General features: G+C 73.9%; 34 protein-coding genes and 2 pseudogenes (1 of these 36 cut by a window edge). 13 read left to right on the top strand and 23 right to left on the bottom strand.

The annotated features are described in order from the left end of the window. Positions 1-1,068 (top strand): hypothetical protein (locus tag KJS59_RS15745; RefSeq protein ID WP_213453633.1); only part of this gene is annotated, 1,068 nt, incomplete at its 5' end. A 153-nt stretch (positions 1,069-1,221) separates the two neighbouring features. Here KJS59_RS15745 and KJS59_RS15740 read toward each other — a convergent pair. Beyond that, complete coding sequence (locus KJS59_RS15740) at positions 1,222-1,719, bottom strand: DUF6912 family protein (protein ID WP_213453632.1); 498 nt, start codon at positions 1,717-1,719, stop codon at positions 1,222-1,224. A gap of 228 nt (positions 1,720-1,947) precedes the next feature. On the opposite strand from KJS59_RS15740, the gene KJS59_RS15735 reads away from it, so the two are divergent. Then, the gene (locus tag KJS59_RS15735) at positions 1,948-2,181 is read left to right on the top strand and encodes a helix-turn-helix domain-containing protein (RefSeq protein WP_213453631.1); all 234 of its coding nucleotides are present in this window, start codon (positions 1,948-1,950) and stop codon (positions 2,179-2,181) included. A 395-nt stretch (positions 2,182-2,576) separates the two neighbouring features. Beyond that, a complete protein-coding gene (locus KJS59_RS15730) occupies positions 2,577-3,647 on the top strand; it encodes an Rv3235 family protein (RefSeq protein ID WP_213453630.1) in 1,071 nt (356 codons plus the stop codon). Between the two features lie 176 nt (positions 3,648-3,823). Here KJS59_RS15730 and secA read toward each other — a convergent pair whose 3' ends face one another. After that, entirely contained in the window at positions 3,824-6,697 is a 2,874-nt protein-coding gene (gene secA, locus KJS59_RS15725; RefSeq protein WP_213453629.1) for a preprotein translocase subunit SecA, read from the bottom strand. A 156-nt stretch (positions 6,698-6,853) separates the two neighbouring features. Here secA and KJS59_RS15720 point away from each other — a divergent pair, with 156 nt between their 5' ends. Beyond that, positions 6,854-8,002, top strand: coding sequence for a GNAT family N-acetyltransferase (locus tag KJS59_RS15720; RefSeq protein ID WP_213453628.1), 1,149 nt, complete (start codon positions 6,854-6,856; stop codon positions 8,000-8,002). Between the two features lie 33 nt (positions 8,003-8,035). Beyond that, positions 8,036-9,232, top strand: coding sequence for a GNAT family N-acetyltransferase (locus KJS59_RS15715; protein ID WP_376771188.1), 1,197 nt, complete (start codon positions 8,036-8,038; stop codon positions 9,230-9,232). On the opposite strand, the pseudogene KJS59_RS32255 reads toward KJS59_RS15715, so the two are convergent. The 6 genes and pseudogenes from KJS59_RS32255 to mtrA all read right to left on the bottom strand — a co-directional run. Continuing rightward, a pseudogene (locus KJS59_RS32255) lies at positions 9,229-9,456 on the bottom strand (sigma 54 modulation/S30EA ribosomal C-terminal domain-containing protein); the annotation flags it as partial. The gene KJS59_RS15715 and the pseudogene KJS59_RS32255 overlap by 4 nt on opposite strands. Positions 9,457-9,536: 80 nt before the next feature. Next, positions 9,537-9,900 (bottom strand): annotated as a pseudogene (gene hpf / locus KJS59_RS32250) (ribosome hibernation-promoting factor, HPF/YfiA family); the annotation flags it as partial. Between the two features lie 273 nt (positions 9,901-10,173). Next, positions 10,174-10,938, bottom strand: a complete 765-nt coding sequence (locus tag KJS59_RS15705) for a ComF family protein (protein ID WP_376771186.1) — start codon at positions 10,936-10,938, stop codon at positions 10,174-10,176. Between the two features lie 29 nt (positions 10,939-10,967). Continuing rightward, positions 10,968-12,782, bottom strand: coding sequence for an LpqB family beta-propeller domain-containing protein (locus KJS59_RS15700; protein ID WP_213453624.1), 1,815 nt, complete (start codon positions 12,780-12,782; stop codon positions 10,968-10,970). Then, on the bottom strand, positions 12,779-14,476 hold the full coding sequence (gene mtrB / locus KJS59_RS15695; RefSeq protein WP_407073978.1) for an MtrAB system histidine kinase MtrB: 1,698 nt from the start codon (positions 14,474-14,476) through the stop codon (positions 12,779-12,781). The genes KJS59_RS15700 and mtrB overlap by 4 nt, the downstream gene beginning before the upstream one ends. Before the next feature lie 49 nt (positions 14,477-14,525). Beyond that, positions 14,526-15,215, bottom strand: a complete 690-nt coding sequence (mtrA, locus tag KJS59_RS15690; RefSeq protein WP_213453623.1) for an MtrAB system response regulator MtrA — start codon at positions 15,213-15,215, stop codon at positions 14,526-14,528. Positions 15,216-15,421: 206 nt separating this feature from the next. On the opposite strand from mtrA, the gene KJS59_RS15685 reads away from it, so the two are divergent. Genes KJS59_RS15685 through KJS59_RS15665 form a run of 5 tightly spaced genes read left to right on the top strand, consistent with a single transcriptional unit; the run spans position 15,422 to position 20,622 of the window. Further along, positions 15,422-16,303, top strand: a complete 882-nt coding sequence (locus tag KJS59_RS15685; RefSeq protein ID WP_213453622.1) for a hypothetical protein — start codon at positions 15,422-15,424, stop codon at positions 16,301-16,303. After that, complete coding sequence (locus KJS59_RS15680; protein WP_249714257.1) at positions 16,300-16,947, top strand: DUF4129 domain-containing protein; 648 nt, start codon at positions 16,300-16,302, stop codon at positions 16,945-16,947. The genes KJS59_RS15685 and KJS59_RS15680 overlap by 4 nt, the downstream gene beginning before the upstream one ends. Further along, complete coding sequence (locus KJS59_RS15675; RefSeq protein ID WP_213453621.1) at positions 16,944-18,308, top strand: DUF4350 domain-containing protein; 1,365 nt, start codon at positions 16,944-16,946, stop codon at positions 18,306-18,308. The genes KJS59_RS15680 and KJS59_RS15675 overlap by 4 nt, the downstream gene beginning before the upstream one ends. A 56-nt stretch (positions 18,309-18,364) precedes the next feature. Continuing rightward, positions 18,365-19,312, top strand: a complete 948-nt coding sequence (locus KJS59_RS15670; RefSeq protein ID WP_213453653.1) for an AAA family ATPase — start codon at positions 18,365-18,367, stop codon at positions 19,310-19,312. Beyond that, positions 19,309-20,622: a DUF58 domain-containing protein gene (locus KJS59_RS15665; RefSeq protein ID WP_213453620.1), complete on the top strand. Its 1,314-nt coding sequence runs from the start codon at positions 19,309-19,311 to the stop codon at positions 20,620-20,622. The genes KJS59_RS15670 and KJS59_RS15665 overlap by 4 nt, the downstream gene beginning before the upstream one ends. Before the next feature lie 107 nt (positions 20,623-20,729). Here the strand turns inward: KJS59_RS15665 and KJS59_RS15660 are convergent, their stop codons facing one another. Continuing rightward, the gene (locus KJS59_RS15660) at positions 20,730-21,695 is read right to left on the bottom strand and encodes a stage II sporulation protein M (RefSeq protein WP_213453619.1); all 966 of its coding nucleotides are present in this window, start codon (positions 21,693-21,695) and stop codon (positions 20,730-20,732) included. A 62-nt stretch (positions 21,696-21,757) separates the two neighbouring features. On the opposite strand from KJS59_RS15660, the gene KJS59_RS15655 reads away from it, so the two are divergent. Then, entirely contained in the window at positions 21,758-22,786 is a 1,029-nt protein-coding gene (locus KJS59_RS15655) for an RDD family protein (protein ID WP_249714255.1), read from the top strand. Here KJS59_RS15655 and efeB read toward each other — a convergent pair. The 5 genes from efeB to KJS59_RS15630 form a co-directional block, all read right to left on the bottom strand. Continuing rightward, positions 22,759-24,036: an iron uptake transporter deferrochelatase/peroxidase subunit gene (gene efeB, locus KJS59_RS15650; RefSeq protein ID WP_213453618.1), complete on the bottom strand. Its 1,278-nt coding sequence runs from the start codon at positions 24,034-24,036 to the stop codon at positions 22,759-22,761. The genes KJS59_RS15655 and efeB overlap by 28 nt on opposite strands. A 72-nt stretch (positions 24,037-24,108) precedes the next feature. Then, positions 24,109-25,239 carry an iron uptake system protein EfeO gene (gene efeO / locus KJS59_RS15645; protein ID WP_213453617.1) on the bottom strand — a complete coding sequence of 377 codons (1,131 nt, stop codon included), beginning with the start codon at positions 25,237-25,239 and terminating at the stop codon, positions 24,109-24,111. Between the two features lie 35 nt (positions 25,240-25,274). Next, positions 25,275-26,141, bottom strand: a complete 867-nt coding sequence (efeU, locus tag KJS59_RS15640; RefSeq protein ID WP_213453616.1) for an iron uptake transporter permease EfeU — start codon at positions 26,139-26,141, stop codon at positions 25,275-25,277. Positions 26,142-26,396: 255 nt separating this feature from the next. Continuing rightward, positions 26,397-26,603, bottom strand: coding sequence for a DUF397 domain-containing protein (locus KJS59_RS15635; protein WP_213453615.1), 207 nt, complete (start codon positions 26,601-26,603; stop codon positions 26,397-26,399). A 27-nt stretch (positions 26,604-26,630) separates the two neighbouring features. Further along, complete coding sequence (locus KJS59_RS15630; protein ID WP_249714253.1) at positions 26,631-27,494, bottom strand: helix-turn-helix domain-containing protein; 864 nt, start codon at positions 27,492-27,494, stop codon at positions 26,631-26,633. A gap of 232 nt (positions 27,495-27,726) precedes the next feature. Between KJS59_RS15630 and KJS59_RS15625 the strand changes: the two genes are divergently transcribed. Continuing rightward, positions 27,727-28,020 carry a hypothetical protein gene (locus KJS59_RS15625; protein ID WP_213453614.1) on the top strand — a complete coding sequence of 98 codons (294 nt, stop codon included), beginning with the start codon at positions 27,727-27,729 and terminating at the stop codon, positions 28,018-28,020. A gap of 108 nt (positions 28,021-28,128) precedes the next feature. On the opposite strand, the gene ahcY is transcribed toward KJS59_RS15625, so the two are convergent. The 8 genes from ahcY to KJS59_RS15585 all read right to left on the bottom strand — a co-directional run bounded on the left by ahcY (position 28,129) and on the right by KJS59_RS15585 (position 37,906). Beyond that, positions 28,129-29,619 carry an adenosylhomocysteinase gene (gene ahcY / locus KJS59_RS15620; RefSeq protein ID WP_213453613.1) on the bottom strand — a complete coding sequence of 497 codons (1,491 nt, stop codon included), beginning with the start codon at positions 29,617-29,619 and terminating at the stop codon, positions 28,129-28,131. 358 nt (positions 29,620-29,977) lie between these two features. Further along, positions 29,978-31,183, bottom strand: a complete 1,206-nt coding sequence (gene manA, locus KJS59_RS15615) for a mannose-6-phosphate isomerase, class I (RefSeq protein ID WP_213453612.1) — start codon at positions 31,181-31,183, stop codon at positions 29,978-29,980. A gap of 2 nt (positions 31,184-31,185) precedes the next feature. Next, positions 31,186-32,175 carry a cation diffusion facilitator family transporter gene (locus KJS59_RS15610; protein WP_213453611.1) on the bottom strand — a complete coding sequence of 330 codons (990 nt, stop codon included), beginning with the start codon at positions 32,173-32,175 and terminating at the stop codon, positions 31,186-31,188. Further along, positions 32,172-33,377: an SIS domain-containing protein gene (locus KJS59_RS15605; RefSeq protein WP_213453610.1), complete on the bottom strand. Its 1,206-nt coding sequence runs from the start codon at positions 33,375-33,377 to the stop codon at positions 32,172-32,174. Before KJS59_RS15605 ends, KJS59_RS15610 begins: the two co-directional genes overlap by 4 nt. Beyond that, on the bottom strand, positions 33,377-33,559 hold the full coding sequence (locus KJS59_RS15600; RefSeq protein ID WP_213453609.1) for a Trm112 family protein: 183 nt from the start codon (positions 33,557-33,559) through the stop codon (positions 33,377-33,379). Before KJS59_RS15600 ends, KJS59_RS15605 begins: the two co-directional genes overlap by 1 nt. A 116-nt stretch (positions 33,560-33,675) precedes the next feature. After that, entirely contained in the window at positions 33,676-35,067 is a 1,392-nt protein-coding gene (locus KJS59_RS15595; protein ID WP_213453608.1) for a phosphomannomutase/phosphoglucomutase, read from the bottom strand. A 129-nt stretch (positions 35,068-35,196) separates the two neighbouring features. Next, positions 35,197-36,348, bottom strand: coding sequence for a hypothetical protein (locus KJS59_RS15590; RefSeq protein ID WP_213453607.1), 1,152 nt, complete (start codon positions 36,346-36,348; stop codon positions 35,197-35,199). Positions 36,349-36,484: 136 nt separating this feature from the next. Then, positions 36,485-37,906, bottom strand: a complete 1,422-nt coding sequence (locus KJS59_RS15585; protein WP_213453606.1) for an aldehyde dehydrogenase family protein — start codon at positions 37,904-37,906, stop codon at positions 36,485-36,487. Between the two features lie 98 nt (positions 37,907-38,004). On the opposite strand from KJS59_RS15585, the gene KJS59_RS15580 reads away from it, so the two are divergent. Next, positions 38,005-39,441 carry a gamma-aminobutyraldehyde dehydrogenase gene (locus KJS59_RS15580; RefSeq protein ID WP_213453605.1) on the top strand — a complete coding sequence of 479 codons (1,437 nt, stop codon included), beginning with the start codon at positions 38,005-38,007 and terminating at the stop codon, positions 39,439-39,441. A gap of 60 nt (positions 39,442-39,501) precedes the next feature. On the opposite strand, the gene speB is transcribed toward KJS59_RS15580, so the two are convergent. After that, positions 39,502-40,372 carry the 3' portion of an agmatinase gene (gene speB, locus KJS59_RS15575; RefSeq protein ID WP_213453604.1) on the bottom strand. 128 nt of this gene lie beyond the right edge of the window, so only the last 871 of its 999 coding nucleotides appear in the window; the start codon falls outside the window, past its right edge — the gene reads right to left on this strand; it ends in the stop codon at positions 39,502-39,504.

Below are 40,372 nucleotides of genomic sequence, written 5' to 3'. Positions count from 1 at the left end.
CCGCCCCCCGCCGCTGGCGCACCGACCTCCGCCTCCACCACGGACACGGCCGGCTCCGCCTCCAGCGCCGGCGCGTCGGATGAGGCCGTGGAAGCCGGCAGCGACGCCGGCACGCCGCGCCGGGCGGCCCGGGCCGGCGCGACCCCGCCCGCAACCAACCGCGCGGCCCGGGCCGGCGCGGCCTCCGGCGCGACTCCGCCCGGGGCCGGGCTGCTGGCCGGCCTGTCGCTGGTCTGGCTGGCCGCCATGCTCTGGTCCACTCACGCCGCGATCCGCGCCGCCGCCACCGGCGCGGTGGCCACCACCGCCGCTGCCTACGCCCTCCCCGCCGTGATCAGCGCCAGCCTGCTCGGCGGCGTGACCACCGGCCTGCTCGCGGTGGGGCTACTCGCCCGCCGCACCGCCGACCGGGAACCCCGCCCCGGGCCCCGCTTCGCCGTCGCCGTCGGCGCCGGCCTGATCGTCGGCCTGGTCGCCGCGGTGATCACCGCCCTGACCAACGACGGCGACTCGGCCCCGCTGGTCATCGCGGGCGGGATCGCCGCCGCCGCCACCCTCGGCGGCGCGCTCGCCGGCATCCGCGCCACCGCCGTGCTCGCCGCCGCCACCGCCGGCTCGCTCGCCGTCTCCGCCACCGGTCTCGTGCTCAACCTGCTGCGCCAGCCGCTGCTCGCCGCGTACGGCTGGGGCGACCGCGAATCGCAGCAGCTCAGCGCGCTCGGCTGGTACGCCTTCACGGTCTCCATCACCAGCGGCCTGGCGGCCGGGCTGATCGGCTTCTGGTACCTGCGTCGCGCCAGCCGCCGCGCCGGCACCACGCCGAGCTGGCCCACGTACCTGTGTGCGGGGGCCGGTGCCGGCCTGGTGCTGCTGCTCGCCGAGCTCATCACCCGCACCGGCGGCGCCCGCCTGCTCGCCGAGGCCGGCGCCCTCAGCCCCGCCGACCGGGCGGTGCAGAGCCTGCTCTCCGGCTCCCGGATCAACCACGCGCTCGTGGTGCTGTTCGTGGGCGCCATCAGCGCCATGATCGCCTTCGGCCGCACCCTCAAGCCCGCCGCACGCGCCTGACCACGGCCGGGAGCCGCGCCCGCGCTGTCCGCACCCGCCGCTTCGCCTACCCGGTCTTCCAGCACCGTATTGCTCGACGTGGCTCTGTTCGCCCGGCCGGTCGCCGGTGGCGCGCGGCGCCCACGGCCGCCGGTAGCGTGCGGCGTGGGCCGCTCAGGTGAGGGTCTCGATCTCCGAGACGTCGTACCACTCCAGCTCGTGGTCCTCGGCACCGTCGACCGTGAACTGGGCGTCCGGGTCCCCCGCGATGGCCTGCTCGACGACCTCGGCGGCGACCGCCACGTCCTCGACCGCCGCCGGCCCGTCCACGTGCACCGCGGCGACCTGCCGCAGCGTCACCGGCGCCAGCGGCCGGACGGAACTGGAGCCCAACTCGCCATCCGTGCGCCCGACCGCCTCCGACGGCAGGTCCGCGGAGATCACCACGCGGCGGCGCGGGGCGGTCGGGTCCCGGCGCAGCAGCCGCAGCGCGTCCTGGGCGGCGCGGGTGAACGCGACGTACTCCAGTTCCTCCTCGTCGCCCTCGACGTACCACTCCCGCAGCGCCGGCGTCACCGCGTGCGCGACCGGCGCGACCAGTTCACCCTGCTCGCGCAGCACCGCCAGCGACGGCACCGTGGCGGGCAGGTACACCCTGATGTGGTCGGCCACTCGCTTCCCCCAGTCCGCGCACGCCGGTCGCCATGACCAGGTGCGACACCCGTCCTACACCGCGGCGCCCCCGCCGGGAAGCGTATCGGCCGGAGCGTGTCCGATCAGCAACCCGCCCGGGGTAGCGGCGCAGGCTGTATCCCGGGTACGGCGCAGGCAGTATTAGGTCATCGGAGGCTACCGGTGGCAAACTCGGGTGGCGCCCCTTCCACCGCGCCGGGAGTGCCCGTGGCCGCCGAGTCCAGGTTCCTGCTGCTGTCCGACGTCGCCGCCGAGCTGAACGTGTCGGACTCGCAGGTCTACCACATGGTGCGCAGCGGCGAGCTGCCCGCGATCAAGATCGGTGGACGGGGCCAGTGGCGGGTGGAGCGGGCCCGCCTCGAGGAGTACATCGAGCGCAAGTACGCCGAGACCGCGGAGTGGGTGCGCGACAACCCCTTGATCGAGCGCGAGCTCGACTGACCCGCTCCGATCTGCGGAGGCTTCCTACACGAGGCAGAGCAAAGGGTCCTCGCGCCCTCGACCACGCGGCAAGCGCATCGATTCGAGATCTCGGTATGGATATGGCCGGAAAGAGGCAGATCCGTACCAAGATCCGCGGATTTAGCGGACGCGGCCGCCGCAACGCGCCGCCCCGGACCCGCCCCGACCAGGTTGAAGAAGCCGTCCGAGCTGGCAGCCACGCCGAGATCTGCCGAGGGTGGGGGCGGGGCGCGGACCGGCCGCCGTGGCGACGCTGGGTGACACGGCGACTCGCGGGGAGTTATCCACAGGGGCTGTGCAGGGTTGCCGCGCGGGTCCAAGATGGGTTTGTCGGAGGCAAACGAAGGCAAACGCAAGATCGATCGGAGCGTCCATTGCCCGCGCTGCTCACCTCCCCCGCCCCGCCGGCCCGTGTCCGCGTCCGCCGCCCGCCCGCGCTCAACCCACCCTTCGACGACGAACTGTGCACCGAACGGGAGGCCGCGGAGTACTGGTCGCTCGGCGGGGCGATGCGCGACAAGTCACCCGAGGCGTCACCCGCCGTGCCCGTGGAGTCGCCCGCCGGCGCGCAACACGGGGCCAATGCGCAGACCGCCGACGCGGAACACACGGCCGATGCGCAGACCGCCGGCACGAAACACGGGAGCAATGCGCAGACCGCCGACGCGGAACACACGGCCGATGCGCAGACCGCCGGCACGGAACACAGGACCGATGCGCAGACCGCCAGCACGGAACACAGGACCGATGCGCAGGCCGGCGGCGCGGAGCACAGGGCAGATGCCAGCGCGAGCGGAGCCGCCAGCCAGGGAAGACCCGAAACCACTGCACAAACCGCCGGCACGAAGCACAAGCCAGATGCCAGCGCGAGCGCAGACGCCAGCCAAGGAAGACCCGACACCACCGGAGACGCCGCCCGAGCCACGGACCACACCTCCGCCGACGCCGGGAGCGGGGGCGGGGGCGGGGGCGGGGGCGGAGGCGGAGGCGCACGCCTCCGCCTGCGCGGCGGCGGCCCCGAGGCCGTCGCGGGCGCATCGCGCCAGCGCGACGCGCGGGCGTCGGCCACTCAGTTGCCGGGTACCGCACACCGCTTCGCGGACCTGTGCCTGGAGATCTTCAACGGCTACCGGCCGGTGGCGCACATCCGGGCGGTCAGCGCGCCGGTCAACGCCCCCGAGATCGTGCACGAGATGATCTCCGCCGTCCGGCGCGTCGGGCGCCGGCACGCGGCGGTGGACCTGGTGGGCGGCGCCCGCCCGATCCGGGGTCGGCGGGCGCACCGGAAGGTCTGGCGGGTGCGCCTGCGGATCAGCGAGCCAAGCCCCGGGGCCGCCGAGGTGGTCGCGATCCTCGCCGACGCCCGGGGATCGTGGGCGCTCGCCTTCCGCCTCGAACACCGGACCGGCGCCTGGCTCTGCACCGCCCTCACCGCCCTCTGCTGACCGCGTCCCGTCCACGAAGGCGTCCGCGCGGGCCACAGAGGATCAAGGTCGGGCCACTTCCGCCGGGCAGGGGCGCAAAAACGGCGGCGGCTCTGGCGCGACGCCTCCCGCGAGGAGACGCGTCGCGCCAGAGCCGCCGCCCCGGCTAAAGCCGCCGGGCGAAACCGTGACCGCCGTTACGCGCCCGGGGCGCCGTGGCAGCGCTTGTACTTCTTACCCGAACCGCACGGGCACGGGGCGTTGCGGGACGGGCCGCCCCCCGACACCGCCTGGCCGGGCGCCGCCTGACGCCGGGGCGCCGGGCGGGCGCCACTGGCCGTACGGCTGCCGTTGGACTGGGCCTCGGTGCCCCCCAGACCCAGCGCCGGGGCCTGCTGCTCCTGCACCACACCGCCCGGGCCGGCCGCGCCGTCGATAGCCGGGGCGGAGTACTGGAGCGCCTGCGGGCGCCGGCCGCCACCCAGGCCCTTGGCGTGGATCTCGACGTGCGCGTCCGACTCGGGCAGCGGGACGCTCGCCCCGACCGAGGCCGGCTCCGGCGCCTCGACCTGGACCTCCAGGTTGAACAGGAACCCGACGGCCTCCTCCTTGATGCCCTCCATCATCTGGTGGAACATGTCGAAGCCCTCGCGCTGGTACTCGACCAGCGGGTCCCGCTGCGCGTAGGCGCGCAGGCCGACACCCTCCTGGAGGTAGTCCATCTCGTAGAGATGCTCGCGCCACTTGCGGTCGATGACCGCGAGCAGAACCTGACGCTCCAACTCGCGCATCGCCTCGGGGCCGAGTTCCTCCTCGCGGCGCTCGTACCCGCCGAACGCGTCCTCCTTAAGGCGGCCGACCAGGAAGTCGACGTCAAGCGTGTTGCGCTCGCCGCCGGACTCCTCCTCCAGATCCTCGATGGTGACGCCGACCGGGTAGAGCTGCTTGAGACTGGACCAGAGCTGCTCCAGGTCCCAATCCTCGGCGTAGCCCTCGGCCGTGGCGCCGCGCACGTACGCCTCGACCACGTCGTTGATCATGTTGAGAACCTGGTCGTGCAGGTCCTCGCCGTCGAGCACCCGCTTGCGCTCGGCGTAGATCACCTGGCGCTGTTTGTTGAGCACCTCGTCGTACTTGAGGACGTTCTTGCGGATCTCCGCGTTCTGCGCCTCGATCTGGGTCTGCGCGCTCCTGATCTGGCGCGTGACCATCTTCGACTCGATCGGCACATCCTCGGGGATGTTGAACCGCTCCATGACGGCCTCGACCGCGCCCGCGCGGAACCGGCGCATCAGCTCGTCCTGCAGCGACAGGTAGAACCGGGACTCGCCGGGGTCGCCCTGCCGGCCGGAGCGGCCGCGGAGCTGGTTGTCGATGCGGCGGGACTCGTGCCGCTCGGTGCCGAGCACGTACAGCCCGCCGGCCGCGACGACCTCCTCGGCCTCCAGATCGCAGGCCTCCTTCCAACGCGGAAGGATCTCCTCGAGGGCCTTGTCGAACTCGTCCGGGTCGACGTCGCGGTCCAGGCCGCGCTGGCGCAGTTCGGCGGTGGCGAGGTACTCGGCGTTGCCGCCGAGCAGGATGTCGGTGCCGCGGCCGGCCATGTTGGTGGCCACGGTGACCGCCCCCTTGCGGCCGGCCTGCGCGATGATCTCCGCCTCCCTGGCGTGGAACTTCGCGTTCAGCACGGAGTGCGGGATGCCACGGCGGCGCAGCAGCTGCGAGAGGATCTCCGAGTTCTCCACGGAGACGGTGCCGACCAGGATCGGCTGGCCCGCGGCGTGCCGCTCGGCGATGTCCTCGATGACGGCGTTGAACTTGGCCTTCTGGGTCTTGTAGATCACGTCCGGCCGGTCCGCCCGGACCATCGGGCGGTGGGTCGGAATGGTCACCACGCCGACCTTGTAGACCTTGTTGAACTCGGCCGCCTCGGTCTGGGCGGTACCGGTCATGCCGGCGAGCTTGTCGTACAGCCGGAAGTAGTTCTGGAGGGTGATCGTCGCGAGGGTCTGGTTCTCCTGCTTGATCTCCACCCCCTCCTTGGCCTCGATCGCCTGGTGCATGCCCTCGTTGTACCGGCGGCCGTGCAGGATGCGACCGGTGAACTCGTCGACGATCAGGACCTCGCCCTCGTTGACGATGTAGTCCTTGTCCCGCTTGTAGAGCTCCTTGGCCTTGATGGCGTTGTTCAGGTAGCCGACCAGCGGGGTGTTCACCGACTCGTACAGGTTGTCGATGCCGAGCTGGTCCTCGACCTTGCCGACGCCCCGCTCGGTGATCGCAACGGTGCGCTTGGCCTCGTCGACCTCGTAGTCGCCCTCGCCGTCCTTGCCGCGCTGGAGCCGGCCGACCACCCGGGCGAACTCGGTGTACCAGCGGGCGGAGTGCTCGGCGGGGCCGGAGATGATCAGCGGGGTACGGGCCTCGTCGATGAGGATCGAGTCCACCTCGTCGACGATCGTGAAGTTGTGGCCCCGCTGCACCAGTTCGCCGGCCGACCAGGCCATGTTGTCGCGCAGGTAGTCGAAGCCGAACTCGTTGTTCGTGCCGTACGTGATGTCGCACTCGTACGCCTCGCGGTGCTCCGCGGCGGGCCGGTTCGGCAGGATGACCCCGACGCTGAGGCCGAGGAACCGGTGCACCCGGCCCATCCATTCGGCGTCGCGCTGGGCCAGGTAGTCGTTGACCGTGACGATGTGCACGCCTTGGCCGGACAGCGCGTTCAGGTACGCCGGGAAGACGCCGGTGAGGGTCTTGCCCTCGCCGGTCTTCATCTCGGCGATGTTGCCGAAGTGCAGCGCGGCGCCGCCCATGATCTGCACGTCGTACGCCCGCTGGCCGAGCACCCGGCTGGCCGCCTCCCGGGCGGTGGCGAACGCCTCGGGTAGCAGGTCGTCGAGGGTCTCGCCGTCCGCCAGCCGCTCCCGGTACTGGTCGGTCAGCTCACGCAGTTCGGCGTCCGTGAGGTCGACGTAGTTCTCCTCGATCGAGTTCACGGCCGCCGCGATGGCGTTGAGCCGGCGGAGCATCCGTCCCTCACCGGCACGGAGGATCTTTTCCAGAATCGACACGGGTCAGCGCTCCCCTAGACAGTCTGCCGAACCATCGTAGGCGCCCGGATGGCCTATCTGTCAGCCGCGCTCGCCCTCTGGGCGTGATTATAGGAACAAATCGGTTAAAGGCCATTGGGGTTGGGTGGCTCGCGCCCGGTCCGGCAGGATGGCCGGGTGGAGCCCGTCGAGATCACCGAGGACGACCTGCTGCTGCGGCCGTGGCACCCGGCGGACGCCGAGGCGGTGTACCGCGCCTGCCAGGACCCGGACATCCAGCGCTGGACCACCGTCCCCGCGCCGTACCTGCTGACCCACGCCACCGCATTTGTCGGCGAACTGGCGCCGGCGGGCTGGGCGGAGGACACCGCCGCCCAGTTCGCGGTGGTGGACCGGCTGACCGGCGACCTGCTCGGCTCCTGCGGCCTGGTCACGGTCGACCGGCGGCTGCGCTCGGCCGAGATCGGGTTCTGGGTGGTGCCGGAGGCCCGGGGCCGCCGGGTCGCGGCCCGGTCCACCCGGGCGATCGCGCACTGGGCGTTCGACCGGCTCGGGCTGCGCCGGATCGTCTGGCAGGCCACGGTCGGCAACCACCCGTCCCGGCTGGCCGCGCTGCGGGCCGGCTTCCGGATGGAGGGCCGGCTGCGGCTGGCGGGCGCGGAGCCGGGCACCGAGGGCTGGATCGGCTCGCTGCTCCCCGGCGACCTGCTGCACCCGCCGGCCGAACCGCCGGCGCTGGAGATCCGGCGGGCCCGGGCGTTCACCAGGGCGCAGCCGGTGCTGCACGCGCAGGCCAAGGGGGGTGACCTGACGCTGCGCGCGCTGGCCGAACGGGACATCCCGGAGGTCGTGCTCGCCTGCCGGGACCCGGAGTCGATCCGCTGGACGACGATCCCGCAGCCCTACGGGCCTCCCGAGGCGGAGCTCTTCGTCCGCCGGCACGCCCCGGCGCGCTGGGCGGCGGGCAACGGCGCCGTGTTCGCCCTGGCCGACGAGGCGAACCGGTTCGTCGGCAGCATGGAGTTGGTGATCCGCGCGGACGACGCGGCCGCGGCGGCGGTCGGCTTCATGACCGCGCCGGGCGCCCGGGGCCGCGGGTACGCTCCCGCCGCGCTGCGCGCGCTCTGCCACTGGGGTTTCGACGCGCTGGGTCTGGAGCGGATCGAGTGGCGGGCGTACCCGGGGAACGAGCCGTCTCGCCGCGTCGCCGAGAAGGCCGGTTTCACCATGGAGGGGACGATCCGGTCGGCCGGCGTCCAGCGGGGCGCGCGGCGGGACATGTGGATCGCCTCGCTGCTGGCGACCGACCCGCGCGAACTGCCCTGAGCCATGGTGAGCGATCCGCGCACCGCCGCGCGCCTGCCGGTCGAAGTGATCGAGACCGAGCGGGTGCGGCTCCGCCCCTACCGCGAGTCGGACGCGGCGGACCTGGTCACCGGGATGGCCGACCCGGACCTGCACCGCTTCCTGCCCGACCTGCCCGACCCGTACACCGCCCGGGACGCGGTGGAGTGGATCACCCGGGGTGCCCCCGCGGCGTGGCGCCGGGGCTGGGCGGCGTACGCGATGGTGGATCCCGCCACCGACCGGGTCATCGGCGGCTGCGCCCTGAGCAACCCGCTGCCCCACCTCGGCCAGATCGAGATCGGGTACTGGGTGACGGCGTCCGCCCGGGGTCTGGGCGCGGCGACGTCGGCGGCCCGGGCGCTGACCGGCTACGCGTTCGCGCACGGCTACGGCCGGGTGGAGTTGCTGACCAGGCTGGAGAATCCGGCCAGCCAGCGGGTGGCGATCGCGGCCGGATTCCACCGGGAGGGGCTGCGCCGCGGGGCCCGTCCGGAGCGCGGCCCCGGTGTGCTGGGAGGCCCGCCCGAGCGGGGCGACCGGGTGGTGTGGGCGCGCCTGGTCGACGATCCCTCGGAGCCCTCCCCGCGGCTGCTGCCCGACCTGCCCGGCGGTGCGCTCACCGACGGCGTGGTCACGCTGCGCCCGCCGCGCCCGGGGGACGAGCCGTTCCTGCACCGCCTGCACGGCCTGCCCGACGTGGTGGCCAGCAGCGTGCCGCCGGTCGCGCCGGACGGTGCGGAGGTCGCCCTGCGGGTGGCCCGCTCGGCGTTCCGCTGGCTGGCCGGCGAGCGCGCCGACCTGGTGGTCACCGACGCGGCCTCCGGCGCGCCGGCCGGCGACATCGGCCTGTACTACTCGGAGCCGTCCACCGGGCAGGGCATGGTCGGGTACTCGCTGCTGCCCGAGTGGCGCGGCCGGGGCTTCGCCACCCGGGCCGTCGTGCTGCTGGCCCGGTGGGCGTTCGACGCCGGCGTGCTGCGGCTGATCGCCGGCACCCGGCCGGAGAACGCCGCGTCGCAGCGGGTGTTGGCCCGCGCGGGCTTCCGGCGCGAGGGGTACCAGCGGGAGCGGCTACCCGGGCCGGCCGGCACCCGCGTCGACGACGTGCTGTACGCCCTGCTGCCGGCGGACCTTCCGCCGGCCGCGCCCGGGGCGGTCGCGCCGGCCGGACCGGTGGGGTGGCACCGGCCGGCCGGCGCGTTCCGCTAGCGGGCCGGTGCCGCGTCGGACAGGCCGACCGACGGGCCGCCCAGGGAGATGACGCCGTAGTCGTAGGCGCGGCGGCGGTACACCACGCTCGGCCGGCTCGACTCCTTGTCCAGGAACAGGTAGAAGTCGTGCCCGACCAGTTCCATCTGGAACAGCGCGTCCTCGACGGTCATCGGCTCGGCGAGGTGTTCCTTCTCCCGCACGATGCGCCAGGGCTGGTCCGGGTCGTGCTTCCCGGCACCGCCGGCGGCGCCGGCACCGGCCAACTCGGGCTCGGCGGGGGTCTCCTCCGGCGCCGCGGTCGTCATGGCGACCGGCAGCCCGGCCGTCGCTTCGGCGACGGAGAGCGGCGCGTGCCGGCCCCGGTGTACCCGCCGCCGGTCGGCCGCCCGGCTCAGCCGGGTGTCCAGCTTGGCGATGGCGCAGTCGAGGGCGGCGTAGAAATCCTTGGCGCTGGCCTCGGCGCGGATCACCGGGCCGCGCGTGAAGACCGTGATCTCCACCCGTTGGCAGCGGTCGGACTGGCGCGGATTGCGCTCGTGCAATAGCTCGACGTCAGCCCGGATCAGCTTGCCGTCGTACCGCTCGATCTTCGACAGCTTCTCGGATACCAGCGCCCGGTAGTGCTCGGGCACCTCAACGTTGCGGCCCTTGACGACGATGTCCACGCGGTGACCTCCCCCACGGTAGTTCGGTGGCTGCCGCCGACGGGCGCCGGCGGCGCGGTCGAGACTGGGCATCCGGCGCGTTCCCACGCGCCGCCGTGTCTGCCGGTACCACCTCCTCCACCGTGACGCGGGCGGTTCGCGCCGCCCTGTCGGGAGGCTGCGGCGCTGCTCACCGGGGTTTCCCCCCGGGGCCGCGTCACAGCGGGTAAACCCAAACGCTAGCCGCTCGACGCTCGCCCGTCATCCCTGGTTGAAAAGCCGGCCCAAGAAGATTCACCCACTCGGGGTGCCCGGGTGATCGAGAGCCGAAACCGGCGCGGTCCGGCCGGAGCCGGCCGGCTCCCGGGGGCTCTTGTGGAGGGTCTCGGCGAGCACCGCGGCACCCGCCACGGGGATATCGACGGCGGCGAGCACGGCATGCGCGGCGCCCAGCGTGGCACCGGTCGTGAGGACGTCGTCCACGATGATCACTGCCGGGCGGGCGGCGGCGAGCCGGGACGCGGCCGGACGGCGGAGCCGGAACGCGGTGGCCGCGGCGGCGGACCGGGCGGCGGCGTCGAGGCCGGCGGAGTCGGGGCGGGGCCGGGCGGCCAGCGGTCGGGCCACCGCCGCGGGCACCCCGACCCGGCGCAAACGCTCGGCGGCGTGCCGCGCCAACCGCAGCACATGGTCGCCGTGCCGCTCCCGGGCGGCCCGCGCGGTGCTGGGCACCGGCACGAGCGCGATCCGCGGCGCGCCGGCTCCGCACGGGACCGAGCGCGACCCGGCCACGGTGGACTCGGCCACGGCGAGAGCCGCGGCGGCGAGCAGGGCGCCCAGCGGCGGTGCCAGGCCGTGCCGCCCGTGCTCCTTGTAGGCGAGCAGCGACTCACGCAGCACGCCGCCGTACGGGCCCAGGGCCACGCAGTGCGGTACCCCCGGGCGGGGCGCCACCGCCGCCGGGACGAGCCCTTCAAGCAACCGGGCGCACGCCGCGCAGACCCCGGAGCGCAGGGGCACCCCGCCCGCGCGGCAGCCGGCGCACCGCGTGGGCAACACCAGGTCGACCAGGGCTGACCACACGGCGGTCACTCGTCCAGGAAGAACGGCGCCGTGGGGGTCTGCTCGGCCGTCGGTGGCGCGGACGACAGCTTGCCGCCGGGTTGCACGTCGGACACGCTGATCGGCTCGAACACGGTGCCGGTGACCTGGAACGCGCTGCGGTCCGACTCGTACATGAGCGCGCCGTACTTCCAGGACGCATCCGTGTCCGAGTTGTCGGGGAACGCGACGAGCTGGGTGATCTTGGTGTTGCCCAGTTCGCGGCCCCGCTGCTCCTCCTCGGCCCCGTCCACGGTGATCTCGGTGAAGCCGGTCTGCCCGCTGGGCAGTTGCCCGGCCGCGACCAGCAGGTTCTGCTGGCTCCAGCCGGCGCCGGCCAGGTGGGTCAGCTTGGTGGGCAGCGCCAACGGCTGCCCGATCCCGCGCAACTCGTTCTGGTCCCCGGTGGTCGGGGCGACCATCAGCCGGTCGCCGATGACCAGGGCGATCCGGTGGCCGTCCGGGGCGACCGCCATCGCGGTGACCCGGCCCGGCGTCTCGATCTCGACCAGGTCGCCGGTGGCGCGGTCGAACCGGTAGAGCGCACCGTCGGCGATCACCACGCCGGCCTCACCCGCCCGGCCCGGCAGCCACTGCGGGCGTCCGATCGACTGGTACGAGTTCGCCAGCGCCCGGAACTCGACGGTGCCGTCGAGCTTGCGCCAGCCGATCCAGAGCCGCTGGCGGTTACCGCTGCGGCGGACCAGCGCGATCGCGTAGTCCTCGCCCATCCGCGCCACGGCGGCGCGCAGCACCTTGGTGTTGGCCTCCGCGTCCAGCACCGGCGAGGACGGCGGCGGCTCCGCGCCCGGCGGGACCAGCGGGCGCACCACCCCGTTCAGGATCGCGAACCGGTCGGGCGTCGTGGGCAGTTCGGTGACGAGCGGCTGGTACGCCGTGCCGACCTTCTTCTCCTGCCCGTCGATCTTCAGAACCACGGCCGTGTACTGGCCGAGCGACCAGCGCAGTTGGGCGGCGAGCCGGTCCACCTGGGTGGCGTCCTTGCCGATGTCCGGCGCGGACAGGTTGACCTCCAGCCGGCTGCCGTCCGGGCTGGTGACATTGCCCTGCAGGACGACGTTGTCCGGCATCTCGTCCACGCCCGGCCGCAGCCACGACGACGGCCCCTCCAGCAGCCACTTCACCAGGCGCGTGGGCTGCTCCTTGACGTCCACCGAGGTGGGCAGGTAGCGCAGGTCCGGCACCAGGCTCGCGCCGCCGCCGGCCCAGAAGTACAGGTTCCGCTTCAGGTAGTACCGGGACAGCGCGATCGTGGACAGCAGCAGGTGCTGCTGGGTCTTCCAGTCGGCCAGGAACAGGGAGCTGTCCGAGCCGTACAGGATCCGGAAGTGGTACACGGTGGTGGTTTCGGTCGCCGGCTCGATCACGCCGGTGTCCGGGTCCAGCACGCCGACCTGCCGGACGTTCAGGTCCACGCTGTAGCCGAGCTTCTCCGGGGTGACGATGAGATCGTCGTCGGGCTCGTACCGGACGACATTGACCTTGTTGCCCGGCTTCCAGTTCTCCTGCTGCCCGACCGTGAAGTAGTCGCGGGTGCGCTGCTCCGCACCGCCCGGGTCGCCGACCACCGCGCTCAGGAAGAACTCCACCAGTTGGGTGGGCGTGCGCGCGTCCTTGCGCTGCGCCGGCACGCCCGGCGGGTCGGCGCCGGCCGGCGGGGCGGGCGACAGACCCGGGCCGGCGACCTTGACATCCGTCTCTCTCGGCACGCCGCAGCCGGCCAGCAGCACGAGCAGCGCGGCCGCGACGGCCACGGTGGCGCGCACGGTTCGCCGGGTCACGGTGCCGCCTCCGTCCGCTCGGCGCCCGGGTCCGGAGCCGTCTCGGCCGGCCGGGGCGGCGGCGCGGGCGGGAGCTCCCGCGGCAGGCGGGACAGGTCCTCGCCGGCGTCCCGCGGCACCAGCCGCAGCGGCGAGGAGACCAGCCGGTCACCCGCGCGCAGCGGCAGCGTGAGCCGGAACTGGGCGCCCTCGCCGGGCGCGCCCCACGCCTCCAGCCAGCCGCCGTGCAGCCGGGCGTCCTCCACGCTGATCGATAGGCCCAGGCCGGTGCCGCCGGTCTGCCGGGCCCGGGACGGGTCGGCCCGCCAGAACCGGTTGAACACCAGCTTCTCCTCGCCGGGCTGCAGCCCCACACCGTGGTCCCGGACCGTGACCGCCGCGCTGGACTCGTCCGCCGCCAGCGTCACCACCACCGGCTTGCGCTCGCCGTGCTCGACCGCGTTGCCGACCAGGTTGCGCAGCACCCGCTCGACCCGACGCGGGTCGATCTCGGCGATCACCGGGGCGGCCGGCACGTGGACGGTCAGCCGCACCCCGGCCCGCTCCGCCAGCGGCACCAGCCGCTCGGTCACCCGCCGCACCACCGGGACGAGGTCGGTCGGCTCCGCGTCCAGCACGGCGAAGCCGGCGTCGAAGCGGCTGATCTCCAGCAGGTCGGTGAGCAGGTTCTCGAACCGGTCCAGCTCCGCCTGGAGCAGTTCGGCGCTGCGCGCCACCACCGGGTCGTACTGGTCGCGCTCGGTGTGGATCAGGTCCGCGGCCATCCGGATGGTGGTGAGCGGGGTGCGCAACTCGTGCGAGACGTCCGAGGTGAACCGGCGCTGCAGCCGGGACATCTCCTCCAGCCGGACGATCTGCCGCTGCAGGTTCGCCGCCATCTGGTTGAACGACGCGGCCAGCAGCGCCAGGTCGTCCTCGCCGCTGACCACCATGCGCTGGTCCAGTAGGCCGGCCGAGAGGCGCTGCGCGGTGCGGGCGGCCACCCGGACCGGGGTAACCACCATGCGAGTCACCAGCGCGGCCAGCAGGCCCAGCAGGACCACCAGGGCGGCACCGGTGATCAGCACGATCGTGCGGATCTGGGCCGCGGTGGTCGCCTCGCGGGTCAGCGGCACCAGGTAGTACAGCTCGACCTGGCCGCCCCAGCCGGCGGGCACCCCGGAGCCGTAGACGAGGTAGGTCACCGGTCCGTTGCCGTCCAGGTCCCGGGTGACCACCTGCCAGGCGACCTTGCGCTGGTCGGCGACCTGGTGGGACAGCTCCGGGGTGATCGCCGGCGCCACGTCCAGGTCGGGCGAGGCGACCAGGCCGTCGGTCACGTCCGAGTTGATCGCCACGATCGCGCCGCCGGGCTGCGGCGATCCGGCCAGGTACCGCAGCGTGTCGTTGATCGTCAGCTTCACCGAGGGCGACTCGCGGGTGTGCACGTTGAGCTGCTGGGCGGCGTAGGCCGCACCGTCCGACAGGTCGTTGCTCACCTGGCCGCGGGCGCCGTCCAGCAGGGAGTCCGCGCTGCCCTTGGCGACCAGGAAGCCGAACACGCCGACCAGCAGGCTGGACACCACGAGCGTGATGGTCACCATGCGCAGGTGCAGCGAGCGCCGGTAGGCCAGCCGCACCGACCGGGTCAGGAACCGGACCCGGCGCCGCCCGGCACGCCAGAGCCGCCGCGCGTACCGGGCCGGGCCCGGCAGGCGACGGTCGAGGAGGGCGACGAGGCGGCGGTTCACAGCGCTGGCCAGGCTATCCCGTGCCCGCCTTGTAGCCCACGCCACGGACGGTGAGGATGATCTCTGGCCGCTCCGGGTCCGGCTCGATCTTCGCGCGCAGCCGCTGGACGTGCACGTTCACCAGCCGGGTGTCGGCCGCGTGCCGGTACCCCCAGACCTGCTCCAGCAGGACCTCTCGGGTGAACACCTGGCGCGGCTTGCGGGCCAGCGCCACCAGCAGGTCGAACTCCAGCGGGGTCAGCTTGACCTCGTCGCCGTCCCGGCTGACCGTGTGCGCCGGCACGTCGATGCTGATCTGGTTGCCGGGCGGCCCGATCGTGAGCAGTTCGGGCGCCGCGTCCTCGCCCCGGCGTAGCCGGGCCCGCATCCGGGCGACCAGTTCCTTGGGCTTGAACGGCTTGATGACGTAGTCGTCGGCGCCGGACTCCAGCCCCAGCACCACGTCCACGGTGTCGCTCTTGGCGGTCAGCATGACGATCGGCACGCCGGACTCGGCGCGGATCGCCCGGCAGACATCGATGCCGCTCATCCCCGGCAGCATCAGGTCCAGCAGGACGATATCCGGCCGGCTCTCCCGGAAGGCCGCCAGCGCGCGCTCGCCGTCGGCGACGAAGGAGGGCAGGAACCCCTCGCTACGCAGCACGATCCCGAGCATCTCGGCCAGCGCGGGGTCGTCGTCGACCACCAGAATCCGGGCTCTCATGCGCTCAAATATTGCACCTCGTCGGGACTGGCGAGGGTACGGGTACGGCCGGCGGCCCCCGGTATGGCCGTTCGGCCGGCGCGGCACGGCTGACCGGCCGTGTCCGACACGCCGGCAGGGACCCGGGCGGGATCGCGGGCAACGCGCGCCCGTGCCACGATGGCCGGGCCCGGCACCGGCCGGGAAGCGAGTGCCGGGAGTGACGCGTGAACCAGGCCGAGCGGGGTGCCCCGGGTCCGCCCGCCGTGCTGCCGCTGCGCCCGCTCACGCTCGGCGAGTTGCTGGACGCCGCCGTCGCGCTGCTGCGCACGGCCGCGCCCGCGCTGCTGCCGCTGGCCCTGGCGCTGGCCGCCGCCGAGCAGGCGGTGCTCTGGCCGCTGCGCCGCTTCGCCCGGGCCGAGCCGCCGTTGTACCTGCCCGCGCTGCACTTCTTCGAACCCTTCCTGCCCCCGCTCCTGCGGTACTGGCCGCTGCTGGTGGCCGGGTTCGCGCTGGAGGCGGGGATCATCGCGCTGCTCGGCGGGGTGGCCGGGCGCGCGGCGGGCGAGGCGGTGCTGGGCCGCACCGGCGGCAACCCGTTCCGGCTGCTGCGCCTGGGCGGCGCCGGCCCGGCGCTGCTGCCCGTCGCGGTGGTCTGCGCGGTGGTCACCGGCCTCGCGGCGCTCGGCGGCCCGCTGTGGGCACTCGGGTACGCGCTGTTCGGCCTCGCCGCGCCCGCGCTGGTCCTGGACCGGGTCGGCCCGCTGCGGGCGCTCGGCCGCGGTGCCGTGCTCGCCGTCCGCGACGGCGCCCGGGCCGGCTGGATCCGGATCGCCGGCTACCTCGGCTGGCTGGGCGTGCGGGCGGCGCTCGGGCTGGCCGGCGTCACCGTCCTGGAGGTGTTCAACGTCGGCGCCGCGGACTGGCGGTACCCGGTGGCGTTCATCGCGTGGACGCTGGTGAACACCCTCGCGTACCCGACCCTGGCCTGCCTGGACGCGGTCCTGCACCTGGAGACCCGGATGCGCACCGAGGGCCTGGACATCCGGCTGGCCCGGGCCGCCGCCCGCGGCGCCGTCACCCCCGCGCACCTGGCGGTGTGGCGGTGAGCTTCTCCCGCTGGTGGACCGAGGCGCTCGCCGCGCTCGGCGACCTGATGCCGCTGACGCTGGCCGCGGGCGGCCTGCTCCTGCTCGCCGCGCTGGTCGGCGCCGCCTGGTACTGGTACCCGGCCTGGGTGCCGCGCCGGCTGCCCCGCTGGCGGATGCCCCGACTGCGCCGCTGGCGGATGCCGCGGCTGCGCCGGCCCCGGTGGCGCTGGCCGCGCCTGCGGTTGCGCCTCCGCTGGCCGTTCCGGCGCCGCCGCCGACCGGTGCCCGAGCAACCGGTGCCGACCGCGCCCGCCGAGGACGAACTGCCCGACATGCCCGCCGTCGCGCTGCGCTCGCTCGCGGACGACCTGGCCGCGCAGGGCCGGTACGCGGAGGCGGTCCGGGAGCGGCTGCGCGGCATGGTCCGCGAACTGGTCGAGCGCCGGGTGATCGAGCACCGGCCCGGGTGGACGGTGACCGAACTGGCCCGCGCCGCCACGGACGCCCGCCCGGGGACGGACGCGGCCCTGGGCGAGGCCGGCGGCATCTTCTCCGACATCTGGTACGGGCAGCGCGCCGCGCTCGACCGGCACGACCAGCGGATGCGCGAGTTGGCCGAGGCGCTGCACGCCATCCTGGAACCCGAGCGGGTGGGCCGATGACACTCACCGCCCCCGCACCGCCCCGCGCCGCGGCGCCACGCCCGGCCGCGCCGGCGCCGCCCCGCCGCCGGCGGCGGTGGCACCGCTGGGCGATCCCGTTCGGCGTGGTGCTGGCGCTGTTCGCCACGACCGCGATCGCGTACTCGATCGAGCAGCCCGACCCGGCCGAGGCCGCGTTCCTGTCTCCGGTGAGCGCCGATGCGGTGGGCGGGCGGGCGCTCGCGGACCGGCTCGCCGCCCGGGGCATCGCGGTGCGCCGGGAAACCCGCACGTCGGACGCGCTGGTCGCCGCGCACGCCGGCGACACCACCCTGTTCATCCCGGCACCGGCCCTGGTCCACCCGTATTACCTGCGGATGCTCCGGACGATGCCGCAGAGCACCCGGATCGTCCTGGTGGAGCCCGCCGGCCGGACGCTGACGAGCGCCGGCATCTGGATCGACGTGACCGGCCAGCGCCCGGCCGCGGCCGCCGCCGAACCGGGGGCCGGCTGCGGGCTGCCGGCCGCGGCGCGCGCCGGCCGGGCCGCGGTCGTCCGCCGGCACTACGCCGTCCGGGAGTCGCCGTCGCTCCAGCCCGTGTTCGCCTGCTACGGCGACTCGCTGGTGGGGGTGCGGCTGTCCGCGGCGCCGCTGGTCGTGGTCGGCGCGGCCGACCCGTTCCGCAACGACCGGATCGACGAGCACAGCAATGCGGCGCTGGCGACCGGCCTGCTCGCCGACCACCCCACCGTGGTCTGGCTGGACCTGCACCGGCACGAGCCCGCCCCCGGCGTGCTCGACGACCCGGACGCGGTCGACGGCCCCCCGTCGCTGGCCCCCGCGCCCACCGTGGCCCGCCGCGGGGAGCAGCCGTCCCCGCCCCCCAGGCAGGAGCAGGAGAAGGCGGCCGGCACCCCGAACCCGATGTGGCGGGCCTTCCCGGCCTGGTTCTGGGCGCTGCTGGCGCAGTTGGCCCTCGCCGCGCTCGCGCTCGCGCTGTGGCGCGCCCGCCGGCTCGGTCCACCGGTCGGCGAGCCGCTGCCGGTCACGGTGCGGGCCGCCGAGACCGTGTTCGGTCGCGGCCGCCTCTACCGGCGTGCCCGCGACCCCGGCGCCACCCTCGCCATGCTGCGGCGGGCCGCGCTGCGCAAACTCGCCGCCCGCCTGGAGCCGCCGCCCGGCACCGGTCCGGACGACCTGGCCGCGCTCATCGCCGGGCACAGCGGCTGGCCCGCCGACGAGGTCCGCGACCTGCTCTACGGCCCGGACCCGGACCGGGACGAGGACCTGGTCCGGGCGGCCGAGCGGCTCGCCGCCCTGGTACACGACGCGTCGGCCGCCGCAACCGCGGCCGGTCCCGAGACGGGAGGAACCCGGTGACCGAACCCCTGACCGATTTCCCGGCGGAACCTCCGGCGCCGCACCCGGTCGCCGGTGTGGACCCCCGGGCCGCCCTGCACCGCCTGCGCACCGAGGTGGCCAAGGCCGTCGTCGGCCAGGAGTCCGTGGTCACCGGGCTGGTGATCGCGCTGCTGTGCCGGGGGCACGTGCTGCTGGAGGGCGTGCCCGGCGTGGCCAAGACGCTGCTGGTGCGCGCCTTCGCCGCCGCGCTGGACCTGGAGGCCAAGCGCCTCCAGTTCACCCCCGACCTGATGCCCGGCGACGTCACCGGCTCGCTGGTGTTCGACCCGCGCACCGCCGCGTTCACCTTCCGCGAGGGCCCGGTCTTCACCAACCTGCTACTCGCCGACGAGATCAACCGCACGCCGCCGAAGACCCAGGCGGCGCTGCTGGAGGTCATGGAGGAGCGCCAGGTCTCGGTCGAGGGCACCGCCCGCCCGCTGCCCACGCCGTTCATCGTGGCGGCGACCCAGAACCCCATCGAGTACGAGGGCACCTACCCGCTGCCCGAGGCGCAACTGGACCGGTTCCTGGTCAAGCTGTCGGTGCCGCTGCCCACCCGGGACGAGGAGTTGGGCGTGCTCCGGGCGCATCACGCGGGCTTCGACCCCCGGGACCTCAAGGCGGCCGGCATCGTCCAGGTGGCCAGCGCCGCCGACCTGGCCGCCGGGCGGGTGGCGGTGGCCCGGGTCGGGGTGGCCGACCCGGTGCTCGCGTACATGGTGGACCTGTGCCGTGCCACCCGCGTCTCCCCGTCGCTGGAACTGGGCGCCTCCCCACGCGGCGCGACCGCGCTGCTGCTGACGGCCAAGGCGTGGGCGTGGCTGTCCGGCCGCGAGTACGTCACCCCGGACGATGTGAAGGCGGTCGCCCGGGCCGTGCTGCGGCACCGGGTGCGGCTGCGGCCGGAGGCGGAACTGGAGGGCACCACGGCGGAGCATGTGCTGGACTCCGTGCTCGCGACCGTGCCGACCCCACGATGATCACCCGGCGTGCCGGGCTTCTCCTCGCCGCCGCCGCGTTCACGCTGCCGCTGTGGCCCTGGCCGTGGCTGGGGGTTGCGCTCATGGCCGGCCTGGTGATCGCGTTCTGCCTGCTGGACGCCGCCCTGGCCGCCCCGCTAGAGCGGATCACGGCCCGCCGGGAGGGCGCCCGCGCCGTCCGGTTGGGCGAGCGCGCCGACGTCGAACTGCGCCTGCACAACGGCTCCGAGCGCCGCCTGCGGGCCGAGGTCCGCGACGCGTGGGTGCCCTCCGCCGGCGCCCACCCGGAACTGCACCACGTGGTCGCCGAACCGGGTGGGACGGTCACCCTGCCCGCCACGCTCACCCCCACCCGCCGGGGCGACCGGCCCGCCGTCCGGCTCACGATCCGCTCGTACGGCCCGTTCGGCTTCGCGTACCGCCAGTCCCGGGGGCGCCGGGCGCTGGCCGCCACTCCACCGTGGACGCTGCGGGTGCTGCCCCGGTTCGAGTCCCGCCGGCTGCTGCCGGAGAAGCTGTCCCGGCTGCGCCTGATCGAGGGCGCCGTGGCCACCCGCGGGCGCGGCCAGGGCACCGAGTTCGACTCGCTGCGCGAGTACGTGCTCGGTGACGACGTGCGCTCCATCGACTGGCGCGCCAGCGCCCGCCGGGCCGACGTGCTGGTCCGCACCTGGCGCCCGGAGCGGGACCGCCGGGTGCTGTGCCTGGTCGACACCGGCCGGACCGCGGCCGTCCTGGCCGGCGCCGAACCCCGGCTGGACGTGGCCATGGACGCCGCCCTGCTGCTGGCCACCCTCGCGTCCCGGGCCGGCGACCGGGTCGACCTGCTGGCCGTCGACACCGCCGTGCGCGCCGCCGTCTCCGGCGCCAACCGGCGCACCCTGCTGCCCCGCCTGGTCAACGCCCTCGCCCCGCTGGAACCCGCGCTGGTCGAGACGGACTTCGAACTGGCCGTCGGCGAGGTGCTCCGGCGGGCCCGCAAACGCGCGCTGGTGGTCCTGTTCACGGCGCTGGAGCCGGGCGCCCTCGGCGAGGGCCTGCTGCCCGTCCTGCCCCGGCTGGCCGCCCGCCACCGGGTCCTGCTGGCCGCCGTCCACGACCCGGTCCTGGACGATCTCACCGCCGGGCCCGCCCGCACGGCCGACGACGTGTACGCGTCGGCCGCCGCCTGGCGCGCCATCGCCGAGCGGGACCAGGTCAGTGCCGCCCTGCGGCGCGGCGGCGTCCAGGTGGTGGACGCCCCGGTGGGCCAGTTCGCGTCCAGGGTCGCCGACGCCTACCTGGCCCTCAAGACCACCGGGCGCCTCTGACGCCTGTTTCGGGCCGGCATGGTCCGCGGGGGGATCGGAGGAGGACGACCGGTGGCGTTTGGCGGAGCGCCGCGCGGCTGGACCGGCCCTTCCGGAACGGGTGCTGGTCAGGTGTCGGCGTCGGCGTCGTGCCCGGCCTGCGCGGCGCGGCGGCCGAGGATCAGGACGTAGCCGAGGAAGGCGAGCCACGCCGCGGCCCCGATGCCGATCCGGATGGCGGTGGGCAGCGCGGACGGCGTGACGAACGCCTCCAGCAACGCGGAGACGAGTAGCACCGGCACCAGGCCGAGCGCCACCAGCATGGCGGTGCGGCCGGTCTGGGCGACGGCCCGGCCGCGGCTGCGGTCGGCGCCCGGGGCGATCCAGGCCCAGCCGATCCGCAGGCCGACGCCGGCGCAGACGAACATGCAGGTCAGCTCGAGCAGTCCGTGCGGCAGGATCAGGCCGAAGAAGACGTCCTCGCGCCCGCTGGCGAGCATGACGCCGCCGGCGATGGCCAGGTTCAGCGAGTTCTCCCACAGCAGGTAGAGGACCGGCGCGATCAGTACCCCGGACGCCAGGCACATCGCCAGCACCCAGGCGTTGTGGGTCCAGACGAGGAACGAGAAGTTGGGGGCCAGGTACTCGGAGTAGTAGCCGGCGAAGTCGGTGTTGACCAACCGGTCCATCTGCTCTTCGGTGAGGAACGCGCGGGCCGATTCCGGGTGCGTGGCGATCCAGCTCATCAGGAAGCCGGTGAGCAGGATGGTGGCCGCCGCGACCCCGGACCACCAGGGCCAGGCGCGGTAGGCGGCGAGGGGGAAGCCCGCGGTGAAGAACCGGCCGACCTGCCGCCAGCGGAAGCGGGAGCCGCCGGTGATCGCGCCCCGGCCCGCGAGGACCAGGCGGGACAGGCGCGCGACCAGCACCGGGTCGGGTGAGCGGCTGCGCACCGCCGACAGGTGGGTGGCGGCCCGCTGGTAGAGGGCGACCAGTTCGTCGGCCTCGGTCGCGCTGAGCCGGCGGTGCCGGGACAACCGCTCCAGCCGGCGCCACTCGCCGTCGTGCTCCGCGACGAACGCGTCCAGGTCCACGCCACCTCCACGGCCCCCGTCGCCGTCCGGGACGACGAACTGTCGCCGTCATAGTGTTCACTGTGACGGTGACCGCGCAACTCGCCCCGCCCGCGCCCGCCGAGCCGGCCGAGCCGGCCCCGGCGGCCCGGGTGGTCAGCGGCGAGGCGGTCGAGGTGGAGGTGCGGGTCGCCCGGGTCGGCTCGCGGGCGCTGGCGCTGCTGGTGGATGCGATCGTGCAGGTCGCGCTGCTGCTCCTGCTGGTGCCGGCGACGCTGATCACGTCGGCGATCGTGTTCGACGGCTTCGAGGACGCGGCGCTGGTGCAGGCGCTGCTCCTCGTCTGCGTGCTGGTGAGCTTCGCGGGCTACCCGCTGCTGCTGGAGACGCTGACCGGCGGCCGCAGCCTCGGGAAGCTGGCGATGGGCCTGCGCGTGGTCCGCGAGGACGGCGGCCCGATCCAGTTCCGGCACGCGCTGACCCGCATGCTCATCGGGCTGGCCCTGGAGTGGCCGGGCCTGATGCTGCTGCCGCTCACCTGGCTGGCGAGCCTCGGCACCATGCTGCTGAACCCGCGCGGGCGGCGCCTCGGCGACCTGGCCGCCGGAACCCTGGTCATCCACGAGCGCACCCCGGCGTCGTGGGGCTGGGTGCCGACGATGCCACCGGCGCTGGCCGGCTGGGCGGCCACGCTGGACCTCACCGGGCTGGAGGACGACCTGGCCCTGGCGGTACGGCACTTCCTGTCGCGTGGGCGGCTGCTCGTCGAGCCGGAGCGGACCCTGCTGGGCCGGGCCCTGGCCATCGAGGTGGCGGGGTGCACCGCCCCCGGCCCGCCGCCCGGCGTGCCCGGCTGGGCGTACCTCGCGGCGGTCCTCGCGGAGCGGCACCGCCGGGCGGCCGCGCGGCTGGCCCGCTCCCGCTCGGTCACCGCCGCCCTCTGGCCGGACCTGATGCTCGGCCCCGTCGGGGCGCCGCCCCCGCCCTACCCGGCCTGGGCGCCGCCGGTCACGCTGCCGGCCGGGCCGCCGCCGCTGCGCCACGCCGCACCGCTACCGGCTCAGGTGCCGGCGCCGCCACCGACCTACTCGAACAGCGCCCGGCCGAGGTAGTCGCCGCCGTCGCGCACGCCGCGCGGGCAGGCGAACAGGCCACTGGAGACGTGCCGGAGGTACTCGTTGAGCGCGTCGGACCCGGCCAGCGAGCGCTGGATCGGTACGAACTGCTTGCGCGGGTCCCGCTGGTAGGCGATGAAGAACAGCCCGGCGTTGAGCCGGCCCAGCCCGTCCGAGCCGTCCACGAAGTTGTACCCGCGGCGCAGCAGGCGGGCGCCGCCGTTGACGCTGTGGTGCGCCAGGCGCACGTGCGAGTCGACCGGCACCGCGGGCTGGCCGTCGGCGCCCTTGGCGGCCAGGTCGATCTCGTCGAACTCGCGCTGCCGGCCGAGCGGGGCGCCGGTGCCCTTGGTCCGGCCGATGATCGCCTCCTGCTCGGCGAGCGGCGACCGGTCCCAGGTCTCGATCAGCATGCGGATCTTGCGGGTGACCAGGTACGAGCCGCCGGTCATCCAGTCCGGGCCGTCACCGGGCTGCACCCACAACTGGTCCCGCAGCAGGTCGGTCTCCTCCGCCTTCAGGTTGGCGGTGCCGTCCTTGAAGCCGAACAGGTTACGCGGCGTGGCCTGCGCCGTGGAGGTGGACGAGGTGCGCCCGAACCCGAGCTGGGACCAGCGGACGCTCACCACACCCATGCCGATGCGGGCCAGGTTCCGGATCGCGTGCACGGCGACCTGGGGGTCGTGGGCGCACGCCTGCACGCACAGGTCCCCGCCGGAGATCGCCGGGTCGAGCGCGTCGTGCGGGAAGCGCGGCAGGTCGGCCAGGGCGGGTGGGCGCTTCGCGGCGATGCCGAACCGGTCGGCGCCGGTCGCGTCGCGAAACAGCGTGGGGCCGAAGCCGACCGTGATCGTCAGCCCGGACGGCGGCAGGTCGAGCGCCTCGCCGGTGTCGTCCGGCGGCGCCTCGGGCGCCCCGTTGACCGCCCCGATCGCGCCCGCGTCCCGGCCGGCGGTCATCCGGGCGGCCGCCTGGGTCCACTCCTGGAGCAGGTCGACCAGCCGCTCCCGGCTCTTGGTGATCACGTCGAACGCGACGAAGTGCAGCCGGTCCTGGGCGGGTGTGACGATGCCGGCCTGGTGGTCGCCGTAGAACGGCACGGCACCGGCCGCTTCCTGCGCGGCGGCCGGGGCGTCGATCGCCCCGCGCACCAGCGCACCAGCGCTCGCGGCCGCGCCGGCGACCCCGGCCACGCCGAGGCCGGCGAGCGTCATCACGCGCCGCCGGCTGACCCTGCTCTCGCTCATGCTCACCCCTCCCCCGCTGGCGCCGGCCGCCCCGGCAAGGGCGGCCGGCCGCTGGTGGCCTCGCCGGCCGCCCTACTTGGCGGCGATGGTCGCCGCGACCTTGCTGATCGGCTCGGCCAGCGCGTTGATCACGTCCGACAGTTCCTTCAGCTCCGCCTGGCTGAGCTGGTTGTGCAGCTTCCAGCCGTCGCCCGACCGGTGCTTGCCGAGCGCCGCCTCGGTGGCGGCGAACTCGCTGTCGAGCTGCTTCACCAGATCCGGCGCGCGCTGCTCCAGGGCGGGCCGCAGCGCGGCGATCGCCGCCTTGGAGCCTTCGAGGTTGGCGGCGAAGTCCCACAGGTCCGTGTGCGAGTAGCGGTCCTCCTCACCGGTGATCTTCCCGGTGGCGACCTCGTCGAGCAGTTCCTTGGCGCCGTTGGCGAGCTGGAGCGGGGTCAGCTTCTCGGCGTTCGCCTTGGCGACGATCTCCTTGACGTCGGCCAGCAGCCGGTCGGCGATCGGGCCGGACTTGCTGATGTCGCCGGTGGCCCAGAGGTCCTTCTCCAGCCGGTGGAAGCCGGTGAACTCCATGCCGTCCGCGATGACCTCCTCGCGACCGTCGATCTTCGGGTCGAGGTCACCGAAGATCTCCGCCACCGGCTCGATCCGCTCCCAGTACGTGCGCGCCACCGGGTACAGGGCCTTGGCCTTCGCCACGTCCCCCGCCTTGATCGCGGCCACGAACTCCTCGGTCTTCGGCAGCAGCGCGTCGGTCTGGCTGCGCACGTACCGCTGGTAGCTGTCGGTCGCGTCGGCCAGCGCGGCGTCCGCGGTCAGCGGCTCGGCCGACCCGGTGACCTTGAGCGCCGTCCGGATGCCCTTGCCGATCATCCCGGGCTTGCAGGCCGCCTCGTACGTGCCGGACGGCAGCTCGACGTGCAGCTCGCGGGTCAGCCCCGGCGCGATGTTCTCGACCTCGCCCATGATCCGGTCGCCGGGCGCGTACACGTAGAACTCGGTGACCTTGGCGCCGCCGTTCTTGATCGAGAACACCGAGGTACCCGCCGGGACCTCGGCGCTGGCCAGTTCGCAGGCGGTGTCGCTGGCGCTTACCGCGACCGGGCCGCCGGCGGCGCCCGGCTCCTGGCCGCCGGCGGTGCAGGCGCTCAGGCCGGCCACGACGGCACCGGCGCAGGCCAGGGCGAGAACACGGGTGGGACGCATGGAAGCTCCTCGATAACGAATCTTGGGCACGGTGGTCAGGCGCGCTGCGTGGCCGGGGCGGCCGGGGCGGCCGGGGCGGCCGGGGCCTTGGCCCGGCTCTTGCCGCCACGCCACAGGAACAGCACCAGCACCGGCACGGCGTACGCCAGCCAGGCGATCATCTCCAGCACGGTCGGCGCCGGAGTGATGTTGAACATGCCGGAGAGCACCGTGCCGTACCAGCTCGCCGGGTCCAGCACCCCGCTGATGTCGAACGCGTGGTTGTTGATCCCCGGCAGCACCCGGGCTTCCTGGAAGTCGTGCACCCCGTACTTCAGGATGCCGGCGGCGACCAGCACGAGCAGCGCCCCGGTCCAGGTGAAGAAGCGGGTGAGGTTGATCCGCACGGCGCTGGCGTAGAGGGCCCAGCCGAGCGCGACCGAGGTCGCGATGCCGCCGATCAGCGCGAGCAGCGGGCCAGTGTCGCTCTTGGCGCCCTGGACCGCCGAGTAGAAGATCAGGGCGGTCTCCAGCCCTTCGCGGACCACCGCGAGGAACGCCATGACCGCCACGGCCAGGGAGCCCACCGCGAGCGCATCGGTGAGCTTGCTGCGCAGTTCGCCGGCGACCGTCCGGGCGGCCGAGCGCATCCAGAAGATCATCCAGGTGACGAACGCGACCGCCGCCACCGAGGTGACCGCGTCGAACAGCTCGCGATCCGCGGAGCGGGAGAGCAGGCTGGTGGTCGTGTAGGTCAGCAGCCAGCCGACCAGCACGGAGAGCGCGACGGCAAGCCCGACGCCGGCCCACACCTGCGGGAGCCGGTCCCGCCGCGCGGACTTCACCAGGAACGCGATGAGAATGCTGACCACGAGCGTGGCTTCTAGCCCCTCACGCAGCCCGATGAGGTAGGTCGCGAGCACCGCATCACTCCAGCCTGGTAAGGCATTCCTAACTTAGGTCAGCCACACCTTCCCTCAGCCGGTACCGCCGCGTCAAGCCGAACGTCGTGACATCGCCCATACGGCAGGAGTCCTCGGGCACCCACACGACAAAGGCCGAGCGGGCTGGTCGCCCCCTCGGCCCATGGTTCCCGCGGCCGCGTCAACCGGTCGGGTCGTACGCGCCAACGCGTGTGGCGGCGATGCAGCCCCGCCACACGGGTAGACAAGCGGAAGCTAGCAGCCCTCCGCACCGCCCCGGCCCACCCGGTCGACGAAACTCGACCAGGAGTCGCGGCTGAACGAGAGCACCGGGCCGGCCGCGTCCTTGGAGTCGCGGACGAAAACGCCGTCACGCGTCGCCGCCACCTCGACACACTGCCCGTTGGACGCACTCCGACTACTCTTGCGCCAGGACAGCCCTGAATTTTCAAACGCGCTCATACGCGCTCGGTCCCCTTTCTTGGGTGCTTATCCAACATCGCGGGCGGCGGCGAGCAGAAAGGCGATGGACTCGTCCTGCGGTAACGCCAGCCCGCGAAGCTCTCGAAAGCTCTCGAGGTACCCTTCCACCTCGTCGCTTCTCGTGCGGAACACGCCGCCCGTGCGCCCCTCACAGTAAACGATGGGGGGCTCCTCGTTCGCGAACAGGTGGATGGCGAACGAGCCGGCCAGCCCCGGGTGACCGCCGACGGAGAACGGCAGCACGCGGACCTCGATGGTGGACCGCTCCGCCGCCTCGGCCAGCCGGCGCAACTGGCGGCGCTGCACGCTGGGCCCCCCGATCGGCCTGCGGGTCACGGCTTCGTCGAGGACCATCACCAGCCGCGGCGGCGGCTCGCGGGTGAGCACCGACTGCCGGGCCATCCGCACGGCCACCTTCTGGTCGATCTCCGCGCCGTCCAGCGGCCGGCCGTCGTGGCGCCTGCCATCGGCCTGGAAAACGGCGCGCGCGTATTCATCCGTCTGCAACAGGCCGGGCACGACCGTGTTTTCGAAGTTCAGAATCTCGGCGGCCTCGGACTCGAAACCGATATACGTTTCGTACGAGGTCGGCAGCACGTCGCCATAAGCCTCCCACCAGGCCCGCTGGCGCGACTGCACGGCAATGGCCCGGATGCGACGCGCCTCCCCGTCGCCCACCCCGTAATGCTTCAGAAGGCGGTCGAGGTCACGATTCGTGATGCCGATGTGCGCCGTTTCGATCCGGCTCAGCTTGCTTTCCGACCAGCCCAGATTGCGGGCGACATCGGCTACCGTGCGGTCACCGCGAAGCCGGCGAAGGTAAGCGCCGACCTGCCGCCGCAGCGTCGTCGGGACGGGCTGCATCGCCATCCCGGACAGGGTACAGCCAAGTCCTCGTTGGACAGCAACTGCGGGGGTGTAGATGCACTTGCATGCGTCGCATGCTTCTTGCACTCAGCCCTCGCGCTGCCCGCCAGGATGCAACAACCGCACCAAACCTGCACTTGCATCCAGGGCGGCCCGGAGTGCACCCTGAGATGAGCTACCCGACAATGCCGTCGACGCGTTACCCGACTGTCCGCACCAGACCGGGGAGGCCGCCGTGCTGAACGAGCGCACCGCTCCCGAACTGCCGTGGCAGCTCGATCTCAAGCTGGTGATGGTCGACGAGAAGCCAGCGCAGTACGCCCTGTACCGCCGGGCCGATGTCGGCGCCCGCGTCGTCGCGTGGGTGTTCGTGCTCCCGGACGGGTCGGCGGTGCTGCTGCCCACCGAACCGGTCGGCAGCCGGCCGATCCTGACGACGATGGACAGCGTCCGGCGGCGGTGGGTGCGTCTGATGGAGGCGGAGCTGGTCCAGGTCGTGGGCCGGCAACCGCTGTACATGGCGGCCTGAGGGGATCCCTTGAGCCGGAGGGCGGGCCGGCGGCGGCAAACGCCGGCCCGCATCTCCTCTTCCGCCCCGCCGTACCCGGCGGCGGGGCGGAAGGTCACGCGAAGCGCGTCAGTACCGGTAGTGGTCGGGCTTGTACGGGCCCTCGACCGGCACACCCAGGTACGCGGCCTGCTGCTTGGTCAGCTCGGTGAGCCGCACGCCCAGCGCGGCCAGGTGCAGCCGGGCCACCTTCTCGTCCAGGTGCTTGGGCAGCGTGTAAACGCCCACCGGGTACTGGTCGGTCTTGGTGAACAGCTCGATCTGGGCGATCGTCTGGTTCGCGAAGCTGTTGCTCATCACGAACGAGGGGTGCCCGGTGGCGTTGCCCAGGTTCAGCAGCCGCCCCTCGGAGAGCACGATGATCGAACGGCCGTCATCGAAGCGCCACACGTCCACCTGCGGCTTGATGTTGGTCTTCGCGACGTCCGGGCGCTTCGCCAGCCCGGCCATGTCGATCTCGTTGTCGAAGTGACCGATGTTGCCGACGATCGCCTGGTGCTTCATCCGCGCCATGTGCTCCGCGGTGATCACGTTGAAGCAGCCGGTGGCGGTGACGAAGATGTCCGCCGTCTCCACCACGTCGTCCAGCGTGGCCACCTGGTAGCCGTCCATCGCGGCCTGCAGCGCGCAGATCGGGTCCACCTCGGTGACGATCACCCGGGCGCCCTGGCCGCGCAGCGACTCCGCGCAGCCCTTGCCCACGTCACCGTACCCGCAGACGACCGCCACCTTGCCGCCGATGAGCACGTCGGTGGCCCGGTTGATGCCGTCGATCAGGGAGTGCCGGCAGCCGTACTTGTTGTCGAACTTGCTCTTGGTGACCGAGTCGTTGACGTTGATCGCCGGGAACAGCAGCGAGCCGTTCTGCTGCATCTCGTACAGCCGGTGCACGCCGGTGGTGGTCTCCTCGGTCACGCCCTTGATGCCGGCCGCGATCCGGGTCCACCGGCGGTTGTCCTCCGCCAGCGTGCGGTGCAGCACCCCGAGCACCACCGCGTACTCCTCGGACTCGGCGGTCTCCACCGCCGGTACCGCGCCGGCACCCTCGAACTCGGCACCCTTGTGCACCAGCAGGGTGGCGTCCCCGCCGTCGTCCAGGATCATGTTCGGGCCCTGCCCGTCCGGCCAGGTGAGCACCTGCTCGGTGCACCACCAGTACTCCTGGAGACTCTCGCCCTTCCACGCGTACACCGGCACGCCGGCCGGCGCGTCGACGGTCCCCTCCGGGCCGACGGCGACCGCGGCCGCGGCGTGGTCCTGGGTGGAGAAGATGTTGCACGACGCCCACCGCACCTGCGCGCCGAGCGCGACCAGGGTCTCGATCAGCACCGCGGTCTGGATCGTCATGTGCAGCGAGCCGGTGATCCGGGCACCGCGCAGCGGCTGGGCCGCGCCGTACTCGGCGCGCAGCGCCATCAGCCCCGGCATCTCGTGCTCGGCGAGCTGGATCTCCTTGCGCCCGAACGCCGCCAGGGACAGGTCCGCCACCTTGAAATCGCCGTTGGCGACCCCGCCCGGGCCGGCCGCCGCGGCGTCGTTGCGCGGAAGGGTGCTGGTCATGAAGGCTCCTCGATCGGCTCGGTTTCGGCACGACTGCGCGACCACCAACCTTACGCGGCCACCGTGTCACCCCGCTCGAACGGTTCCGGGCAGCGCGCGGGGCGGCGACCCGCCGGCCACCGCCCCGCGCATCCCCCCGGTTTGGTTCCCCCGCGCGTTCGGATTGCCCTCCGATGACGCTGCGTACTTGAAGAATTACCGTCCGCAGAGGTTCATGTCAAGCAAATGCCGAAAAAGCCGGGTAATTGGGGCACCTTTGTGGAACGGTCGCGCCTCACCAAGGCGGAAACCCTCCCACCGCCACCTCGTGGCGCGCGTCACAGCCGCCCGCGGGCCAACGGCGCCCCGGGTGACGGACTCAGTCCGCCGGCGCCGCGACCCAGACCTCGCCCCGGCCGGCGCAGCGGAGGCCCGCACCCACGGCCGTGCCGAACGCCGCCTCGCCCCCGCGCAGGGTCGCCTCCGCGCCGCCATCGTCCACGCGCACCTCGCCGCGCAGGCAGAACGCGATCACCGGCCCCCTCACCGGAACCTCGGCCGGCACACCGTCCGACCTCGCTGCCGCACCGTCCTGCCCCGCACCGTCCAGGCTCACCCGGTAGAGGGCGAACTCGGCGGCCGGGGTCGGCCACGTGTCCACACCGGGCGCCACCGGCACCGGGCGACGGACCGGCTCGCGGAGCACCTCGAACCGCAGCACGCGCAGCAGTTCCGGCACGTCCACCCGCTTGGGCGTGAGCCCGCCGCGCAGCACGTTGTCGCTGGCCGCCATGATCTCCACGCCGGCGCCGGTGAGGTACGCGTGCAGGTTGCCCGCCGGCATCCACACCGCATCCCCGGGCCTCAGGTGGACCAGGTTCAGCAGCAGCGCCACCACCACGCCCATGTCGCCCGGGTACCGGGCCGCCAGTTCGCGGCCCACCGCGTACCCGTCCACGTAGGAGCCCGGCGCGGCCGGGGACCGGGCGGCGCAGGCGGCCCCGACCGCGGCCACCACCTCGCCCCGGGACTCCGGTGCCCAGGTGAGCAGCGACTCCACGGCCGTGCGGAGGGCGGCCGACGGGTCGCCGCCGCGCAGTGCGGCCACCACCGGGGCCAGCGCCGGCACGTTAAGGGAGGCCAGCAGCGCCGCCGAGACGCCCGGGTCCTGGAAGCCGCAGAGCGCGTCCATGTCCCGCACCGCCACCAGCAGTTCGGGCTTGTGCTGGTCGTCCGAGTAGCCCGGGTAGCCGGCGGCGAACGCCTCGGCGGCGCGGGCCAGGTCCGGGTGGGCCTGTAGGGACAGCGGTTGGTCGGCGGCGAGCAGCTTCATCAGGTACGGCAGGCGCGGGCCGAACCGGTCCGCGACCGCCGCGCCGAGCAGGGCCTTCGGGTCGGCGGCGATGAGGGCCGCCAGGCTCACCGGCGCGCCATCCCGCTCCACCGTGGACGGCGAGTCCGGGTGCGCGCCCATCCACAGTTCCGCCTCGGGGCCCTCGCTCGGGACCGGCCGCCCCCGCACCTCGGCGATCACCGACCGCGAACCCCAGGCGTACCCGCGGATCGGGTTGGTCAGCCGCTCCATGGTCAACCGGCGGTGGGCGACGGCTCGGACCCGGCCGTGGTCGGCGCGGCGCCGGGCGGCGGCGGCTCCGCCGCGGCCACCGCGCTGTAGATGTCCGGCTCCAGGTAGATCACCCGGGCGATCGGGACCGCCGCCCGAATCCGGGCCTCGGCCTCGTCGATCACCTGCGCCACCCGGTCGGCCGTCTCCCGCCGGTTGACCGCGATCTTGGCGGCCACCAGCAACTCCTCCGGCCCCAGGTGCAGGGTGCGCATGTGGATGATCCGCTCTACCCCCTCGCCGGCGCAGGCCGCGCGCTCGATCCGCGCCACGTCCTCCGGGGTCGCCGCCTCACCCAGCAGGAGGCTCTTGGTCTCCAGGGCCAGGATGCCCGCGATCACCACGAGCAGCACGCCGATCATGCCGGTGCCGATGCCGTCCCACAGGCCGTCGTGGGTGACCAGCGTCATCGTCACGCCGAACAGGGCGAAGAGCAGGCCCAGCAGGGCGCCGAAGTCCTCCAGCAGGACCACCGGCAACTCCGGCGCCTTGGCCCTGCGCACGAACTGCCGCCACGTCGCCTTGCCGCGCAACGGGTTCGACTCGTGGATCGCGGTGCGGAACGAATACCCCTCCAGGCAGAGCGCGACCACGAGCACCAGAACCGGCAACCATTGCCAGCTTTCGATCGGGTGCCGCTCCTTCAGCTTGTGGTACGCCTCGTACAGCGCGAACAGGCCGCCCATGCTGAACAGCACGATGGAGACGATGAACGCGTAGACGTACCGCTCCCGCCCGTACCCGAACGGGTGCTGCGGGGTCGCCGTCCGCCGCGCGCGGCGCCCGCCGACCAGCAGCAGCGCCTGGTTGCCCGAGTCGGCCACCGAGTGGATCGCCTCGGCGAGCATCGACGAGGACATGGTCAGCACGAACGCCACGAACTTCGTCAGGGCGATGCCGAGGTTCGCGGCCAGCGCCGCCAGGATCGCGCGGGTGCCGCCGCCGGCGCTCATGCTTGGCTGAGTTCCTTCATCTCGGTGATGGCGGGCACCGCCATCGGGTCCAGTCCGTGCGCCATGGCCAGGTAGATCGAGGCGAAGTCGGGCACCGCCATCAGCGAGGCCAGCCGCTCCAGCGGCGAACCGCCCTCCGCGGTCACCACGCTGACCCGCACCCCGCGCCGCTCCGCCAGGGTCTGCACCGCGTCGGCCCGGCGCTCCTCGACGGCGAGCCGCTCCGCCTCCTCCGTCTCGTCCGCCAGGCCGCCGTCGCGCAGCAGCACCAGCCGCATCCGGGTCGGGCCGGTCCCGCTCTCCTGCGGGTCGGCGAAGATGTCCCGGCCCGCCTCGACCAGCCCGCCGAACACGCCGTCCAGCAGGCCCACCCGGCCGCGGCCGGCCTCACCCAGCGCGCCCGCCACCACCGGGTACCGGGCGTTCGCGGACAGCACGTCGGCGAAGCGGCGGGCCGCCAGCGTGGCCAGCGGTGACGAGCCCCAGACCACCGGGACGGAACCGCCCAGGTCCAGGGCCAGCGACTTGGCCGGGTTGACGAACGACTCGGCGGTGGGCCGGCAGCGGTCGGCGTCCGCGTCCAACCGGGTGGCGGTCTCCGCGAAATCCGCCTCGTTGACCTTCAGCAGTCCGAGCGTGCGGCCGGCCAGCAGCACCGGCGGGATCAGGCTCCACAGGCTCGCGCGGGCCGGAGCGCGGCGCGGCACCGGGATGAACGGCGCGCGGGCGCGCTCCGCCACCGACTGCAACGGGGAGTCCGGGGCGCCGACCGCGACCAGCCGGGCGCCGCGCCGGGCGGCGGCCTCGGCGGCGCCCAGCGCCTCCGGGCTGCGCCCGCTCGCGGACACGGCGATCACCACGTCCGCGGCCGTCACCCAACCGGGTACGCCCGCGCTGCGATGCGCGATCACGGGTACCGGGCAGCGGGGACCCGCGACCGTCGCCAGCACGTCGCCGGTGCGCGCGGCGGTGCCCACGCCCGCGATCACCACGGCGCGCGGACGGCCCTCGTCGACCAGGGAGGTCAGGCTCGCCTCGGCGGCCAGCGCCGCGCTCTCCCGCACCTGCGCACCGGCCGACGCGGTGGCCCGCAGCATCCCGCCCGGGTCGCTGGCCTCAAGCGCCGCCGGTTCGTCCAGCAGGCGCTCGTCGATCTCCCGGTGCCCGCGCAGGCCGGCGGTCCCGTCCACCGGGTTCGCCATCAGACGCGCTCCTCCGGCCGCCTCGCCTCATCCAGCAGCAGCACCGGGATGCCGTCCCGGACCTCGAAGATCAGGCCGCACTCGGTGCAGGTGAGCGCCTGCGCGGCCGGGTCGTAGGTCAGCGGCGCGTGGTGGGTGTCCGGGCACGCGAGGATCTCCAGCAGTTGCGGATCCAGGGACACGGGGTACTCCTTTCCTACCGGCGGGCTCGAAGCTGCCGGCCCTGTCACGCCGCCGGCGCCCCGCGGCTCAGCGCGGCGGCGGGGCTGATCTTAACGAATACGGGGAGCGGTGCCGGTCAGTCCCGGATGACGGCCAGGGCCCGGTCCCGCAGTTCGGCCATCCGCTCCTGGCTGGGGCCTTCGACGTTCAGCCGCAGCAGCGGCTCAGTGTTGGACGGGCGGATGTTCAGCCAGGCGCCGTCCGAGAAGCTGACGGTCAGCCCGTCCAACTCGTCCACCTCGGCGCCGTCCGCCCCGCCGAGCTGCGACTTGACCTGCGCCAGCTTGCCGCCCTGATCCGAGACCGGGGTGTTGATCTCGCCGGAGGCGACGTACCGCTCGTACAGGTCGACCAGTTCGGACAGCGGCCGCTCCTGCGAGCCCAGCGCGGCCAGCACGTGGATCGCCGCGAGCATGCCCGTGTCGGCGAACCAGAAGTCCCGGAAGTAGTAGTGCGCCGAGTGCTCCCCGCCGAACACCGCGTTCGTGCGGGCCATCTCCGCCTTGATGAACGAGTGCCCGACCCGGCTGCGGACCGGCTCGCCACCCGCCTCGGCGATGATCTCGGGGACCGCGCGCGAGGTGATCAGGTTGTGGATCACCACGGAGTTGGGGTGCTTGCCCAGCTCGCGGGTCGCCACCAGCGCCGTGATCGCCGACGGCGACACCGCCTCGCCCCGCTCGTCGATCACGAAGCAGCGGTCCGCGTCGCCGTCGAAGGCCAGGCCGATGTCCGCGCCGTGCTCGCGGACCGCGCGCTGCAGGTCCGCGATGTTCTTCGGGTCCAGCGGGTTGGCCTCGTGGTTCGGGAACGAGCCGTCCAGTTCGAAGTACATCGGGACGATCTCCAGCGGCAGGGCCGGCAGCTTCGCGTCGCCCAGCACGGTCGGCACCGTGTACCCGCCCATCCCGTTGCCGGCGTCCACCACCACCTTCAGGTGTCGGATGCCGGACAGATCCACCAGCGTGCGCAGGTGTGCCGCGTAGTCGGCCAGCAACTCGTGCTTCTCGTTGCCCTCCGCGGGGCGGGCGTCGGCCAGCTCGCCGCTGTCCAGCAGCGCCTCCGCCCGGGACCGGATCTCCGCCAGCCCGCTGTCCTGCCCGATCGGGCGGGCACCCGCCCGGCACAGCTTGATGCCGTTGTACTGGGCCGGGTTGTGGCTGGCGGTGAACATGGCGCCCGGCAGGTCCAGCGCGCCGGACGCGTAGTACAGCATGTCGGTGGAGCCCAGTGCGGCGTTCAGCACCGTGGCGCCGGCCGCGTTGGCGCCGGCGATGAACGACTCGACCAGCACCGGCGACGACTCCCGCATGTCGTGCGCCACCACGATCCGGCCGACGTCCTCGCCACCGCCCCGCAGCGTGGCCACGAACGCGGCGCCGAGCGCCTTCGCCACGTCGTCGTTCAGCTCGTCGGGGACGGTACCGCGGACGTCGTACGCCTTCACGATCCCGGACAGGTCTGCCACTGGTCCGCTCTCCTCACGCACAGGTCAGCCGTCGACCGCAACCCGCCGGCCGGTCACGCTCAGACTACAAGCGAGCCGCCGGGGCGCACCCGGTGACGGTGCCCAGCGCCCATCCGGGCTGGTCCCGGTTCAGTCGCGGTGGATCGGAAAGGGTCGCGTGTGGTCGGTGCCCGCTGGCGGGGGCGGCGGGTTCCCCTCGGCGCCGGGGTAGCCGGGCAGGCTCGTGGTCTCCCCGGCGTCGCGGCCGCCGCCGCCGTACACCTGCGTGGCGTCGTGGCGGCCCGGGGCGGCGTTGTAGCCCGAATTGCCGCCGCCTTGCGTGCCGCCGTACACCTGCGTGGTGTTGTAGCCCGGGGTGGTGTCGTAGCCCGGGGTGGCGCCGTGGCCGTGTTTGGTGTTGTAGCCGGGGGTGGGGCCGTAGTCCGCGGCGGCACCGTAGGTGGCCGGGGTGCCGTAAACCGTGCCGGCAGCCTTGTTGTCTGAGTTATCGCCGCCCTCGCGCCGGGAGCGACGGAGGAGGAAGAGCAGGATCGCCACGCCAAGCGCCACCAGCACGCCGCCGAGCACCATCACCAGCGCGCCCACGAGGCCGAACCCCCCGCTGGACGACCCGTTCGAGGGCCCCGCGGCCGGCGCCGTCACCGCGGGCGGCGTTTCCGCCGGCGCCGGCGCCGGCTCCTCCACCTCGGGGGTCGGCGACAGCGTCGGCGCGGGCGGGCTCGTGGCCTCGGCGGCGGCACCGCCGCGCACCCGCGCCGTCCTGGAATCCTGCCCCAGGACCGCGCCGCTGCCGGCCGCCGCGCCGGTCAGCCTCACCTGCCCGTTCGTCACGCCACCCGCCAGTGCCACCCGGAACCGGATCGAGGCGTCGCCCTTGCACAGCGGCTCCCGCTCGGTGCCGATCGGACCGGCCGCCACCGTGCCGTCGCCGGCCTGCCGCGCCCCCGTCGACTGCCATCGGCCGTTGCGCGCCACCTCGACCCGCACCTGCTCCGCGGTCAATCCGGGCTTCGCCAGCACGAGCGTGGCCTGCGCCAGCACGCAGCCCCGGGACTTGCGCTTGATGGTCACCGTCACCGAACCCGGCGACCCGCCGGCGGTGAAACTGCCCGGCGCCCGCAGGCGCACCTCGTCCCCGTCCGCCGCCGCCGGCCCCGCGGCCAGCCCCACGATGCCGGCCACCGGCAGCAACACCGCCGCACACCAGGCCACCGCCCGCCTCGCCGCCATGCCCACCTCGCCGTCCTCGCCGCGCCCGGCCGCCGCGTACCCGCCCGGCATCGTCGTCGTTCGTCCGCGTCAGGCTAGATCGAGAAGCACGGAAACGTCGACTTGACGCCCTCACCGGTACCGCGACCCGACAGGGCCCTCAGCGGCCCCAGGAGCCGGGCCGGTGGCGTCCCGCCGGGGTCCGCCGCTACAGCTCCAGGCCGGTCAGGACCAGGACGCGGGGTTCGGTGTAGTCCTCCATGGCGCTGCGGACCCCCTCCCGGCCGGCGCCGGAGCCCTTCACGCCGCCGTACGGCATCTGGTCGGCCCGGTACGAGGGCACGTCCCCGACGATGACGCCGCCGACCTCCAGCGTGCGGTGCGCGGTGAACGCCACGTCCAGCCGGTGGGTGAACACGCCCGCCTGGAGCCCGTACGCCGAGTCGTTGATCGCGGCGAGACCGGCGGTGTCGTCGGAGACCGGCGAGACGGCCAGGACCGGGCCGAAGACCTCCTCGGTGACCACCTTGGCGGTGGGCGGCACCCCGGTCAGCACCGTGGGCCGGTAGGTGGAGCCCGCCCGGTGGCCGCCGGTCGCCACGCGCGCGCCGGCGGCGACCGCCTCGTCCACCCAGGACCGGACCCGCTCGGCCGCCGCCGCCGAGATCAGCGGGCCGACGTCGCCCGCCGGGTCCAGCGCCTCGACCGCCGCCACCAGGCGCGGCAGAAACTCGTCGTACAGCGACTGGTGCACGTACACCCGCTGGACCGCGATGCAACTCTGGCCGGCCTGGTAGTTGGCGAAGGTGGCGATGCGCGCCGCGGCGAACGCGAGATCCTCGGGGCTGGACCAGTCGGCGCAGAGCAGGGCGGCGGCGTTGCCGCCGAGTTCGAGCGTGACGTGCTTGTGCGGGACGGCGGCCCGGATGGCGGCGCCGACCGGCCCGGAGCCGGTGAACGAGACCACCGGCAGGCGGGGCTCCCGGACCAGCGCGGCGGCGCGGTCGTTCGGCAGCGGAAGGACGGAGAAGGCGCCGGGCGGCAGGTCGGTCTCGGCCAGGATCCCGCCGAGCAGCAGCGCGGTCAGCGGGGTGGCGGGCGCCGGCTTGACGATGATCGGCGCGCCCACCGCGACGGCCGGCGCGACCTTGTGCGCGACCAGGTTCAGCGGGAAGTTGAATGGGCTGATGCCGAGGACGGGGCCGCGCGGGAAGCGGCGCACCACGGCGATCCGGCCGGCGGCGGCCGGGTCGGTGTCGAGGCGCTGGAGGTCGCCGGAGAAGCGGCGCGCCTCCTCGGCCGCCCAGCGGAACGTGGAGGCGGCCCGGGCCACCTCGGCGGCGGCCCAGCGGGGCGGCTTGCCGTTCTCGCCGGTGATGAGCCGGGCGATCTCGCCGGCCCGCTCGGCGAGGCGGCGGGAGACGTGGTCCAGGGCGGCGGCGCGGGCGCTGGCGGGCAGCGCGGCGAACCCGGGCGCGGCGGCGTGCGCCGCCGCGACGGCGCGCTCGACCTGCGCTTCGGTCGCGTTGGTGGTGGTGCCGACTAGAGAGCCGTCGGACGGGTGGGTCACCCTGACGGCGTCCTCGCCGTGCGCGGGTTCACCCGCGAGCCAGAAGGGGGTGGTCTCCATACACGCAGCGTAAACCGTCGCACTCGGCCTTGTGTCGTACGGATTTAGTGGCGAGGATGGCCCGTTACCGAGGACCACGGTGGTACAGGGGGACGTTGATGGGCGAGAAGCAGGCCCTGCGCAACTTCGTGAACGGTGATTTCGTGGCGCCGGTGGACGGCGGGTACGCCGACCTCATCGACCCGTCCACCGGCGAGGTGTTCGCCAGCGCGCCGGTGTCCGGTCCACGGGACGTCGATTCGGCCATGCGCGCGGCCGGCGCGGCGTTCGAGGGCTGGGCCGGCGCGACCCCCGCGGAGCGGCAGCGAGTGCTGCTGAAGTTCGCCGACGCGGTGGAGGCGCGCGCCGCCGACCTGGTCGACGCGGAGGTGCGCAACACCGGCAAGCCGCGGCGGCTGACCGCGGACGAGGAACTGCCGCCCTGCGTGGACGAACTGCGCTTCTTCGCCGGCGCCGCCCGCCTGCTCGAGGGCCGCTCCGCCGGCGGCTACCTGGCGGGGCACGAGTCCTACGTGCGGCGCGAGCCGATCGGCGTCTGCGCCCAGGTCACGCCGTGGAACTACCCGCTGATGATGGCGATCTGGAAGATCGCCCCCGCGCTCGCCGCCGGCAACACCGTGGTACTCAAGCCGTCCGACACCACGCCGGTGTCGACGCTGCTGCTCGCGGAGATCGCCGCCGAGTTCCTGCCGCCGGGCGTGTTCAACGTGGTGTGCGGGGACCGGGACACCGGCCGCTCCCTGGTCGCGCACCCGACCCCGCAGCTCGTCTCGATCACCGGTTCCACCCGGGCCGGCATGGCGGTGGCGGCCGCCGCCGCGCCCGACCTCAAGCGCACCCACCTCGAACTGGGCGGCAAGGCGCCCGCGGTGATCTTCGACGACGCCGACCTCGCCGCCGCCGCCGAGGCGCTGGCGGTCGGCGGGTACTTCAACGCCGGGCAGGACTGCACCGCCGCCACCCGGGTCCTGGCCGCGCCCGGCCTGTACGACGACCTCGTCGCGGCGCTGACCGAGCAGGCGCGCAACACCCGCACCGGCGCCCCTGACGACGAGGACGTGCGGTACGGCCCGCTCAACAACGCCACCCAACTCGCCCGGGTCAGCGGCTTCGTGGACCGGCTGCCCGACCACGCCGAGTTGCACACCGGCGGCGCCCGGGTCGGCGAGCGGGGGTACTTCTACGCGCCGACGGTCGTCTCCGGGCTCCGCCAGCAGGACGAGATCATCCAGCGGGAGGTCTTCGGCCCGGTCATCACCGTGCAGAGGTTCACCGACGAGGAGGAGGCGGTCCGCTGGGCCAACGGGGTCGAGTACGGCCTCGCCGCGTCGGTCTGGACGAGGGACCACGGGCGCGCCATGCGGATGACCCGCAAGCTCGACTTCGGCTGCGTCTGGGTGAACACGCACATCCCGTTCGTCTCGGAGATGCCGCACGGCGGGTTCAAGCACTCGGGCCACGGCAAGGACCTCTCGGTGTACTCGCTGGAGGACTACACCCGGATCAAGCACGTGATGCACGCGATCGACGCGTGACGAGCACCTCGGCGGAGTTGGCGAAGCGCCGCACCGCGGTCACCCCACCGGGGAGAGGGGCTAGCGGTTGTCGAGGAGGGGTTGGGTGGGGGTCCAGGGTGGCAGGGAGGAGCGGCGGCGGGCGATCGCCGACAGGGCTTCGAGGACGACGCGGTTGCCCAGGTACGCGGTGATCTCCGCGTGGTCGTACGGGGGCGCCACCTCCACCACGTCCACCCCGACGATCGGGAGTTCGTAGCAGCAGCGGCGGACCGCGTCGAGCAACTGCCGCGCCGTCAGCCCGCCCGGCTCCGGCGTCCCGGTGCCGGGGGCCATGCCCGGATCCACCACGTCCACGTCGACCGAGAGGAAGACGCCCTCGCACTCGTCGGTGGCGATGCCGAACGACTCGGTGAGGCACTCGTCCAGGCCGCGGGCCACGATCTCGGTCATCTCGTACGAGCGCATCCGCTGGCCGGCCATCCAGTCCAGCGTCTGCGGGCCGGGCCAGTAGCCTCGCAGTCCTATTTGGAGGAACCGGTCGCCGCGGACCGCGCCGGACTCGATCAGCCGCCGCATGGGCTGCCCGTGGCCGTACAGGGAACCGAATTCGACGTCCCCGGTGTCGGCGTGCGCGTCGAAGTGGACCAGGCTGACCCGGCCGAGTCCGTGGTGGCGGGCGACACCGGTGGCGTCGGGGAGGGCGATGGAGTGGTCGCCGCCGAGGACGATCGGGATGGCGCCGGCGGCGGCGACCGTGAACACCGCCGCCTCCAGTGCGCCGAGCGAGCGCTCGATGTCGCCCGCGAACATCTCCACGTCGCCCGCGTCGTAGACGCGCAGGTCCTTCAGTCCGTCCACCCGCATCGCCAGCGACGGGCGGGAACCGTCGTGCGGCAGGTAGCACGCCTGGCGGATCGCCTGCGGGCCGAAGCGGGTACCGGGGCGGTGC

Origin of the sequence: Rhizomonospora bruguierae (genome assembly GCF_018397995.1) — a bacterium.
GTDB classification, from domain to species: domain Bacteria; phylum Actinomycetota; class Actinomycetes; order Mycobacteriales; family Micromonosporaceae; genus Rhizomonospora; species Rhizomonospora bruguierae.
Note: the sequence above shows the minus strand (reverse complement) of the source record. Positions and strands in the feature narration are given on the sequence as shown.

Bases quoted from the DNA above. Each gene is read 5' to 3' on its own strand.
- mtrA (WP_213453623.1), bottom strand. From the start codon at position 15,215: ATGAGAGCCCGGATTCTGGTGGTCGACGACGACCCCGCGCTGGCCGAG.
- KJS59_RS15675 (WP_213453621.1), top strand. From the start codon at position 16,944: ATGACACTCACCGCCCCCGCACCGCCCCGCGCCGCGGCGCCACGCCCG.
- KJS59_RS15665 (WP_213453620.1), top strand. From the start codon at position 19,309: ATGATCACCCGGCGTGCCGGGCTTCTCCTCGCCGCCGCCGCGTTCACG.
- efeB (WP_213453618.1), bottom strand. From the start codon at position 24,036: ATGAGCGAGAGCAGGGTCAGCCGGCGGCGCGTGATGACGCTCGCCGGC.
- efeO (WP_213453617.1), bottom strand. From the start codon at position 25,239: ATGCGTCCCACCCGTGTTCTCGCCCTGGCCTGCGCCGGTGCCGTCGTG.
- KJS59_RS15635 (WP_213453615.1), bottom strand. From the start codon at position 26,603: ATGAGCGCGTTTGAAAATTCAGGGCTGTCCTGGCGCAAGAGTAGTCGG.
- KJS59_RS15630 (WP_249714253.1), bottom strand. From the start codon at position 27,494: ATGGCGATGCAGCCCGTCCCGACGACGCTGCGGCGGCAGGTCGGCGCT.
- ahcY (WP_213453613.1), bottom strand. From the start codon at position 29,619: ATGACCAGCACCCTTCCGCGCAACGACGCCGCGGCGGCCGGCCCGGGC.
- manA (WP_213453612.1), bottom strand. From the start codon at position 31,183: ATGGAGCGGCTGACCAACCCGATCCGCGGGTACGCCTGGGGTTCGCGG.
- KJS59_RS15610 (WP_213453611.1), bottom strand. From the start codon at position 32,175: ATGAGCGCCGGCGGCGGCACCCGCGCGATCCTGGCGGCGCTGGCCGCG.
- KJS59_RS15605 (WP_213453610.1), bottom strand. From the start codon at position 33,377: ATGGCGAACCCGGTGGACGGGACCGCCGGCCTGCGCGGGCACCGGGAG.
- KJS59_RS15590 (WP_213453607.1), bottom strand. From the start codon at position 36,348: ATGCCGGGCGGGTACGCGGCGGCCGGGCGCGGCGAGGACGGCGAGGTG.
- KJS59_RS15585 (WP_213453606.1), bottom strand. From the start codon at position 37,906: ATGGAGACCACCCCCTTCTGGCTCGCGGGTGAACCCGCGCACGGCGAG.
- KJS59_RS15580 (WP_213453605.1), top strand. From the start codon at position 38,005: ATGGGCGAGAAGCAGGCCCTGCGCAACTTCGTGAACGGTGATTTCGTG.